This window comes from Enterobacter cloacae complex sp. P43RS, assembly GCF_014930585.1.
Classification (GTDB): domain Bacteria; phylum Pseudomonadota; class Gammaproteobacteria; order Enterobacterales; family Enterobacteriaceae; genus Enterobacter; species Enterobacter bugandensis.
Map to the genome: position 1 here is coordinate 113,692 of NZ_JADBRJ010000005.1, position 56,311 is coordinate 170,002.

The 56,311-nt window shown below is 56.9% G+C and carries 56 protein-coding genes and 1 pseudogene (2 of these 57 running past the window's edge); 31 read left to right on the forward strand and 26 right to left on the reverse strand.

Features of this window, described 5'->3' with window-relative positions:
- Both ybjG and IM294_RS12000 read right to left on the reverse strand, forming a co-directional pair.
- Window positions 1-151 carry the 5' portion of an undecaprenyl-diphosphate phosphatase gene (ybjG, locus tag IM294_RS11995; protein WP_028012487.1) on the reverse strand. It extends 458 nt beyond the left edge of the window, so only the first 151 of its 609 coding nucleotides appear in the window; it begins with the start codon at window positions 149-151; the stop codon falls past the left edge of the window.
- Window positions 152-158: 7 nt separating this feature from the next.
- Entirely contained in the window at window positions 159-887 is a 729-nt protein-coding gene (locus IM294_RS12000) for a phosphatase PAP2 family protein (protein WP_048960863.1), read from the reverse strand.
- Between the two features lie 168 nt (window positions 888-1,055).
- Between IM294_RS12000 and IM294_RS12005 the strand changes: the two genes are divergently transcribed.
- Window positions 1,056-2,288: an MFS transporter gene (locus tag IM294_RS12005; RefSeq protein ID WP_126817726.1), complete on the forward strand. Its 1,233-nt coding sequence runs from the start codon at window positions 1,056-1,058 to the stop codon at window positions 2,286-2,288.
- A 67-nt stretch (window positions 2,289-2,355) separates the two neighbouring features.
- Here IM294_RS12005 and IM294_RS12010 read toward each other — a convergent pair whose 3' ends face one another.
- The gene (locus IM294_RS12010; protein ID WP_126817724.1) at window positions 2,356-3,168 is read right to left on the reverse strand and encodes a Cof-type HAD-IIB family hydrolase; all 813 of its coding nucleotides are present in this window, start codon (window positions 3,166-3,168) and stop codon (window positions 2,356-2,358) included.
- The gene (locus tag IM294_RS12015; RefSeq protein WP_041910681.1) at window positions 3,158-4,372 is read right to left on the reverse strand and encodes an MFS transporter; all 1,215 of its coding nucleotides are present in this window, start codon (window positions 4,370-4,372) and stop codon (window positions 3,158-3,160) included. The genes IM294_RS12010 and IM294_RS12015 overlap by 11 nt, the downstream gene beginning before the upstream one ends.
- Before the next feature lie 81 nt (window positions 4,373-4,453).
- Between IM294_RS12015 and IM294_RS12020 the strand changes: the two genes are divergently transcribed.
- A complete protein-coding gene (locus IM294_RS12020; protein WP_028012492.1) occupies window positions 4,454-5,005 on the forward strand; it encodes a TetR/AcrR family transcriptional regulator in 552 nt (183 codons plus the stop codon).
- A 21-nt stretch (window positions 5,006-5,026) separates the two neighbouring features.
- Here IM294_RS12020 and arsC read toward each other — a convergent pair whose 3' ends face one another.
- From arsC to IM294_RS12040, 4 genes are all read right to left on the reverse strand, one after another.
- Window positions 5,027-5,458, reverse strand: coding sequence for a glutaredoxin-dependent arsenate reductase (gene arsC, locus IM294_RS12025; RefSeq protein WP_126817722.1), 432 nt, complete (start codon window positions 5,456-5,458; stop codon window positions 5,027-5,029).
- 12 nt (window positions 5,459-5,470) lie between these two features.
- Window positions 5,471-6,760, reverse strand: coding sequence for an arsenic transporter (locus IM294_RS12030; protein ID WP_126326626.1), 1,290 nt, complete (start codon window positions 6,758-6,760; stop codon window positions 5,471-5,473).
- A gap of 40 nt (window positions 6,761-6,800) precedes the next feature.
- Complete coding sequence (locus tag IM294_RS12035) at window positions 6,801-7,121, reverse strand: metalloregulator ArsR/SmtB family transcription factor (RefSeq protein ID WP_126817720.1); 321 nt, start codon at window positions 7,119-7,121, stop codon at window positions 6,801-6,803.
- Between the two features lie 253 nt (window positions 7,122-7,374).
- Window positions 7,375-9,060 (reverse strand): aspartate:alanine antiporter, encoded by a 1,686-nt coding sequence (locus IM294_RS12040; protein ID WP_014169303.1) that lies wholly within the window; start codon window positions 9,058-9,060, stop codon window positions 7,375-7,377.
- A gap of 279 nt (window positions 9,061-9,339) precedes the next feature.
- Here IM294_RS12040 and IM294_RS12045 point away from each other — a divergent pair, with 279 nt between their 5' ends.
- Window positions 9,340-9,708, forward strand: a complete 369-nt coding sequence (locus IM294_RS12045) for an inner membrane protein YbjM (protein ID WP_080339193.1) — start codon at window positions 9,340-9,342, stop codon at window positions 9,706-9,708.
- Window positions 9,709-9,738: 30 nt separating this feature from the next.
- On the opposite strand, the gene IM294_RS12050 is transcribed toward IM294_RS12045, so the two are convergent.
- A complete protein-coding gene (locus tag IM294_RS12050) occupies window positions 9,739-10,008 on the reverse strand; it encodes a GrxA family glutaredoxin (protein ID WP_028012502.1) in 270 nt (89 codons plus the stop codon).
- Between the two features lie 185 nt (window positions 10,009-10,193).
- On the opposite strand from IM294_RS12050, the gene nfsA reads away from it, so the two are divergent.
- The 11 genes from nfsA (at window position 10,194) to IM294_RS12105 (ending at window position 20,913) form a co-directional block, all read left to right on the forward strand.
- Window positions 10,194-10,916: a nitroreductase NfsA gene (gene nfsA, locus IM294_RS12055; RefSeq protein WP_028012503.1), complete on the forward strand. Its 723-nt coding sequence runs from the start codon at window positions 10,194-10,196 to the stop codon at window positions 10,914-10,916.
- A gap of 69 nt (window positions 10,917-10,985) precedes the next feature.
- Window positions 10,986-11,888 carry a 30S ribosomal protein S6--L-glutamate ligase gene (rimK, locus tag IM294_RS12060; RefSeq protein WP_028012504.1) on the forward strand — a complete coding sequence of 301 codons (903 nt, stop codon included), beginning with the start codon at window positions 10,986-10,988 and terminating at the stop codon, window positions 11,886-11,888.
- A 63-nt stretch (window positions 11,889-11,951) separates the two neighbouring features.
- Window positions 11,952-12,428, forward strand: a complete 477-nt coding sequence (locus tag IM294_RS12065; RefSeq protein WP_003858385.1) for a YbjN domain-containing protein — start codon at window positions 11,952-11,954, stop codon at window positions 12,426-12,428.
- A 350-nt stretch (window positions 12,429-12,778) separates the two neighbouring features.
- Window positions 12,779-13,891, forward strand: coding sequence for a spermidine/putrescine ABC transporter substrate-binding protein PotF (gene potF / locus IM294_RS12070; RefSeq protein WP_028012505.1), 1,113 nt, complete (start codon window positions 12,779-12,781; stop codon window positions 13,889-13,891).
- A gap of 143 nt (window positions 13,892-14,034) precedes the next feature.
- A complete protein-coding gene (potG, locus tag IM294_RS12075) occupies window positions 14,035-15,168 on the forward strand; it encodes a putrescine ABC transporter ATP-binding subunit PotG (protein ID WP_045630953.1) in 1,134 nt (377 codons plus the stop codon).
- Between the two features lie 9 nt (window positions 15,169-15,177).
- Window positions 15,178-16,131 carry a putrescine ABC transporter permease PotH gene (gene potH, locus IM294_RS12080; protein WP_041910674.1) on the forward strand — a complete coding sequence of 318 codons (954 nt, stop codon included), beginning with the start codon at window positions 15,178-15,180 and terminating at the stop codon, window positions 16,129-16,131.
- The gene (gene potI, locus IM294_RS12085) at window positions 16,128-16,973 is read left to right on the forward strand and encodes a putrescine ABC transporter permease PotI (protein ID WP_028012508.1); all 846 of its coding nucleotides are present in this window, start codon (window positions 16,128-16,130) and stop codon (window positions 16,971-16,973) included. The genes potH and potI overlap by 4 nt, the downstream gene beginning before the upstream one ends.
- Window positions 16,974-17,038: 65 nt before the next feature.
- The gene (locus IM294_RS12090) at window positions 17,039-17,512 is read left to right on the forward strand and encodes a YbjO family protein (RefSeq protein WP_028012509.1); all 474 of its coding nucleotides are present in this window, start codon (window positions 17,039-17,041) and stop codon (window positions 17,510-17,512) included.
- Window positions 17,513-17,552: 40 nt separating this feature from the next.
- A complete protein-coding gene (gene rlmC / locus IM294_RS12095; protein WP_126817718.1) occupies window positions 17,553-18,680 on the forward strand; it encodes a 23S rRNA (uracil(747)-C(5))-methyltransferase RlmC in 1,128 nt (375 codons plus the stop codon).
- Window positions 18,681-18,752: 72 nt separating this feature from the next.
- Complete coding sequence (locus IM294_RS12100) at window positions 18,753-19,460, forward strand: response regulator transcription factor (RefSeq protein ID WP_041912037.1); 708 nt, start codon at window positions 18,753-18,755, stop codon at window positions 19,458-19,460.
- Window positions 19,444-20,913: an ATP-binding protein gene (locus tag IM294_RS12105; protein WP_126817716.1), complete on the forward strand. Its 1,470-nt coding sequence runs from the start codon at window positions 19,444-19,446 to the stop codon at window positions 20,911-20,913. Before IM294_RS12100 ends, IM294_RS12105 begins: the two co-directional genes overlap by 17 nt.
- A gap of 75 nt (window positions 20,914-20,988) precedes the next feature.
- Here the strand turns inward: IM294_RS12105 and artJ are convergent, their stop codons facing one another.
- The 6 genes from artJ to IM294_RS12135 form a co-directional block, all read right to left on the reverse strand.
- On the reverse strand, window positions 20,989-21,720 hold the full coding sequence (gene artJ / locus IM294_RS12110; protein ID WP_015571008.1) for an arginine ABC transporter substrate-binding protein ArtJ: 732 nt from the start codon (window positions 21,718-21,720) through the stop codon (window positions 20,989-20,991).
- Window positions 21,721-21,899: 179 nt separating this feature from the next.
- Window positions 21,900-22,568, reverse strand: coding sequence for an arginine ABC transporter permease ArtM (artM, locus tag IM294_RS12115; RefSeq protein WP_028012513.1), 669 nt, complete (start codon window positions 22,566-22,568; stop codon window positions 21,900-21,902).
- Window positions 22,568-23,284, reverse strand: coding sequence for an arginine ABC transporter permease ArtQ (gene artQ / locus IM294_RS12120; RefSeq protein ID WP_028012514.1), 717 nt, complete (start codon window positions 23,282-23,284; stop codon window positions 22,568-22,570). Before artQ ends, artM begins: the two co-directional genes overlap by 1 nt.
- Window positions 23,285-23,290: 6 nt before the next feature.
- The gene (gene artI, locus IM294_RS12125; protein WP_008500032.1) at window positions 23,291-24,022 is read right to left on the reverse strand and encodes an arginine ABC transporter substrate-binding protein ArtI; all 732 of its coding nucleotides are present in this window, start codon (window positions 24,020-24,022) and stop codon (window positions 23,291-23,293) included.
- Window positions 24,023-24,041: 19 nt separating this feature from the next.
- Window positions 24,042-24,770, reverse strand: a complete 729-nt coding sequence (artP, locus tag IM294_RS12130) for an arginine ABC transporter ATP-binding protein ArtP (protein ID WP_008500030.1) — start codon at window positions 24,768-24,770, stop codon at window positions 24,042-24,044.
- 226 nt (window positions 24,771-24,996) lie between these two features.
- Window positions 24,997-25,515: a lipoprotein gene (locus IM294_RS12135; protein ID WP_126817714.1), complete on the reverse strand. Its 519-nt coding sequence runs from the start codon at window positions 25,513-25,515 to the stop codon at window positions 24,997-24,999.
- Between the two features lie 97 nt (window positions 25,516-25,612).
- Between IM294_RS12135 and IM294_RS12140 the strand changes: the two genes are divergently transcribed.
- The 3 genes from IM294_RS12140 to IM294_RS12150 all read left to right on the forward strand — a co-directional run bounded on the left by IM294_RS12140 (window position 25,613) and on the right by IM294_RS12150 (window position 27,659).
- On the forward strand, window positions 25,613-25,936 hold the full coding sequence (locus tag IM294_RS12140; protein ID WP_028012516.1) for a heavy metal-binding domain-containing protein: 324 nt from the start codon (window positions 25,613-25,615) through the stop codon (window positions 25,934-25,936).
- Window positions 25,933-26,763, forward strand: coding sequence for an N-acetylmuramoyl-L-alanine amidase (locus IM294_RS12145; RefSeq protein ID WP_126817712.1), 831 nt, complete (start codon window positions 25,933-25,935; stop codon window positions 26,761-26,763). The genes IM294_RS12140 and IM294_RS12145 overlap by 4 nt, the downstream gene beginning before the upstream one ends.
- 272 nt (window positions 26,764-27,035) lie before the next feature.
- Complete coding sequence (locus tag IM294_RS12150) at window positions 27,036-27,659, forward strand: helix-turn-helix domain-containing protein (RefSeq protein ID WP_028012518.1); 624 nt, start codon at window positions 27,036-27,038, stop codon at window positions 27,657-27,659.
- Here IM294_RS12150 and IM294_RS12155 read toward each other — a convergent pair whose 3' ends face one another.
- Together IM294_RS12155 and IM294_RS12160 are read right to left on the reverse strand one after the other, a co-directional pair.
- Complete coding sequence (locus IM294_RS12155) at window positions 27,660-28,298, reverse strand: hypothetical protein (protein WP_126817710.1); 639 nt, start codon at window positions 28,296-28,298, stop codon at window positions 27,660-27,662. It lies immediately after the preceding gene.
- Window positions 28,298-29,863, reverse strand: coding sequence for an ExeA family protein (locus IM294_RS12160; protein ID WP_063154608.1), 1,566 nt, complete (start codon window positions 29,861-29,863; stop codon window positions 28,298-28,300). Before IM294_RS12160 ends, IM294_RS12155 begins: the two co-directional genes overlap by 1 nt.
- A gap of 301 nt (window positions 29,864-30,164) precedes the next feature.
- Between IM294_RS12160 and gspC the strand changes: the two genes are divergently transcribed.
- The 12 genes and pseudogenes from gspC to IM294_RS12220 all read left to right on the forward strand — a co-directional run bounded on the left by gspC (window position 30,165) and on the right by IM294_RS12220 (window position 43,278).
- Window positions 30,165-30,896: a type II secretion system protein GspC gene (gene gspC / locus IM294_RS12165; RefSeq protein ID WP_126817708.1), complete on the forward strand. Its 732-nt coding sequence runs from the start codon at window positions 30,165-30,167 to the stop codon at window positions 30,894-30,896.
- Window positions 30,897-30,909: 13 nt separating this feature from the next.
- Complete coding sequence (gene gspD / locus IM294_RS12170; protein WP_048959671.1) at window positions 30,910-32,844, forward strand: type II secretion system secretin GspD; 1,935 nt, start codon at window positions 30,910-30,912, stop codon at window positions 32,842-32,844.
- A gap of 14 nt (window positions 32,845-32,858) precedes the next feature.
- Complete coding sequence (gspE, locus tag IM294_RS12175) at window positions 32,859-34,337, forward strand: type II secretion system ATPase GspE (RefSeq protein ID WP_006809432.1); 1,479 nt, start codon at window positions 32,859-32,861, stop codon at window positions 34,335-34,337.
- Window positions 34,337-35,545, forward strand: a complete 1,209-nt coding sequence (gspF, locus tag IM294_RS12180) for a type II secretion system inner membrane protein GspF (protein ID WP_045261802.1) — start codon at window positions 34,337-34,339, stop codon at window positions 35,543-35,545. The genes gspE and gspF overlap by 1 nt, the downstream gene beginning before the upstream one ends.
- Window positions 35,546-35,548: 3 nt before the next feature.
- The gene (gene gspG / locus IM294_RS12185; RefSeq protein WP_028012525.1) at window positions 35,549-35,998 is read left to right on the forward strand and encodes a type II secretion system major pseudopilin GspG; all 450 of its coding nucleotides are present in this window, start codon (window positions 35,549-35,551) and stop codon (window positions 35,996-35,998) included.
- Window positions 35,998-36,483, forward strand: a complete 486-nt coding sequence (gspH, locus tag IM294_RS12190; RefSeq protein WP_028012526.1) for a type II secretion system minor pseudopilin GspH — start codon at window positions 35,998-36,000, stop codon at window positions 36,481-36,483. Before gspG ends, gspH begins: the two co-directional genes overlap by 1 nt.
- A complete protein-coding gene (gspI, locus tag IM294_RS12195) occupies window positions 36,476-36,853 on the forward strand; it encodes a type II secretion system minor pseudopilin GspI (RefSeq protein ID WP_028012527.1) in 378 nt (125 codons plus the stop codon). Before gspH ends, gspI begins: the two co-directional genes overlap by 8 nt.
- Entirely contained in the window at window positions 36,850-37,485 is a 636-nt protein-coding gene (gspJ, locus tag IM294_RS12200; RefSeq protein ID WP_063154599.1) for a type II secretion system minor pseudopilin GspJ, read from the forward strand. The genes gspI and gspJ overlap by 4 nt, the downstream gene beginning before the upstream one ends.
- Window positions 37,482-37,850, forward strand: a pseudogene (locus IM294_RS12205) (type II secretion system minor pseudopilin GspK); the annotation flags it as partial. The gene gspJ and the pseudogene IM294_RS12205, both read left to right, overlap by 4 nt.
- A 198-nt stretch (window positions 37,851-38,048) precedes the next feature.
- Window positions 38,049-40,775: a glycosyl hydrolase family 18 protein gene (locus tag IM294_RS12210; RefSeq protein ID WP_047368191.1), complete on the forward strand. Its 2,727-nt coding sequence runs from the start codon at window positions 38,049-38,051 to the stop codon at window positions 40,773-40,775.
- A gap of 102 nt (window positions 40,776-40,877) precedes the next feature.
- Window positions 40,878-41,318 (forward strand): type III secretion system invasion protein IagB, encoded by a 441-nt coding sequence (iagB, locus tag IM294_RS12215; protein WP_048959679.1) that lies wholly within the window; start codon window positions 40,878-40,880, stop codon window positions 41,316-41,318.
- Between the two features lie 133 nt (window positions 41,319-41,451).
- Window positions 41,452-43,278, forward strand: a complete 1,827-nt coding sequence (locus IM294_RS12220) for a chitinase (RefSeq protein ID WP_126817706.1) — start codon at window positions 41,452-41,454, stop codon at window positions 43,276-43,278.
- 111 nt (window positions 43,279-43,389) lie between these two features.
- Here the strand turns inward: IM294_RS12220 and IM294_RS12225 are convergent, their stop codons facing one another.
- From IM294_RS12225 to poxB, 4 genes are all read right to left on the reverse strand, one after another.
- Complete coding sequence (locus tag IM294_RS12225) at window positions 43,390-44,403, reverse strand: NAD(P)-dependent oxidoreductase (protein ID WP_126817704.1); 1,014 nt, start codon at window positions 44,401-44,403, stop codon at window positions 43,390-43,392.
- A gap of 91 nt (window positions 44,404-44,494) precedes the next feature.
- Entirely contained in the window at window positions 44,495-45,931 is a 1,437-nt protein-coding gene (locus tag IM294_RS12230; RefSeq protein ID WP_045261794.1) for an SDR family oxidoreductase, read from the reverse strand.
- Between the two features lie 10 nt (window positions 45,932-45,941).
- Entirely contained in the window at window positions 45,942-46,943 is a 1,002-nt protein-coding gene (gene ltaE, locus IM294_RS12235; protein ID WP_126817702.1) for a low-specificity L-threonine aldolase, read from the reverse strand.
- Window positions 46,944-46,981: 38 nt separating this feature from the next.
- Entirely contained in the window at window positions 46,982-48,700 is a 1,719-nt protein-coding gene (gene poxB, locus IM294_RS12240) for a ubiquinone-dependent pyruvate dehydrogenase (RefSeq protein WP_126817700.1), read from the reverse strand.
- 151 nt (window positions 48,701-48,851) lie between these two features.
- Here poxB and IM294_RS12245 point away from each other — a divergent pair, with 151 nt between their 5' ends.
- Entirely contained in the window at window positions 48,852-49,286 is a 435-nt protein-coding gene (locus IM294_RS12245) for a DoxX family protein (RefSeq protein ID WP_126817698.1), read from the forward strand.
- A gap of 397 nt (window positions 49,287-49,683) precedes the next feature.
- On the opposite strand, the gene hcr is transcribed toward IM294_RS12245, so the two are convergent.
- The 4 genes from hcr to aqpZ all read right to left on the reverse strand — a co-directional run bounded on the left by hcr (window position 49,684) and on the right by aqpZ (window position 54,235).
- On the reverse strand, window positions 49,684-50,652 hold the full coding sequence (gene hcr, locus IM294_RS12250; RefSeq protein WP_126817696.1) for an NADH oxidoreductase: 969 nt from the start codon (window positions 50,650-50,652) through the stop codon (window positions 49,684-49,686).
- 10 nt (window positions 50,653-50,662) lie between these two features.
- A complete protein-coding gene (gene hcp, locus IM294_RS12255) occupies window positions 50,663-52,315 on the reverse strand; it encodes a hydroxylamine reductase (RefSeq protein WP_126817694.1) in 1,653 nt (550 codons plus the stop codon).
- Window positions 52,316-52,459: 144 nt separating this feature from the next.
- Window positions 52,460-53,359: a lysine exporter LysO family protein gene (locus IM294_RS12260; RefSeq protein WP_126817692.1), complete on the reverse strand. Its 900-nt coding sequence runs from the start codon at window positions 53,357-53,359 to the stop codon at window positions 52,460-52,462.
- Between the two features lie 180 nt (window positions 53,360-53,539).
- Complete coding sequence (gene aqpZ, locus IM294_RS12265; RefSeq protein ID WP_041912036.1) at window positions 53,540-54,235, reverse strand: aquaporin Z; 696 nt, start codon at window positions 54,233-54,235, stop codon at window positions 53,540-53,542.
- A 291-nt stretch (window positions 54,236-54,526) separates the two neighbouring features.
- Between aqpZ and IM294_RS12270 the strand changes: the two genes are divergently transcribed.
- Window positions 54,527-56,185, forward strand: a complete 1,659-nt coding sequence (locus tag IM294_RS12270) for an ATP-dependent endonuclease (protein ID WP_041910643.1) — start codon at window positions 54,527-54,529, stop codon at window positions 56,183-56,185.
- Here IM294_RS12270 and IM294_RS12275 read toward each other — a convergent pair.
- Window positions 56,182-56,311, reverse strand: partial view of a VirK/YbjX family protein gene (locus tag IM294_RS12275; RefSeq protein ID WP_045630014.1) — the 3' end only. 827 nt of this gene lie beyond the right edge of the window; 130 of the gene's 957 nt are visible here — the last part of the coding sequence; the start codon falls outside the window, past its right edge; its stop codon occupies window positions 56,182-56,184. The genes IM294_RS12270 and IM294_RS12275 overlap by 4 nt on opposite strands.

Sequence of the window (56,311 nt, forward strand, 5' to 3'; positions counted from 1 at the left end):
GCGGCCCCCACAGCCAGAGAATGGCAGCCAGCGCAGGCACGATGCTGATAAGGTCTTTCGCCAGAAAGGTGGCAAAATCAATCATCCACTCTGGCGAGGCCGGGGTGGCGTTGATTAGATAAAACAGCTGATAATTCAGATTCTCTAGCATAGCGTAATCACTCTTTTGCAAACCGGGTGGAAACCAGCCCGTAGACCGCCACCTGGGAAAACCAGACCCACCACCCGGCCCACAGGTTGTGAGAGAAAAAATGTGCCCCGCGCATCACCTGACCGAAGCCCATCGCCAGACCCATAACCGCGCCAAGGACCACAAAGCTCCAGGCGAGACGCGGACGCTCGCGCCAGAAGGCAAAAAACAGCCCCATCACCATAAAGCCGCTGGAAGAATGGCCACCCGGGAAGCAGCGGCCCGGACCGCTGTCTGCCGGAACAGCACTGAACAGGGGGTAAGACACGGCCTTACCGCCATATTCCACCAGATCCCACGGGCAGCTGTGGTGGCTGATGCTTTTCAGCACGCCAACCACCAGCGCGCCAAGCCCCATCAGCAGCGCGGCTGTGACAAGCCTTGCGTTATGTTTGTAAGCGCCGTAAAGCAGCGCCACGGCGCCTAAGGCAATCGCAATGTACTTCGCCAGACGATGGTTCAGCAGATCCAGCAGGTGGTCTTTCTGCAGCGGGAAAGTCTGTGTCGCCGCGTCATACCAAAAACCGGTGATCCATCTGTCGAGCGCTTCATCGCGCGATAGCCACGTAAACACCACGGCAAGCGCTACTAGCACCAAAAGCTGATAACCATAAAAGCGGGACGGTAAGCGGTAAAGCTGTTTTGTCTTATTAGTCTGTAAGTTAGACAATTCTGAACGGCTGGAAGTGAGTGCCATAATTAGGGATCATTGACGAGTAATCGCGCTATCATAAATCTGTCAACTTAAGGAAACCTTAAACGAAGACGATATGTGCTTTATTTCTGTTTCTCTTCGATAAATCACTATCTCGGATTACGGCATTTCATTAAACTCGTCGCGATTTTGTCATTATAAAGAGATTGCATGTTAAACCGTTCTTCTTCTGGTTCACGTCTGGGTCGTCAGGCGTTGCTTTTCCCTCTGTGCCTGGTGCTCTACGAATTCTCTACCTATATCGGCAACGATATGATCCAGCCCGGTATGCTGGCCGTTGTGGAGCAATACAACGCGGGAATCGAGTGGGTGCCGACCTCCATGACCGCCTATCTGGCTGGCGGCATGTTTTTGCAGTGGCTGTTAGGCCCGCTGTCGGATCGTATTGGCCGCCGTCCGGTGATGCTGACGGGCGTGGTGTGGTTTATCGTTACCTGCCTCGCCACGCTGCTGGCGCAAAACATTGAACAATTTACCCTGCTGCGTTTCCTGCAGGGGGTGAGCCTGTGCTTTATCGGCGCCGTGGGGTATGCCGCCATCCAGGAGTCGTTTGAGGAGGCGGTGTGTATCAAAATTACCGCGCTGATGGCGAACGTGGCGCTGATCGCCCCCTTACTCGGGCCGCTGGTGGGGGCCGCGTGGGTGCACGTTGCGCCGTGGGAAGGGATGTTTGTGCTCTTTGCTGTTCTCGCCGCCATCGCGTTCTTCGGCCTGCACCGCGCGATGCCAGAAACGGCTACCCGTCTGGGCGAAAAACTCTCGTTGAAAGAGCTGGGCCGGGATTACAAAGCAGTGTTGCAAAATGGCCGCTTTGTGGCGGGGGCGCTGGCGACCGGATTCGTTAGCCTGCCTCTGCTGGCGTGGATCGCGCAGTCACCGGTTATTATCATCAGCGGTGAAAAGCTCAGCAGCTACGAGTACGGCCTGCTGCAGGTGCCGATCTTTGGCGCGTTGATTATCGGTAACCTGGTGCTGGCCCGTCTGACGTCTCGCCGCACCGTGCGTTCACTGATTATCATGGGCGGCTGGCCGATTGCGGCAGGGCTGATTCTGGCTGCGGTAGCGACCGTCGCGTCATCCCACGCCTACCTGTGGATGACGGCGGGGCTGAGCATTTATGCCTTCGGAATTGGCGTGGCGAACGCTGGTCTGGTGCGCCTGACCCTGTTTGCGAGCGAGATGAGTAAAGGTACGGTCTCTGCGGCGATGGGCATGCTGCAGATGCTGATTTTTACCGTCGGTATCGAGGTGAGCAAGCACGCTTACGCGCTGGGCGGCAACGGGTTGTTCAGCCTGTTTAACCTCGCCAACGGCGCGCTGTGGGTAGCCCTGATAGTGGTGTTCCTGAAGGACAAACGCGTCGGAAACGCCCTGCAACCATAATCTTTTTTCCCTCTCCCCATTGGGGAGAGGGCCTGGGTGAGGGGCGAGGCCGCCAGACCGCACGCGGTCAATTAAACGGTGCCTCCCCGTTCAACACCTTCTCAATCACGTTTAAAACGCCTTCCTCGTTATTATGCGGTGCTTCAAAGCGCGCCTCCGCTTTAATATGCGGTTTGGCATTTGCCATCGCAAAGCTGAACCCGGACTGACGCAACATCTCCACGTCGTTGCCGCTGTCACCAAAGGCCACCACTTCGCTGTCCTCGATGCCCCAGCGCGTTTGCAGGATCCGCAGGCCGTTGGCTTTATGCACGCCGGGGATAATCAGGTCAATGCTGCCGTGACCGGTAGTGACGGGCACCATAATGTCACTTAACTTTTCATGCAGCAGCGCCTGAATGCGCGGAATTTCGTCATCGGAAACGTTGAGCCCGAACTTGAAGAAGATGTCGTTCAGGCTGTTGAAATCCTGCACCCTTTCGAGGCGGTGATAATATTTTGACGCGATATCAAGGAAGGCATCGTCATAGGTCTTAAGCGTGTAGGCGCTGCCTTTCCCGCAGGCGATAATCTCAATGCCGGGGACGTCATTTAAGACGGTGGCCACGGTGCTGAAATGCGCTTTTGTCAGCTCGCCGTTGAAGACATCTTCCCCGGCATCGACCACCCAGCCGCCGTTTTCGGCAACAAAGGCAATTTCATGCGCGATCTCCGGGAAGAAGGAGATCAGCTGGTAATACTGGTTGCCGCTGGCGACCACAAAGCGAATGCCTTGCTCCTTCATGCGCGCATACTGCGCCAGAAAGCGCGGGCGGTTATAGGTCTTGGCATCACTCAGGAATGTGCCATCCATGTCGACGGCGATCAGTTTAACGCTCATATCCCTTCTCCATTGACGTTTGTTCCGTTTCCGGCTTTGCCACCGCGCGCGCCACCAGCGCCGCGATAATCACCAACCCTAACACCACCAGCATGGCGCTGCGCAGCCCGTAGTGCTCACCGAGGAAACCGAGCAGCGGCGGCCCGACCAGAAAGGCGAGGTAGCCCGTGGTCGCCACCACGCTGACGCGGGTCGGGGCATCCGGGCCGGTGTCGCTGGCGGCCGAAATAGTCAGCGGGAAGCCGAGCGACGCGCCCAGACCCCAGAGGATCACCGAGACCCCGGCAATCCAGTCCACGTCCACAAAGACGATCATCGCGATACCCAGGCCGCCGAGCAGGGCGCTGGCGCGCACTACCGCCACGCGGCTGTAGCGGTCAATAAACCAGCCGCCGGTGAAGCGCCCGACGGTCATCCCCAGCGTAAACCCGGCGTAAATCAGCGAGCCGGAGGTCGGACTAAAGCCGTGGCCGTCCACCATCAGCAGCGGCAGCCAGTCGTTGGCAGAACCTTCCGCGAACGCCATCGCCAGCACCACCACGCCGATGAGCATCAGCTGGAAATCGCGGTAGAAGGGCAGCCCTTTTTCCGTCGAATGCTGTTCTTCAGCGGAATTCTTGCCGGTACCGTTCGGGATCGCCCGAATGCCGGTCAGGATCGGAATGATGCATACCAGCGCCGCCAGCAGGATATGCAGATTCGCGCTCATGCCAAAGGCCGTCAGCGCCATCCCGACGCCCGCACCGGCGAGCGTGCCGAGGCTGTAAAATCCGTGCATCATGGGCAGCACGGTTTTGTTCATCTCGCGCTCGACCGCCGCCCCTTCAACGTTAATCGCAACCTCTGCCGAGCCGAAGCTGCCGCCAAATACCGTCAGCCCCAGGGCAAACAGCACCGGCGAAGCAAACCACAGCGCGACGCTTAGCACGATCATCCCAATTACCGCGAAGCACATGGTGGTGCGGATCACCGCCCGCGTGCCAAAGCGCTTCACCAGCCACGCGGAGCAGAGGATGCCGCTCATGGAGCCTATCGACAGGCCGAACAGCACGATGCCCATCTCCGCGGTGGAGACGGACAATATATCGCGAATGGCGGGCGTACGTGTGGCCCAGGAGGCCATCAGCAGACCGGGAATAAAGAAGAACATAAACAATGCCCACATGCGTAGTCGCAGGGCGTTGCGGGAAGAGGTCAGCGTCATTGGGGTAGCACCAGAAGTACAACAGTAGCGACAACACTAGCAAGTTTGTGTACATTTGTACACAAACCAGGTGAGGGATTTATGAGCAGACCACCGAACGATCCGCATCGACGTGAAAAAATTCTCCAGGCGACGCTGGACACCATTGCCGAACACGGGATTCACGCCGTCACGCACCGCAAAATCGCCACCTGCGCGGGCGTGCCGCTGGGGTCAATGACCTACTATTTCGACGGCATGGAGCCGCTGCTGGAGGAGGCCTTCACGTGGTTTACCCGGCAGATGTCGCAGCAGTACCGGGATTTCTTCGCGGGCGTCACCGGGCCGGAGATGGCGTGTGAATCCATCACCACCCTGATCCACAGCTCGCAGGTGACCACGCCGCACAACATGGCGCTGATGTATCAGCTTTACGCCTTTATGCACCGCAGCGCGGCGCTCAAAACGGTGATGCAGGACTGGATGAAGATGAGCCAGACCACGCTGGAGCAGTGGTTCGACCCGGTCACCACCCGCGCGCTGGATGCCTTCATCGAAGGGATGACGCTGCACTATGTGACTGACCGAGAGCCATTAAGCCGGGAGGAAATTCGGGCGATGGTGGGGAGAATTGCGGGCGAGGGGAACCCTTAGGCATCACTCGCCCTGCCTGTTTTACCTGTGTTCGATTTTTTTCCCGCTGGCGTCCACGACGGCTTCGCCATCCTCTTTACTAAACGCGCCTTTCTGCGCGTCCGGCAGGATGTCGAGGACGACTTCAGACGGGCGGCACAGGCGGGTGCCCAGCGGCGTGACCACAATCGGACGGTTAATCAGAATCGGGTATTGCAGCATAAAGTCGATAAGCTGGTCGTCGGTGAAGATACCTTCGGCCAGGCCGAGCTGTTCATAGGGCTCCACGTTTTTGCGCAGCAGATCCCGCACCGAAATCCCCATATCGGCAATCAGGGTGGTCAGCTTATCGCGCGACGGCGGGGTTTCCAGATAGAGAATAATCTCTGGCTCCGTACCGCTGTTGCGGATCATCTCCAGCGTATTGCGCGAGGTGCCGCAGGCGGGGTTGTGGTAAATGGTGATGTGGCTCATATCAGTGGCTCATTACAGTGTGAAGGAGAGACGTAGCGCCAGCGCGGCGAGCGTCACAAACAGGACCGGCAGCGTCATGATGATGCCCGTCCGGAAATAGTAGCCCCAGGTTATCGTCATGTTTTTCTGCGCCAGCACGTGAAGCCAGAGCAGGGTGGCGAGGCTGCCGATAGGCGTGATTTTCGGCCCCAGATCGCAGCCAATCACGTTGGCGTAAATCATCGCGTCCTTGAGCAATCCCGTCGCCGTACTGCCCTCAATGGAGAGCGCGCCAATCAGCACTGTGGGCATATTGTTCATTATGGATGACAGGAACGCGGTGATGAACCCGGTTCCCAGCGTGGTGGCCCACAGTCCGTGTCCGGCCAGGCTATTCAGCACGCCTGTGAGATAATCCGTCAGCCCGGCATTGCGCAGGCCATACACCACCAGATACATCCCGAGCGAGAAAATAACAATTTGCCAGGGTGCGCCGCGCAGCACTTTTCCGGTGTTTATTGTATGTCCCCGTTTTGCGACAGCGAATAAAATCAGCGCGCCGACGGTGGCGACGGCGCTGACCGGAATGCCGAGAGGTTCAAGCACAAAGAAGCCGACGAGCAGAAGCAGCAGCACGATCCAGCCCGTTCTGAACGTCGGGAGATCGTGAATGGCCCGCGCGGGCTCCTGAAGTTTCGCCAGGTCATACTCCGGGGGAATTTCCTTGCGGAAGAAGAGATGCAGCATCACCAGCGTTGCGACAATCGCGGCGATATCAACGGGGATCATCACCGAGGCGTATTCGCTGAACCCCAGCTTAAAGAAGTCTGCCGACACGATGTTGACCAGGTTGGAGACAATCAGCGGCAGGCTGGCGGTATCGGCGATAAAACCTGCCGCCATCACAAACGCCAGCGTGGCCTGCTTGCTGAACCCCAGCGCCAGCAGCATGGCGATGACGATAGGCGTCAGGATCAGCGCCGCGCCGTCATTGGCAAACAGCGCCGCCACGGCCGCACCCAGCAGCACGATATAAGTAAACAGCAATCGCCCGCGACCGTTTCCCCAGCGGGCAACGTGCAGCGCCGCCCACTCGAAAAAGCCGGACTCATCCAGCAGCAGGCTGATGATGATGACGGCGATAAACGTCGCCGTGGCGTTCCAGACGATATTCCAGACCACAGGTATATCGTTAATGTGAATTACCCCGCTGGCCAGCGCCAGCACGGCGCCAATGGTCGCGCTCCAGCCGATACTGAGCCCTTTGGGCTGCCAGATGACCAGTACCAGCGTAAACAGAAAAATTGCCCCTGCCAGAAACATCTTTTACTCCGTTATATCTGTTTTTGTGAATGTATTGTTATCAGCACGAGCCTGGAAGTCGGTTTTTAAGCTTCATGCGCGTCTCTTCCCGCAGGCAGTTCCAGCTGGTGTCGATAACGGCTGCCGCCCATGCCGGCATGTTGGGAGAGAGACGGTAATGGACCCATTTGCCCTCGCGACGATCGATAACCAGCCCGGACTCGCGCAGCAAGGCCATATGGCGGGAGACTTTCGGCTGCGGTTCGCTGGTGGCGGAGCAGAGATCGCAGACACACAGCTCGCCCGCTTCACGGAGCAGCATGACGATGGCGAGCCGCGTTTCGTCGGAGAGGATTTTGAAGAGCTGGAGCGGGTGGAGCATGGGTGTTCCTGAGGGTAGATTAAATCATATTCGTTTAATCATATATGTTTTGGTGGGAAGAGAGAAGGTCAGATTACAGGACGGGGAATTTCAGGCAACAAAAAACCCATCAACCTTGAACCAAAACGGCGGGGTTGATGGGCTCCACAAATTGGGGACATCAAAGAAAAGCAGTGGCACTAGTTATGACTGCCCCCTGCTAAAAAAGTTCTGCGCGTTACAAAAATTTTTTCATTACGCGCAAACTTAGGAGTTATCCGAGTCCCGGCCAGATGATGATAATCAGCGTACCCGCCAGCGTCAGCAGTACGTTCGCGATAGCATAGGTGCCTGCATACCCCAGCGCCGGGATGTTGCTGCGCGCGGTATCGCTGATGATTTCCATCGCCGGGGCACAGGTACGGGCCCCCATCATTGCCCCGAACAGCAGGGCGCGGTTCATACGCAGCACGTAGGCGCCGAACAGGAAGCAGATCACCACCGGCACCAGGCTGACGATAAGGCCGGAAACCAACATCTGCCAGCCGACGGCGCCGAGGCTGTGGCCGATGCCGCTGCCCGCGCTCAGGCCGACGCCCGCCATAAACACCATCAGACCGAACTCTTTCACCATGTTCAGCGCGCCCTGCGGAATGTAGCCGAAGGTCGGGTGGTTCGCTCGCAGGAAGCCCAGCATGATCCCGGCGAACAGCAGACCGGCGGCGTTACCGATGCCGAAGCTAAAGTTACTGAACTGGAAGGTGATCATCCCGATCATCAGGCCAACAATGAAGAAGGCGCAGAAGGCCAGCAGGTCGGTGACCTGGCTGTGAATGGAGATAAAGCCGATGCGGTCGGCAACGGTTTTTACGCGTCGCGCATCGCCGCTGACCTGCAGCACGTCGCCTTTGTTGAGCACAACGTTGTCGTCGATAGGCATCTCAATCTGGCTGCGGATCACGCGGTTGAGGAAGCAGCCGTGGTCGGTCAGCTTCAGCTGCGCCAGGCGGCGGCCCACGGCGTTATGGTTTTTCACCACGATCTCTTCGGTGACGATACGCATGTCGAGCAGGTCGCGGTCGAACACCTCTTTGCCGTTACGGAAGCTCGGGTCGAGACGGGCGTGCGCGTCCGGGTAACCCACCAGCGCGATGTCGTCGCCCATCTGCAGCACCGCGTCGCCGTCCGGGTTCGCCAGAATACCGTTGCGGCGGATACGTTCGATGTAGCAGCCCGTCTGGCGGTAAATCCCCAGTTCGCGAAGATTTTTGCCGTCTGCCCATGCCACCAGCTCCGGCCCGACGCGGTAGGCGCGGATAACCGGGAGATAGACTTTACGTTTGGAATCGGTATCCAGGCCGCGCTCGCGGGCGATTTGCTGGGCGCTGGTCTGCAGATCCTGGTGCTGCAGTTTTGGCAGGTAGCGTGCGCCAACGATCAGGCTCACCAGACCAATCAGATAGGTCAGGGCATAGCCCAGGCTCAGATGGTCGAGGGCGGTAGAGAGCTGCGCGCCCGCCATGCCGGAATGCCGCAGCGTATCACCGGCGCCCACGAGCACGGGGGTGGAGGTCATGGAGCCAGCCAGCATACCGGCCGTAAGCCCGATATCCCAGCCAAACAGTTTGCCCAGTCCTAACGCGATCAGCAGCGCGCTGCCGACCATCACCAGCGCCAGCATCAGATAATTTTTGCCGTCGCGGAAGAAAATTGAAAAAAAGTTAGGTCCCGCTTCTACGCCAACGCAAAAAATAAACAGCATAAAACCTAAGTTCAGCGCGTCCGTGTTAATGCTGAAGTGCTGCTGGCCTAATAATAAGGAGACGACTAAAACGCCAATGGAATTACCGAGTTGAACCGAACCCAGGCGCAATTTACCCAGGCAAAGACCCAGCGCCAGTACCACAAATAATAACAGGATGTAATTCCCATTTAACAAGTCTGCGACGTTTATATTCACGGAGGCTAACTTCTTGTTTACCAGTAAGTTGTTGAATGAAAGGACTTTTTGGGCTACTGTTTTCTGGATCAGGGAAAAGCGCTAACGCTCCCTGTTTCCTGCTTTATTCCCTAAAACATTAGCTGGCGTGTAGTTTAATCGCATTAGCTACTGACAGCTACTGATTATCGCATCACCCTGTGCGTACTTTGGCATGGATTGCCGCACTGCTTTATCTGACTGGGCGTCTACCCGACGAATGTGTATTTGATAGAGATAAGTCAGGAGGATAGTTTGAATATGAAACGAAACTGGGCGGGGGTGATCAGCTGTTTTTTGCTGTTCACGGTCGTGTGCATGTCGCTCGCATTTAATGTAAAGGGCGCGTTCAGGGCGTCCGGGCATCCTGAGCTGGGGTTGCTCTTCTTCACGTTGCCGGGGGCTGCCGCCAGTTTTCTCTCCCGTCAAGGGGAGGTGGTGAAGCCGCTGCTGGGCGCCATGCTCGCTGCACCGCTGTGTCTGCTGATGATGCGCCTGATGTATATTTCAACGCGGAGTTTCTGGCAGGAGCTGGCGTGGTTGCTGAGCGGCGTATTCTGGTGCGCGCTTGGCGCGCTGTGCTATCTGTTTGTGCGCAGCCTGGTTCAGCACCGACGGCACCGCAAATAAAAACGCCCTCAGGGTGAGGGCGTCTCTTCATTACTGCTCGGCAAACAGGCCCAGATGCTCTTTGGCGTAGGCCTCAAAGTCGGTGCAACCGCCGATGTGTTTCTGATCGAGGAAGATCTGCGGCACGGTTTCAACCGGCTTACCGACGGTTTTTTCCAGGTCGGCTTTGGTGATGCCTTCCGCGTGGATGTCCACATAGCGGAAGTTGAAGTCATCGCGCTCTTCGGTCAGTTTCTCAGCCAGCTCTTTCGCGCGCACACAGTAAGGGCACCCTGGACGACCAAAAATTACTGCAAACATTTCTCTCTCCTCAAAAAACAAGCCTGACGGCGAATGACTCGTATAGTGCCCCATAACCCGCCGTCATTAAAGAAGGTTTCGCCTGTCGTTATAATACCTATGAGCTATGTTTCGCCAATTACACCGCGCACATCATTGCCTATACTGGCTGCCATACGTATTAAGCAAGACTAAAGAGAGACAAGATGACGCCAACCATAGACCTGCTCCAGTCCCACCGCTCCATTCGCCACTTTACCGATGAGCCGATTACCGAGGCGCAGCGTAATGCGATTATCGACAGCGCAAGAGCCACCTCCAGCTCCAGCTTTTTGCAGTGCAGCTCGATTATCCGTATTACTGATAAGGCCATGCGTGAACAGCTGGTGACGCTCACCGGCGGGCAGAAGCATGTGGCTCAGGCAGCCGAGTTCTGGGTGTTCTGCGCCGACTTTAACCGCCACCTGCAGATCTGCCCTGAGGCGGAACTTGGGCTGGCCGAACAGCTGCTGCTGGGCGTGGTGGATACCGCGCTGATGGCGCAAAACGCCTTTACGGCCGCGGAATCGCTGGGGTTAGGCGGTGTCTATATCGGCGGGCTGCGTAACAACATTCAAAGCGTGACCGACCTGCTGAAGCTGCCAAAACACGTGCTGCCGCTGTTTGGCCTGTGCCTCGGCTGGCCGGCGGACAACCCGGATCTCAAGCCGCGCATTCCTGCCGCGATGCTGGTGCATGAAAACCATTACCAGCCGGTCGATCAGGATGTCCTGAATCAATACGACGAAGAGCTGGCGAACTACTACATGACGCGCGGCAGCAATAACCGTCGCGACACCTGGACGGACCATATTCGCCGCACCATCATCAAAGAAAACCGCCCGTTTATTCTTGAGTATCTGCACAAGCAGGGCTGGGCAACGCGATAGTCCATTCCTCCTGCGCCTGCCTGCGTATATGATATGCAGGCTTTTTCCATGTCTTCAGAGAGGTGCAGGGTGAAAATTGCCATATTGTCCCGGGATGGAACGCTCTATTCATGTAAGCGCCTGCGAGAAGCGGCGGCGAAACGCGGGCATCAGGTTGAGATCCTCGACCCGATGTCCTGCTATATGAACATCGACCCCGCCGCCTCGTCGATTCACTACAAAGGCCGCAAGCTGCCGCACTTTGACGCGGTGATCCCCCGCATCGGCTCCCAGATTACCTACTACGGCACCGCCGCGCTGCGCCAGTTCGAGATGCTGGGCAGCTATCCGCTCAACGAATCCGTCGCCATTTCCCGCGCCCGCGACAAGCTGCGCTCTCTACAGCTGCTCGCCCGACAGGGGATCGATCTCCCCGTCACGGGCATTGCTCATTCACCGGACGACACCAGCGATCTGATCGATATGGTGGGCGGCGCGCCGCTGGTGATCAAGCTGGTGGAAGGCACGCAGGGTATTGGCGTGGTGTTAGCGGAAACGCGTCAGGCGGCGGAGAGCGTGATCGACGCCTTTCGCGGGCTGAATGCGCACATTCTGGTGCAGGAGTACATTGAAGAGGCGAAAGGGCGCGACATTCGCTGTTTCGTGGTGGGGAACGAGGTCGTGGCGGCCATCGAGCGCCAGGCCAAAGAGGGCGACTTCCGCTCTAACCTTCACCGCGGCGGCGTTGCGCGGGTAGCCGATATTAGCGAACGCGAACGGGAAATAGCCGTGAAAGCGGCGCAAACCCTGGGTCTGGACGTAGCGGGCGTGGACCTTCTGCGGGCGACGCGCGGGCCGCTGGTGATGGAGGTGAACGCCTCCCCGGGGCTGGAAGGTGTGGAAAAAACCACAGGGGTCGATATTGCAGGTAAAATGATCTCATGGATCGAGCGTCATGCCACGCCGGGTTACTGTCTGAAAACGGGCGGTTAAATGGATTACCGGGCGCTTTTTGAGTACCCTATGCGAAGTTTTTACTAAAGAGGCTGCACAGCGATGGATTTACAGGTCGTACCTACACTGGATACGTTACGTCAATGGCTTGATGATGCCGGGATCACCTTCTTCGAATGTGATTCCTGCCAGGCGCTGCATCTGCCTCATATGCAGAATTTCGACGGCATTTTCGATGCCAAAATCGATCTGATTAACGACGTGATCCTTTTTTCCGCGCTGGCCGAAGTGAAGCCTTCTGCGCTGCTGGCGCTGGCCTCCGATCTCTCGGCTATCAACGCCAGTTCTTTGACGGTGAAAGCATTTCTCGATATACAGGACGATAATCTGCCAAAACTGGTCGTTTGCCAGTCTTTATTCTCCGGGGCAGGGCTGTCGTTCAAGCAGTTCGCCTGGTTTATGCGCCTGAGCGAAGAGCAAATTTCCATGGTTATGATGGAAGCCAATGCACATCATCTGCTGTATAGCGCGGAAGACGATGCTGAGAATAATGATGCATCTCCCAATTTTCTTCACTAAGCCTGTCTGACTTTTGCGCAGTCGCTGCCATAGCGGCTGCAGAAGGCCATTTTTTCTGCTGCCTTTAACCTTTCTTTAAAGAATTTTTCACCTCCCTCAAGGCCATTTCGGCTTATCACGTAGACTTAACCTGCATAAAAAATTGATAAAAGGCGTTTTTTCGTCTGGGCTATAGCCGGAGACACGGGCTACAGTTATTCTTGCGATGCTTAAAAAAGCGAGCGGATCCTGCCGGGTAAAGAGGTTTCTTTTTATTTTGAGCAGAGCGACAAACTATGCATGATTTTTGCATATATCCAGATTGCACAGTTTAGTTCGTTTGTTAACGAGCTTTCAGAAGGAATAACACTATGATCGCCTTGAATAAAAAATGGTTATCGGGTCTGGTTGCGGGTGCTCTGATGGCCGTCTCTGCCGGCACGCTCGCTGCGGAACAAAAAACGCTGCACGTATACAACTGGTCTGACTATATTGCGCCGGACACGGTCGCTAATTTTGAAAAAGAGACCGGCATTAAAGTGGTCTATGACGTTTTCGATTCCAACGAAGTGCTGGAAGGAAAGCTGATGGCAGGCAGCACCGGTTTTGACCTGGTCGTACCTTCCGCAAGCTTCCTGGAGCGTCAGCTGACGGCGGGCGTCTTCCAGCCGCTGGACAAGAGCAAGTTATCGAACTGGAAAAACCTCGATCCGGAAGTGCTGAAGCTGGTGGCGAAGCACGACCCGGACAACAAATACGCCATGCCTTACCTGTGGGCGACCACCGGTATCGGCTACAACGTGGATAAAGTCAAAGCCGCGCTGGGCCCGGACGTTAAGCTGGACAGCTGGGACGTGGTGCTGAAGCCGGAAAACCTTGAGAAGCTGAAAAGCTGCGGCGTCTCCTTCCTCGATGCGCCGGAAGAGATTTTCGCCACCGTGCTGAACTACCTGGGCAAAGACCCGAACAGCAATAAAGCCGATGATTACACCGGCCCGGCGACCGATCTGCTGCTGAAGCTGCGTCCAAACATTCGCTACTTCCATTCGTCACAGTACATCAACGACCTGGCGAACGGCGACATCTGCGTGGCGATCGGCTGGGCAGGGGACGTGTGGCAGGCGGCGAACCGTGCGAAAGAGGCGAAAAACGGCGTGAATGTGTCCTACTTCATTCCGAAAGAGGGGGCGCTGGCCTTCTTTGACGTCTTCGCCATGCCGGCTGACGCGAAAAACAAAGAGGAAGCCTACCAGTTCCTGAATTACCTGATGCGTCCTGAGGTGATTGCCCACATCAGCGACCACGTTTACTACGCCAATGGTAACAAGGCCTCCGTGCCGCTGGTGAGCGAAGCGATCCGCAGTAACCCGGCAATCTATCCGCCAGCGGACGTGTTCGCCAAGCTGTTCACCCTGAAGGTTCAGGATCCAAAAATTGACCGCGTGCGTACCCGCGCGTGGACCAAGGTGAAAAGCGGTAAATAACGGCGTTAGGTAACGTTGCCCGGTGGCGCTATCGCTTACCGGGCCTACACAACCCGTAGGCCGGGCAAGCGTTCGCGCCGCCCGGCGATGCGCACCCAGACGGTGCGTTTGCACCAGTATTGATCTATGCCGGAGAGCACCCCGTGAATGACGCGATCCCCCGCCCGCAGGCGAAAGTCCGTAAAGCGCTGACCCCGCTTCTTGAAATTCGTAACCTCACCAAATCTTTCGATGGCCAGCATGCCGTGGACGACGTCAGCCTGACTATCTATAAAGGCGAAATATTCGCGCTACTGGGCGCATCGGGCTGCGGTAAATCGACCCTGCTGCGTATGCTGGCCGGTTTTGAACAGCCTACCGCCGGGCAAATTATGCTCGATGGCGTGGATCTCTCCAGCGTGCCGCCGTATCAGCGCCCGATTAACATGATGTTCCAGTCCTACGCGCTGTTTCCGCACATGACGGTGGAGCAAAACATCGCCTTTGGCCTGAAGCAGGACAAGCTGCCGAAAGCCGAAATCACCGCGCGCGTGGCCGAAATGCTGAGCCTGGTGCATATGCAGGAGTTCGCGAAGCGTAAGCCGCACCAGCTTTCCGGCGGTCAGCGTCAGCGCGTGGCGCTGGCGAGAAGCCTGGCGAAACGCCCGAAACTGCTGCTGCTCGACGAGCCGATGGGCGCCCTGGATAAAAAGCTGCGCGACCGTATGCAGCTCGAAGTGGTCGATATCCTCGAGCGCGTGGGGGTGACCTGCGTGATGGTCACCCATGACCAGGAAGAGGCCATGACCATGGCCGGGCGTATCGCGATCATGAACCGCGGGAAGTTCGTGCAGATTGGCGAGCCGGAAGAGATTTACGAGCATCCGACCACCCGCTACAGCGCGGAGTTCATCGGCTCGGTCAACGTTTTTGAAGGGCTGCTGAAGGATCGTCAGGAGGATGGTCTGGTCATCGAATCACCGGGGCTGCAGCATCCGCTTAAGGTCGATCCTGACAGCTCGGTGGTGGACAACGTGCCGGTCTACGTGGCGCTGCGCCCGGAGAAGATCATGCTCTGTGACGATCCGCCTGCCGATGGCTATAACTTTGCCGTCGGGGAAGTGGTGCACATTGCCTATCTGGGCGATCTCTCTATTTACCACGTGCGCCTGAAAAGCGGACAGATGCTCAGCGCGCAGCTACAGAACGAACATCGCTACCGCAAGGGGCAGCCGACCTGGGGCGACGAAGTGCGCCTGTGCTGGGACGCGGACAGCTGCGTCGTGCTGACGGTATAAGGAGCGATCATGAGCACACTTGAACCTCCAGCCCGCGTCAAAAAACCGGGCGGCTTTGCCCACTGGCTGACGCGCCTTAAGATGAACCACGGCCGCAAGCTGGTAATCGCCATGCCTTACGTGTGGCTGATCCTGCTGTTCCTGCTGCCGTTCCTGATCGTCTTTAAGATCAGCCTGGCGGAGATGGCGCGGGCGATCCCGCCATATACCGATCTGTGGGAGTGGGCCGACGGGCAGCTGACGCTGACGCTGAATCTGGGCAACTTCCTCCAGCTCACCGAGGATCCGCTCTATTTCGAAGCCTATCTGCAGTCTCTGCAGGTGGCGGCGATCTCGACGCTCTGCTGTCTGGTGATGGGCTACCCGCTGGCGTGGGCCGTGGCGCACAGCAAGCCGTCGACGCGTAACATCCTGCTGCTGCTGGTGATCCTGCCGTCGTGGACCTCGTTTCTGATACGCGTTTACGCGTGGATGGGGATCCTGAAAAACAACGGGGTGCTGAATAATTTTCTGATGTGGCTTGGGGTTATCGATCAGCCGCTGACCATCCTGCACACCAACCTTGCGGTCTATATAGGCATTGTCTATGCCTATCTGCCGTTTATGGTGCTGCCGATTTACACCGCCCTGACGCGCATTGACTACTCGCTGGTGGAAGCCTCGCTCGATCTCGGCGCGCGTCCGCTGAAGACCTTCTTCAGCGTGATTGTCCCGCTGACCAAAGGCGGAATCATTGCCGGGTCGATGCTGGTGTTTATTCCGGCGGTCGGGGAGTTTGTGATCCCGGAACTGCTCGGCGGGCCGGACAGCATCATGATTGGCCGCGTGCTGTGGCAGGAGTTCTTCAATAACCGCGACTGGCCGGTGGCGTCGGCGGTGGCGATTATCATGCTCCTGCTGCTGATCGTCCCGATCATGTGGTTCCATAAGCATCAGCAGAAACAAATGGGAGATCGCGGATGAACAACTTACCGGTAGTACGCTCCCCGTGGCGCATTCTGATCCTCGTTATCGGCTTCACCTTCCTGTATGCGCCGATGCTGATGCTGGTGATCTACTCGTTCAACAGCTCTAAGCTGGTGACGGTCTGGGCGGGCTGGTCGACGCGCTGGTACAGCGAGCTGTTCCACGACGACGCGATGATGAGCGCGGTGGGGCTGAGCCTGACCATTGCCGCGCTGGCGGCCACGATGGCCTGCGTTCTGGGCACCATCGCCGCGCTGGTGATGGTGCGCTTCGGGCGTTTTCGCGGCTCAAACGGTTTCGCCTTTATGATCACTGCCCCGCTGGTGATGCCGGACGTCATTACCGGCCTGTCGCTGCTGCTGCTGTTCGTGGCCCTGGCGCACGCCATCGGCTGGCCGGCGGATCGCGGCATGCTCACCATCTGGCTGGCGCATGTCACCTTCTGTACCGCGTATGTGGCGGTGGTGATCTCCTCGCGCCTGCGCGAGCTGGACCGCTCCATTGAAGAGGCGGCGATGGATCTCGGCGCCACGCCGCTAAAGGTCTTTTTCATCATTACCCTGCCGATGATTATGCCGGCGGTGATCTCCGGCTGGCTGCTGGCGTTCACGCTCTCCCTCGACGATCTGGTTATCGCCAGCTTTGTCTCAGGGCCGGGCGCGACGACGCTGCCGATGCTGGTCTTCTCCAGCGTGCGCATGGGGGTGAACCCGGAGATCAACGCCCTGGCCTCTATCATCCTCGGCGTGGTCGGAATTGTCGGATTTATCGCCTGGTATTTGATGGCGCGCGCGGAAAAACAGCGCGTGCGCGATATCCAGCGTGCAAGACGCGGCTGAAGGATTTAAAATTTCCGGTGATGTGCCGCGCATGACGCGGCACTGTTTTTCAGGGAAGTAAAACATTGGGATTAGTAAAAAAATCACGTATTACGCACGCCCGTCCTAACGTTCCTGCGCTGGTTCAGGTGGCGGCGCTCGCCATTATTATGATCCGCTGCCTGGACGTGCTGATGATTTTGAATACGCTGGGCGTGCGCGGCATCGGGGAATTCATTCACCGCAGCGTGCAGACGTGGAATCTGACGCTGGTCTTTTTAAGCAGCCTGGTGCTGGTGTTTATCGAGATCTACTGCGCGTTTTCGCTGGTCAAAGGGCGAAACTGGGCGCGCTGGGTCTATCTGCTCACGCAGGTGACCGCCGCCAGCTATCTGTGGGCCGCCTCGCTGGGCTATGGCTATCCTGAGCTGTTCAGCATTCCGGGCGAGTCGCGACGTGAGATTTTCCATGCGCTGGTCATGCAAAAACTGCCGGATATGCTGGTGCTCTGCCTGCTTTTCGTTCCGGCGTCCAGTCGGCGGTTCTTCCGCCTGCAATAATGTGTATAATCGCAGCCCTCGTTTTCCTTAAGGTTTTCATATGCAGTGCGCACTCTATGACGCCGGACGCTGCCGCTCCTGTCAGTGGATAGAACAGCCGGTTTCTCAACAACTCACCGCCAAAATGGCCGACCTGCAACAGCTGCTGGCAGCGCACGCGGTGGGCGAGTGGTGCGCACCCGTCAGCGGCCCGGAGCAGGGCTTTCGCAACAAAGCCAAAATGGTGGTCAGCGGCAGCGTTGAAAAACCGCTGCTGGGGATGCTGCACCGCGACGGCACGCCGGAAGACTTAACCGACTGCCCGCTCTATCCCGCCTCGTTTGAGCCGGTCTTTGCCGCACTGAAACCGTTTATCGCTCGCGCGGGGTTAACGCCTTACAACGTTGCCCGCAGGCGCGGCGAGCTGAAGTACCTTCTCCTGACGGAAAGCCAGATCGACGGCGGCATGATGCTGCGCTTCGTGCTGCGTTCGGAAGCCAAGCTGGCGCAACTGCGCGCGGCGCTGCCGTGGCTGCAGGAACAGCTTCCTCAGTTAAAGGTGATTACCGCAAACATTCAGCCGGTGCATATGGCGATCATGGAAGGGGAGAAAGAGGTTTTCTTCACCGACCAGCACGCGCTGGCGGAGAGCTTCAACGGCGTGCCGCTGTGGATCCGCCCGCAAAGCTTCTTCCAGACCAACCCGACCGTGGCAAGCAGCCTGTACGCCACCGCCCGCGACTGGGTGCGCGCGTTAAACATCCATCATATGTGGGACCTGTTCTGCGGCGTGGGCGGTTTTGGCCTGCACTGCGCCACGCCTGAGATGCAGCTCACCGGTATTGAGATCTCCGCCGAAGCGATTGCCTGCGCAAAGCAGTCCGCTGCTGAGCTGGGGTTAACCAATCTGCACTTTCAGGCGCTGGACTCCACGCAGTTCGCGACCGGGCAGGGCAACGTGCCGGAGCTGGTGCTGGTTAATCCGCCGCGTCGTGGGATTGGCAAATCCCTCTGCGACTATCTGAGCCAGATGGCACCCGATTTTATCGTCTACTCCAGCTGCAATGCGCAGACCATGGCGAAAGATATCGCTAATCTGCCGGGCTACCGCATTGAACGCGTGCAGCTTTTCGATATGTTCCCGCATACCGCGCATTATGAAGTCCTGACGTTGCTCGTGAAATCTTAAACAAAATGTGAACTCTGCCCGCCCATAAAATCAGGTAAGCTTACGTCATAAGAGATGAATAAAGGTTTACCCATGAAGCAGATCCTGCTGGTGGAAGACGACCACGATATCGCGGCGCTTCTGCGGCTCAACTTAGAAGACGAAGGCTACGCCATCACCCACGAGCCCGACGGGGGCAACGCCCTGCAGCGCCTTGAAAAACAGCCGTGGGATGCGGTGATCCTCGACCTGATGCTGCCCAACGTTGACGGCCTGGAGATCTGCCGCCGCATCCGCCAGATGACCCGCTACCTGCCGGTGATCATCATCAGCGCCCGCAGCAGCGAAACCGATCGCATCACCGGGCTGGAAACCGGCGCCGATGATTATCTGGCAAAACCCTTTTCAGTGCAGGAACTGATTGCCCGCATCAAAGCGCTGTTCCGCCGCCAGCAGGCGATGGGGCAGGCGCAGGCTGACGGGCAAATTCAGGCCCACGGCCTGACGATCGATCCTCTGGCGCGCAGCGTGCTGCTTCACGGCCAGGTGGTGGATCTCACCCCGCGCGAATTCGAACTGCTGTACTTCTTCGCCCGCCATCCCGGCGAGGTGTTTTCCCGTCTGGCGCTGCTGGAGCAGGTGTGGGGCTATCAGCACGAAGGCTACGAGCACACCGTCAACACCCATATCAACCGCCTGCGCATCAAGATTGAGAAGGACGCCGCCGAGCCGGAGATAATTCGCACCGTCTGGGGCAAGGGCTATAAATTTGCGGAGCCAAACCATGATGCGCCGCTTTAGCCTGAGCCAGCGCCTGACGCTGCTGTTTGTCCTGCTGATGATGCTCTGCGCTACCGTCGCCTGCGCGGTACAGCTCTACAGCAGTATGCAGTACGGCAACGCGATGGTGCAGCGGTTGTCGGGCGGCCTGGCGCAGCAGATCGTCCAGCGGGAACCGATTCTGGACGCGCAGGGCAGGGTTGACCGCACCGCGCTGAAGCCGCTGTTCGACCGTCTGATGACCTTCAACCCGAGCGTTGAACTGTACGTTATCTCGCCGGACGGCGAAATACTGGCCGATGCCGCACCGCCGGGCCATATTCAGCGGCAAAAAATCGACCTGGCACCGGTTCAGACCTTCCTGAGCGGTACCGCCATACCGGTACTGGGCGACGATCCGCGCAGTCAAAATAAAAAAGTATTCAGCGCCACGCCGCTGCGGGAGGACGGCGAGCTTAAGGGCTACCTGTACATCATTTTGCAGGGCGAGGAGTCGAACGCGCTGGCGGAAATGGCCTGGCATAAGGCGCTCTGGAGCACGGTGCTCTGGTCATTGCTGTGGGTCGCGCTGTTTGGCCTGCTGGCGGGACTGCTGGTCTGGTACTGGGTGACGCGTCCGGTTAAGCGCCTGACGGAAGAGGTCACCGGCCTGGAGCAGGACAGCATTAGCGCAATCAGGCTGCTCGCGGCACAGCCGCCGGATGCCGCGGCCAATGACGAAGTGGCGCTCCTGCGCAACAGTTTCATCGAGCTGGCGCGGAAAATTACCCGCCAGTGGGACCAGCTGGCCGACAGCGATCGCCAGCGCCGGGAGTTTATCGCCAACATTTCGCACGATCTTCGCACGCCGCTGACCTCGCTGCTGGGCTATCTTGAAACCCTGTCGCTCAAATCCGCCACCCTGACGCCGCAGGAGCACCAGCAGTATCTCGCCACCGCGCTGCGTCAGGGACAAAAGGTACGACATCTTTCCCAGCAGCTTTTCGAGCTGGCGCGCCTCGAGCACGGCGGCATCAAACCCCAGCGCGAACGGTTCGCGATGGGAGAGCTGATTTCAGACGTGGCGCAGAAGTTTGAGCTTACCGCCCGCACGCGCGAGGTGAATCTGCATATTGACGTGCCGGGCCCCTTGCCGCTGGTCAATGCCGATGTGTCGATGATCGAGCGCGTGGTGACCAACCTGCTCGATAACGCGATGCGTCATACGCCCACTGGCGGGGAAATTCGTCTGGCGGTCTGGCAGGAGAATGAACGGCTTCAGGTCGAAGTGGCAGACTCCGGAACGGGTGTGGATGCCTCGCTGCGCGACGATCTGTTCCAGCGGCCTTCGGCGCTGAATACCCAGGCATCGCGGGAGAACCGCGGCGGGTTAGGGCTGTTAATCGTTAAGCGAATGCTGGAGCTGCACGGCGGCGGGATCAGGCTGATGGAGTCCGTGAGCGGGGCGCGGTTCAGGTTCTTTGTGCCGCTGTGAGAAATTGCCGGGTGGCGCTGCGCTTACCCGGCCTACAGACCACCCCCGTAGGCCAGACCACCCGGCAAAAAGAGATTACTGCGGGAACCACTGCTCGCTGATTTTCTGGTACGTGCCGTCTGCTTTAATCGCCTTAAGCGCGCCGTTCAGTTTTTCCAGCAGGGCTTTGTTATCCGGGCGTACCGCGATGCCGAGGCCTGTACCAAAGTACTGTGGGTCGGTCACTTTCTCGGTCGCCGTACCCAGCTGCGGGTTGGTTTTCAGCCATTCGTTCACTACCGCGGTGTCGCCGAATACGCCATCGATACGGCCATTTTTCAGGTCGATAATCGCGTTCTGGTAGCTGTCATAGGCCACGGTTTTCACTTCAGGATGTTTGTCCTGCAGGTATTTCTGGTGCGTGGTGCCATTTTCCATCCCGATGCGTTTGCCTTTCAGCTCGTCAAAGGACTTATAAGCCCCTTTCTTCGCAATCACCACCGCCGAGTTGGCGTAGTACGGGTCGGTGAACGCCACCTGCTTGCTGCGCTCCGGCGTGATGTCCATCCCGGAGATCACCGCATCGTATTTCTTGAATTTCAGCGACGGGATCAGGCTGTCGAAGGCATGGTTGGTAAAGGTGCAGTCGGCCTGCATCTGCTTGCACAGGGCTTTCGCCAGGTCGATATCGAAACCGACGATCTGATTGCTGGCATCCAGCGATTCAAACGGCGGATAGGTGGCCGAAACGCCAAAATTGATCTTATCAGCAGCGGATGCGCCAGCGGCGAAGGTGGCGAGTAGTGCGGCCAGAACTAACTTTTTCATTGTAATGCTCCCGTCTGTCTATCTTGTCATTATGCGCCGTGTCTGCGGCATGGATGTACAATGCCAGTTAATGAATTTATATGCAATAAATATGATTAAATATTATATGTGGTATAAAAAAAAGCGGATAAGCCATCGGGTTATCCGCTCTGGTAATTACGTTTTATGCACTCGCGTGATTAATTTCTGCGCTCAAACGCTAACGCTTTACGCTCAATCAGTCGCATCATCAGCGTCAGCAGACCGTTCACCACCAGATACACCACGCCGGCCGCGCCGAACACCATCACGTCATAGGTGCGCCCATACAGCAGCTGCCCGTGACCCATCACTTCCATCAGGGTGATGGTGTAGGCCAGCGAGGTACTTTTGAACACCAGCACCACTTCGTTGGAGTAAGAGGAGAGCGCGCGCTTAAAGGCGTACGGCAGCAGGATCGCCAGCGTGTCTTTTTTGCTCATGCCCAGCGCCCCGCAGGACTGCCATTGTCCTTCCGGGATGGCACGGATCGCCCCGTAAAACAGCTGGGTGGTATAGGCCGCGCTGTTCAGCGAAAGGGCAATCAGAGCGCAGAGCCACGGCTCGGAGAGCAGGTGCCAGATAACCGGATACGCCTGCAGTGACGGGAACTGGCCCGGACCGTAGTAAATCAGGAAGATCTGCACCAGCAGCGGCGTACCGGTAAAAAGGGTGATGTAGCCGCGCACGATCCACACCAGCACCGGCGTTTTCAGCGTCAGGATGATGGTGAAGATGAGCGCCAGGATCAGCGCCACAATGATGGACGCCACGGTCAGCGTCAGGCTGGTGTGCAGCCCTTTCATCAGCTCCGGGAAATATTCAAGCATCAGCCTGGTCTCCGTTCAAAGCGCGTCGCACGCAGGTCAATACGCTTGAGGATGTACTGACTGAGCAGCGTGATTACCAGGTAGATAGCCGCCGCCACGATGTACCAGGTAAATGGCTCCTGAGTACGGGTGGCGATGCTTTTGGTTTGCAGCATCAAATCGTTCACGCTGATCAGACTCACCAGCGCGGTATCTTTCAGCAATACCAGCCACTGGTTGCCCAGGCCCGGCAGGGCGTGGCGCCACATCTGCGGCATCACCAGACGGAAGAAGATCGCTGCTTTCGACATGCCCAGCGCCTGACCGGATTCCCATTGCCCCTGCGGTACCGCTTTCAGCGCACCGCGCAGGGTTTGCGACGCGTACGCGGAGTAGAGCAGGGAGAGGGCAATCACGCCGCAGAGGAACGGGCTGACGTCAAAGTTGTCAATCTGCATCTGCACCGGTATCTGCGCAAAGCCGAGATTGATCGTGAAGCCGTCCGACAGCGTGAGCAGCAGCTGTGAGGAGCCGAAATAGATGAACAGGACCACCAGAATTTCCGGTAGCCCACGCAGTACGGTGACCAGCGCGGAGCCCGCCCAGGCGACGGGGAACCATTTTGCTGATTCCCACACCGCAAAGAACATCGCCAGCACCAGGCCGATAATCAGTGCGCAAACGGCAAGGCCGACGGTCATCCCGGCGGCGCTTGCTAAAGGAAAAATTTCATTCATCAGGAATTACTTCTGGAACCATTTTTTGTAGATGGTTTCGTAGGTGCCGTCTTTCTTCACTTTTTCCAGCGCAGCGTTGAATTTCTGCTGCAGCTCGGTGTTGCCCTGACGAACGGCAATCCCCAGACCGGTACCGAAGTAATCTTTATCGGTCACTTTGTCGCCCACTGGCGCCAGCTTGTCGTTGGCTTTCAGCCACTCGGTCACGACAGCGGTATCACCAAATACGCCGTCGATACGGCCATTCTGCAGATCCAGCTTCGCGTTCTGGTAGCTGTCGTACGGAACGGTGGTGATTTCTGGATGTTTATCCATGATGAACTTCTGGTGCGTGGTGCCGTTCTGCACGCCGACTTTCTTGCCTTTCAGCTGATCGACAGAGGTGAATTTACCTTTCTGACCAATAAACAGGGCGGAGTTGTCGTAGTAAGGGGTGGTGAACAGCACCTGCTTTTCGCGCTCAGGAGTGATGTCCATACCGGCCATGACGGCGTCAATACGGCGGAACTTCAGGCTTGGGATCAGGCTGTCGAACGCCTGGTTGCTGAAGGTACAGGTTGCGTCGATCTCTTTACACAGGGCGTTTGCCAGGTCTACGTCGAAGCCAACAATTTTGTTGTTCGCATCAATGGACTCAAACGGAGGGTAGGAGGCTTCCGTGGCGAAACGAATGGTCTGGGCTGCGGTAGCGGAAAGGGTAACGCCAGCAAGCAGCACGGCAAGTAATACTTTTTTCATTATATTTCCCCTGACACAATCAATGAGATAAATAGTTTTTGAAGGCATCGGTTTGCGGGTTCGCGAAGCAGCTCGCGTCACCTTGCTCAACGATATACCCGTTTTCCATGTAGACCACACGGCTGGCGGTTTTACGCGCCACTTCCACTTCGTGGGTAACAATGACCTGCGTAATATTGGTTTCCGCCAGCTCGCGAATGATGCTGACGATCTGGGCGGTGATTTCCGGGTCCAGCGCCGCGGTCGGCTCATCAAACAGCAGTACCGCGGGCTCCATCATCAGCGCGCGGGCAATCGCCACGCGCTGCTGCTGACCCCCAGAGAGGTGCAGCGGATAGCGGTCGCTGTAGGGCTTAAGGCGCAGACGCTCCAGCAGCTTTTCAGCACGCGCGATGGCCTGATCTTTGCTTAACCCCAGCACGCGGCACGGGGCTTCAATCAGGTTTTGCAGCACCGTCAGGTGCGGCCAGAGATTGTATTGCTGGAAGACCATGCCGACGTTTTGACGCAGTTCGCGTATAGCTTTATCTGACGGGGTTTTCGCGAAATCAAAATGGTTACCGGCGATAGCCAGCGTACCGGAACGGGGCATTTCAAGCAGATTAAGGACGCGCAGAAGGGAGCTTTTGCCTGCACCGCTTGGGCCAAGTAAAACCAGCGTTTCGCCTTCCGGGCAGTTCAGCGTGATGTCAAACAGCGCCTGGTGTGCGCCGTAGAAGCAGTTAATGCCGTTTAGTTTAATACTCATCGGGGCAGTCTTTACTCATCCAGGCAATCTATAGCAATTGAGGCCGCAGATAGTACCGTTGACAGAATAGTTATGCAATATTTCTGCGTTAAAAGTTAAATATAACCCGCATTTCCTCTTAAACATAGCACAAAATAGCGAACGGCAAGGTCGGCGAGTATAAATGTCGGCATTCCGCGTGAAATGCCGGACATTTTACGGGGGTAACATTTTTATCACTAATGATCTAGCGGTTCTCAATCGACTGGCGCAGCGTGCCGGCCGGGGCATGAACGCTGCCGCCGATATAGCGCACATCGTCCACCGCCCAGCACTGGCCTTCACGGATCATCAGCACTTCGTCCTGCCAGGTTTGGGTTCCCTGGGTCAGCTTCACGCGCAGCGGAATGTTCCGCGCATCGGTGTTCGGGATGGTTGACGCGCTGGCCACCTCGGCGCTGTCCGGCAGCGTGCTGCGGCTGGAGAACGGATCGGATTTCAGCAGGGCGTTATGCTGCGGATCGCGAGTCGCATCGTTGAGCAGTTTTGCAAGATTATCGCTCAGGTACGGGCGCAGGGCGGTGAGATCATTTCCGCGATGCTGAATGCGGTAATCATAGAACTGTTGCGCCACGGTATCCGGGCCGCCGTCTATGCAGGGGCCGCTGCGGGTACCGATATCCTTAAAGGCTGGCGTGACCGTGGTAGTACAGGCGCTGAGCACCAGCGCGCAGGGCACTAAAAGTGTTAAAGCAGAGTAGCGCATGTTGATTTCCTTATTTATTAACTATCCTTTCAATCATAGCGTAACGAACCGATAATGCTGTTGCTAACGCATTGAACGCTAAAGAAGGAGAGAAAGTATGCAGTTTTCAACAACGCCAACCCTGGAAGGACAGACCATTACCGAGTATTGCGGCGTGGTCACCGGCGAAGCGATTCTGGGCGCGAACATTTTCCGGGATTTCTTTGCCGGGATTCGTGACATCGTCGGTGGACGCTCCGGCGCGTACGAAAAAGAGCTGCGTAAAGCGCGCGAAATTGCGTTTAAGGAGCTGGGTGAGCAGGCCAAAGCGCTGGGCGCAGATGCCGTTGTAGGAATCGATATTGATTATGAAACCGTCGGCAAAGATTCGAGCATGCTGATGGTGAGCGTAAGCGGCACGGCGGTGAAAACCCGTCGATGAAGCGCTCGCTTTCAACGCTCCTGCTGGCGATGTTGCTGGCAGGATGCGCCCAGGAAAAAGGCATTGTTGATAAAGGTGCCTACGAGCTGGATACCCACCATCAGGCGCAGGCGGCCTACCCGCGCATAAAGGTGCTGGTGATCCACTACACCGCCGACGACTTCGACACCTCGCTGGCCACGCTGACGGACAAAAACGTCAGCTCCCACTATCTCATCCCTGCGAAGCCGCCCGCACCCGACGGCAAACCGCGCATCTGGCAGCTGGTGCCGGAGAGCGAGCTGGCCTGGCATGCGGGCATCAGCTTCTGGCGCGGCACCAACCGGATCAACGACACGTCTGTCGGCATTGAACTGGAGAACCGCGGCTGGCAGAAGCGCGACGGTGTGAAAGTTTTCGCCCCGTTTGAGCCCGAGCAAATCGCGGCGCTTATCCCGCTCGCGAAAGACATTATCGCCCGGTACGACATCAAACCGCAGAACGTGGTGGCGCATGCTGATATCGCGCCCCAGCGTAAGGACGATCCCGGCCCGCTGTTTCCCTGGCAGGCGCTGGCGAAGCAGGGGATTGGGGCCTGGCCCGATGCCGGGCGCGTGAACTTCTATATCAATGGTCGTCCGCGCTATCAGGAGGTAGATCGTGCAGCCCTGCTCGATCTGCTGATGCGCTATGGCTATGAGGTGCCGGACAACGCCACGGATCAGCAGCAGCAACGCGTTATCACCGCCTTCCAGATGCACTATCGCCCGCAGGTATGGAACGGCGTCGCGGATGTGGAAACGATGGCCATTGCAGAAGCCCTTTTAGAGAAATACGGGCAGGGGTAAACCTTCGGTTTGCGCCCGAATGCGCGTTTTCCCCTTATTTGTGCTTGAGATTAATCTTAAGTACAAACTCAATTCATTTTTAGTAAATTGACTTAAAATTATCCGGATTTAAGATAGACACATAGCTTGCTAAGTAAATCAAAAAAATATTGCTGGCGGCAGGCGTTCTTATTTTCTCCTTGAGCCTTTCATCAGGAAAAGATTGTTGGTTTTCGGTTTTAATACCGCGGCCATGCTATGTCTAATAAATCTAATCTTAAATGGGTATAACAATGTTAAGCATTTACGGTAAAAAATTACGTCCACAACCTGAAATGGAAGCCATTATTTCTGCCACGGAAGGTTTTGAAGAGAAAACCTTAAAGAAATGGCAGAAAATTTCCACGGCTGACTCTCAGTATATTCATATTATCGTCAGCGGCGAAGTCGAATTCCGTCGTGAATCAGACGAACTCTGCATGTTTACCGTCACCGGACAGTGCGTGTTTGGCCTGTCCGCTATTTTCTATCAGTCAGCCCATATGTACGGCCTGGTCCGCGCAAACACCGTGGTACGCAGCATCAAAAAAGAGGCCTTCGCGCAGCTTATGACCGAGAAAAACCTTTGGCCTGAATTGACCAAAGTGCTCTCCTGGTACATCTGCCTGCTGAGCAAACGCGATGATGTTCTGGTCGCCCGTAGCGCCTATTCTGTGGTCCGCGAATTCCTCTACGAAATTAATGAGCTGATTGTTCACCAACAGCGCGATATTAATATTTATGACTATATTCAGGAATATACCAACCTGGCCCGCAGTACCATTATTAAAATCCTCTCCGACCTGAAAAAAGGTCAATATATTGTGGTGGAGAAAGGTCGTCTGCTTAACCTCACCACGCTGCCTGAAAAATATTAACTACTCCAGCCGGTCTCCTTTTTTACTCAAAGGAGACTGGACGTTATCGTTATGCAACAAACTGCTTTGCGATTGATCCTGCGTTTCGTCAACCGGCGGCGCGGGAATTTTGCCTTGAGAATAATCCTGCTCTTGTTCTTTTAACGCCTGCTTAAACAATTCGGCTAACGAAGCATCTTCACTTCCCGACGACGCGGTGGCGTTTTCGTGCGCCTCGGTTCCCGGCAGGGTATCACGCGAGGTATCGTGCCCGGCATCCTGCGGCACGGTGCTGTCAGGGGCCTGTTGCCAGTCAGCATCATCGGTGCTTATCGGCAGATCCTGCATGGGCGGCATCTCTTCCCGTACCGGCGCCGGTTTAGGATGCGGATGCGGGAACGGTTTACTCACGTACACATAATGCATATCGGAAAGCTGCGTTTCCGGTTTAGCGACGCTCGCTTTTACCGGTTCAGGGGCCGGGTGGCGCAAATTCCAGTAAATATGCGCATACAGCCCTGCCATGACCAGGGCGCACAAACCCATTACCCATAAAAAGGTATGACCGCAAATTTTTCTCAGGCTGGGGAGGCGGTACGAAAACCAGACCGCCTCTCCGGTGGTGTAGCTGCGCTGAGCCGCAAGACAGATGGTAGACATTAGGAATGCTTCTCCTGCGTGTTGGCGTCCGGTGTGGCATGCGTGGCCTGAATCAACACGCTCGGCGTGGTATGGGTTTCACGCATTAACTGCATCAGCGTATCTTCCCCTGGAATACCATCCACATGCAGATGCATTTTTTGCTGGAACTCACGGGTGCGTTTCATCATCTCAGCCGTCCAGGTCTGAGCATGGGTTTCAGGCTGGCCAAGAGCCAGACTCAGCGCCTGATCCAGCCAGCCCATGTCTTTCGCATCGCTGGCGGCGCTGATGGCATCTTTGCCTTCCGGCGTCAGGCGATGCAGCTGGGTAAAGTTACCGGTGGCATGCTGGTTAAACCAGCTGCGGCTCACCTGCCAGGTGCGGTTATTCATCAGCAGATCCATCGAGTCATCGCCTACGCGGGCGACAACAGCGTAGTTAAGATGGTTACCGGTTTTGAGTTCACTGACCCACGGATAACCCTCCTGTGCCAGCGCATCCGGTGACGCGTTGCCCTGTTTACACATCAGATTGACCTTCCCGGCGTTCTGACACAGCGCATCATCCGCGGAGGCGTCATACCCCCACATCAGGTACAGCTGGTGCATCGCATCCGGCTGATTAACCACTTCATTGTCGATAACCGGCACGACAGGCGCGTCGGCTTTTGGCTTCTGCTGTTTCCAGCTCGCCGGTACGGGAAGCTGAATCGGCAGTTTTGCATTGATTGAGGCGGTTAAATACCATCCGCAGGCGGCGAACAGAACCGAGGCGAACAATCCCACGGTCGCCAGGCGCTTACCGTGTTTTTTCGCCGGGAGGATCTCGCCTGCCGCCAGGCGTAAATGACGCGGGCTGACCTGCGCTGCACGTTCGGTCCAGGCCGCGAGCATTGACAGGTGCGCCAGTTCATTCAGTTTGCTGATGTTGCCTTTGGTCAGCGCGTGCATCTTGCGCACGCGCGCCGGGGTTAGCGGCGAATTCTCGCACCCGTGTTCTTCACACTGCGCCTGCACATAGCTGAGAAATTCCCGGCAGGTCAGGGGACGCAATGTATGACGGGTATGGGCATATTCGCGAAGTTCAGATGGGTGTAAGAGGGCGGCTTCCTGATCCGCGCTGCCCATCAGCACGATGGACAGACGGAACTCCAGCTCCTGAGCACGCGTAAGCAACATCCCCAGCACCTCACGGCAGGTCTCCTTCATCGCTTCCGCGTGACGGATGACCAGGGTTTTGCTGCGGTTTTTTCCGCCCTGCCACTGATGCAGCACGGCATCCACCGCCTGAATGCGGCTCTTGCTCTCTTTCGTTCCCGGGTTGAGCTTGTACAGCAGGCTACTGGCACTCAGCTTAGGAAACGCGTTGATGGCAATGGCGCCAGGAAGGCTGGCCTTCAGCGCATCGCTGAAGTGGCCCAGCAGCGGTGCGTCGTTGCAAAAGAGCCCGATAATTCCCGCCACCTGGCTTTTCTCTTTCAGCAGGTTGAATACGTCCTGATGATAAGGCACCAGAAAATCGCCGGAGAAACCCGTGATTGTTCTGAATGGCGGTTGTTTAAATTTAAAGTGGCTCTGATACATAACGACTTACCGTCTCTGATTAGGAATAGCAACAGGACGAGAAAGTAAAGCAACGCCACAGGGTGGTCAATTTGCGCACAGGGTAAAAATATCCAGTTGCAATGACCTAACATCCCGATTTTATTTGGTCAATAGTTTTTTTTATTAAAGTTAATGGCGAAGTCGATGGTCGTATTTACGGCAGTTAATTACTATTTTTCACACATATTGGCGCAGCCCGACGCTGCTTATTTCCGCTTTGCTAAAGGCCAGATGAAAAATGAGGTTCTCATTTCTGTCACGGTGGATAACGCCTTGTATTATGTTTGTGCTGTTAATTTTTTGCGGCCAGCAAGGCTATCTGACGTTTAAAGATTATAAAAAAGTTACGAATAAGTTGGCTAAATCTGATGAACAGCCGCTGAAAAATCGTCGTGAAGAAAAGACATTTACTCTGTTCACGGCTGCGGTGCGTCAGGATAACTTACCGGTTGCCGCGAAAGCCCCGCTGGCAGCGGAAATTGAAGGAATTGTCAGCAGTGACGATGCCTGGCTCTCCTTTGCGGTGATTAAAACCCCGGCAGGCCAGCGCAGCTATCGCGAAGGCGAGCCGCTGACCGGTTTTAACGATGCCTTTATTCAGGAAATTAACAAAGACAATGTGGTGGTTAATTATGAAGGTGCTACGCAGGTACTGGCGTTAAATAAGCCTGACTATTTTAAGGGCGGCGTTGATAGCGGCCCGGTAACCAAATCGACGAAAGATGCAGGCGCGGAAAGCGTGCATCTGGATGATTATCTGGTGTTAAAACCGGTAATCGAAAAAGGCCAACTGGAAGGCTACAACATCAATCCAAGGAATGCCTCAGCGTTCTTCAGCCATTCCGGGCTGGAAAAGGGCGACGTGGCTGTGAAAGTCAACTCTGTCGATATGACCGATGAAGCAAAGGCAAAAAGTATTATTGCCAACTGGTCGAAAATGAAAGAAGCGGAGGTCGTCGTCAGACGTCACGCTCACCTTGAAAATATTCGGGTTAATGTTCTAAACAATTAACAAGTGTACAGACATGAAGAAATTTCCTTGGGCGTGCGTGGCGCTGACCGCATTGTCGTTATATTCCAGTTCGCTGCTTGCAGCTAACTTTAGCGCGAGCTTTAAAAATACCGATATCCGCGAGTTTATCGATACGGTAGGCCGCAATCTTAACAAAACCATTCTCGTCGACCCGTCCGTTCAGGGCACGGTGTCGGTCAGAACCTATAACGTGCTGACGGAAGATGAGTATTACCAGTTCTTCCTGAGCGTGCTGGACCTGTACGGTCTGTCTGTCATCCCGATGGACAACGGCATGGTGAAAGTGGTGCGCTCAAGCGTAGCCCGCACCGCCGGGGCCCCGCTGGCCGACAGCAAAAATCCGGGCAAAGGCGATGAGATCATCACCCGCGTCGTGCGCATGGAAAACGTGCCGGTGCGCGAGCTGGCGCCGCTGCTGCGCCAGCTGAACGATGCCACCGGTATCGGTAACGTGGTGCATTTTGAGCCGTCGAACGTCCTGCTGTTAACCGGGAAAGCCTCGGTGGTGAACCGCCTGGTGGATCTGGTGCAGCGCGTCGACAGAGACGGCATTCAGCGTCGCGAAATCGTGCCGCTGCGCTTTGCGTCCGCCAAAGAGCTCTCCGACATGTTGAACAACCTCAACAACGAAGAGCAGAAGGGGCAGAACGCGCCGCAGCTCGCCACCAAGGTGGTAGCGGATGACGAGACCAACAGCCTGGTGATCAGCGGTTCGGAAGATGCGCGCATGCGCACCCGTTCCCTGATCCATCAGCTGGATCGCGAGCAGAACAACGAGGGGAATACCCGCGTCTTCTACCTCAAATACGCCAGCGCCACCAAAGTGGTTCCGGTGCTGACCGGTATTGGCGAGCAGCTGAAAGACAAGGCGGGTGCGCCGAAGTCGAAAACCGCCACGGCGGCCAGCGATCTGAATATTAGCGCCGATGAGTCAACGAACTCGCTGGTGATCACCGCGCAGCCTAACGTGATGAACTCCCTGGAGAAGGTGATCGACAAGCTCGACATTCGCCGTCCGCAGGTGCTGGTGGAAGCGATCATTGCTGAAGTGCAGGACGGTAACGGCCTGGATCTTGGCGTGCAGTGGACCAGCAAACACGGCGGCGTGCAGTTCGGCTCAACCGGCCTGCCTATCAGCCAGATTAAAAACGGCACCATGAAGGGGGCAAGCTTCACCGGCCTGGCGACCGGTTTCTTCAACGGCGACTTCGGTGCCCTGATGACCGCGCTCTCCACCGACGGTAAAAACGACATTCTCTCCACGCCGAGCGTGGTCACGCTGGATAACAAAGAAGCGTCGTTTAACGTGGGCCAGGACGTGCCGGTCCTTGCCGGTTCGCAGACCACCAGCGGCGACAACGTCTTTAACTCCGTTGAGCGTAAGACCGTCGGTACCAAGCTGAAAATTGTGCCGCAGATTAACGACGGCGACATGATCCACCTGAAGATTGAGCAGGAAGTCTCCAGCGTTGACAACAGCGCGACGGAAGACGCCAGCCTCGGCCCAACCTTCAACACTCGCACCATTAATAACGAAGTGATGGTCCACAGTGGCCAGACGGTGGTGCTCGGCGGCCTGATGGAAAACGTCACCAAGCAGTCGGTTTCCAAAGTGCCGCTGCTCGGCGATATCCCGCTGGTGGGCCAGCTGTTCCGCTACACCTCGCAGGACACGTCGAAACGCAACCTGATGGTGTTTATCCATACCACCGTCCTGCGTGACGACGACAACTACAGCGCCGCGTCGAAAGAGAAATATGACCAGATCCGCGTTCGCCAGATGCAGCGCGTGGAGGAGAAAAAGCTCGGCATTATTGAGCCAGCGGATAACGCCATTCTGCCCGCGTTTCCGTCTGCCGACACTAAGACGGCCACCCATGCCGCACCGGTGAAAACCAGCGCGACACGCAATCCGTTTAAAGAGTAAGGCGGAGGGGCAACGTGGACGAACTGAGTAAAACACTGTGTAGCAGCAGCTACGCAAAAGATAACGGCGTTTTATTTTATAACAATGACGTCTATATCCGTGATGACACCCCGGCATTTGCACTGCTGGAAGTGCGCCGGGTGCTGGGACGCGCGTTCGTCCCGGTCACCCTCACGCCGGAAGCGTTTGACGAGATGCTGGCCAAAATCTGGCAGCAGAGCAGCGGCGTCTCACAGCAGCTGGTGGACGATATGGACGCCGATATCGACCTGATGGCGTTAACCGAGGAGATCCCGGATAACGAAGATCTGCTCGATAACGACGAAAACTCGCCGGTGATCCGCCTGATCAACGCCATTCTCGGCGAGGCGGTGAAGGACGGCGCGTCGGATATTCATATCGAAACCTTTGAGCGCACGCTGAGCATTCGCTTCCGCGTTGACGGCGTGCTGCGCCCGGTGCTGCAGCCGGCGCGCAAGCTCGCGCCGCTGCTGGTATCGCGCATCAAGGTCATGTCAAAACTCGACATCGCCGAGAAGCGCCTGCCGCAGGATGGCCGTATCTCCCTGCGCATTGGCCGCAAGGCGATCGACGTGCGCGTCTCGACCATTCCGTCCCAGTACGGCGAGCGCGTGGTGATGCGTCTGCTCGATAAAAGCAATCTCAAGCCCGACATCAACAAGCTGGGCCTGATTGATGAAGAGCTGGAGAAGCTGAAAGGGCTGATTGACCGCCCGCACGGCATTATCCTGGTCACCGGGCCGACAGGCTCCGGTAAAAGTACCACCCTGTACGCCATTCTTTCGGCGCTGAACGGTCACGAACGCAACATTCTGACCGTAGAAGACCCGATTGAATACGAGCTGGAAGGGGTGGGGCAGACGCAGGTTAACCCGCGCGTGGACATGACCTTTGCCCGCGGGCTGCGCGCCATTCTGCGTCAGGACCCGGACGTGGTGATGATCGGGGAAATTCGTGACGGTGAGACCGCGCAAATTGCGGTGCAGGCGTCGCTTACCGGTCACCTGGTCATGTCTACGCTGCACACCAACAGCGCCGCAGGGGCGATAACCCGCCTGCGGGATATGGGGCTGGAATCCTTTTTAATCGGTTCATCGTTGCTCGGTGTCATTGCCCAGCGTCTGGTGCGTCGGCTGTGTACGCACTGCCGGACCACCAGTCCGCTGGATGCCAATGAAAAAGCGCTGTTCAGCTTCATGGACGCGCCGCCAAAAGCAATCTACCGCGCGGTGGGCTGTGAACACTGCCGCCAGAGCGGCTATCAGGGCCGGGCCGGTATTCATGAGTTCCTGGTGGTGGACAGCACCATGCGCCGCGCCATTCATGAAGATAAGGACGAAATGTCCATCGAGACGCAGCTCTTTAAGCAGGCTTACAGCCTGCGTGAAAACGGGCTGCTGAAGGTGATTAGCGGCGTGACCTCGCTGGAAGAGGTGATGCGCGTCACCGCCGAGCGTGGGGGGGATGCGTAATGGCCTTCTACGCCTGGACCGCAACGGACGGCGCGGGGAAAACCCAGCGCGGCACGCTGCAGGCCGAGGGGCAAAAGCAGGTTCGCCAGTGGCTTCGCGAGCAAAAGCTGATGCCCGTCAGCATCAACGAAACCCGCGAGGCGGCGGCGTCCGGTAAAGCGAAAACCGGCGCAAAGCTCTCCACGCCTGTGCTGTCGATGTTTACCCGCCAGCTTTCGACGCTGGTCAACGCCGCGCTGCCGCTGGAAAGCGCCCTAAAGGCTATCTCGAAGCAGACGGAGGACAAAAAGCTGGCGGCGATGGTGGTGGAGATCCGCGAGAAAGTAGTGGAAGGCCACACGCTGTTCGACGCGTTTAGCCAGTTCCCGCGCACCTTCGACAAGCTCTACTGCACCCTGGTGATGGCCGGCGAAAAAACCGGCCACCTGGGCGACGTGCTGGAGAAGCTGGCGGAGTACAACGAGCAGCGCCAGAAGATGAAAAGCAAGCTGACGCAGGCGATGGTCTACCCGATTACCCTGACCGTGGTCGCCATCGCGGTCATCAGCATTCTGCTGGTGGCGGTGGTGCCGCAGGTGATCGAGCAGTTCACCCACATGAAGCAGCAGCTGCCGATCACTACCCGCACGCTGATTGCGGTGAGTGATTTTCTGCAGGCGTACGGGATCTACATCGTGGGGATCCTCGGCGGCGGGTTTGTCGGCTTTAAGACCTGGCTGAGAAACGCCAAAAACCGTTTTCGCTGGCACAGCTGGCTGGTGAACGGATCGCCGATCAAAAAGCTGGTGTGCGCCATCAACAGCGCCCGCTACATCCGTACCCTGAGCATTCTTCAGGCCAGCAGCGTGCCGCTGCTGGAGGGGATGTATATCGCGATGGACGGTATCGAAAACCTCTATGCCCGGCAGGTACTGGAGCAGGCCGCTGATACCGTGCGCCAGGGGGCATCGCTCTATGCCGCGCTGGAGCAGGCGAAATTATTCCCGCCAACCATGCTGTATATGATTGCCTCCGGCGAAGAGAGCGGGGAATTAGGCAATTTAATGGACCGCGCGGCGGAAAACCAGGAATCGGCATTGCAGCATCGAATTACATTAACGCTGTCGGTATTTGAACCGGCGCTGGTGGTATCCATGGCGACGATTGTTTTATTCATCGTGTTGTCAATATTACAACCGCTTCTGCAACTTAATAATATGGTAGGTTAAATCATGGCTTTAAAACGTAAAAACCTGGCGCGCCAGGCGGGTTTCACCTTGCTCGAATTAATGGTGGTCATTGTTATTCTCGGCGTACTGGCGAGCATGGTGGTGCCAAACTTAATGGGCAATAAAGAAAAAGCAGATACGCAAAAAGCAACCAGCGATATTGTCGCGCTCGAAGGTTCGCTGGATATGTATAAGCTGGATAACCACCGCTACCCGACAACCGAGCAAGGTTTACAGGCGCTGGTCACCAAGCCTGAAATCGCGCCAATCCCGAACGGCTACCGTGCTGATGGCTATATCCGTCGCCTGCCGCAGGACCCGTGGGGCGGAGATTATATTCTGGTTAGCCCGGGCGAACACGGCGCGGTCGACGTCTTCTCCGCCGGTCCGGACGGTGAAGCCAATACCGCCGATGATATTACGAACTGGTCTCTGGATAAGAAAGAGAAATAATGAATAAACAACGCGGCTTTACGTTGCTGGAAATTATTCTGGCGCTGGTGATATTTGCCAGCTGCGCCATGATGGTGGTGTCAACAATACCTTCACGCAGCGGTGCGGATATATTTGGCCAGCAATTAAAAGCCCTCGTTGATTATGGTTCAGACCGTGCGGTGATGGACGGAAATATCGTCGGGCTGGTCATCACGACGGATAATTATCAGCTGGTGACGCTCGAGGATAAAAACGGCGAACGTCACTGGGTGCCGTTATCCGCCGGGCGTATTACCACCAAAGGCGATTTCCCGGAAGAGATGCACGTTTCGCTCTCGCCCCAGCGCCTTGCCGCCACGGTAAGCGCCGATCCGCAGGTGCTCTTTTTACCGGACGGCGAAATCAGCCGCTTCACGCTGACGCTGCAAAGCTATGACAAACAGCACCATTTCCGCGTTGTGTCGCAAGGCGCTGCGCCTGTATCGGTAGAGAACGATGGCTAACGGCAAAAAGCAAAAGGGGATGACGCTGCTGGAGGTGATGGTCGCGCTGGTGATCTTCTCCACCGCCGCGCTGGCACTGATGAATTCGGTCTCCCTGAACGTGCGTTTCACTCACGGCCTGGCCGACACGTTGCAGGCCAGCTGGGTGGCGGAAAATCAGCTGGCGGAAGCGCAGCTCACGAAAACCGACTTCCCGGACGCCGAGGCGCAGGGGACGGAAATCATGGGCGGGCGCAGCTGGAACTGGCGCAAGCAGCGGGTGAAAACCGCCGACAACGGCTGGGCGAACGCCATTCGCGTCTACGCGGAAGGGGACGACAGCCAGCCGGTTATCGCTTTGCAGATCGTTCCGCCGGGAGAGAGCAAGTGAAAAAAACGCGACGCCAGCGCGGGTTTACCCTGCTGGAGATCATGATTGCCCTGACCATTTTCGCGGTGATCAGCACCCTGGCCTGGCAAATTCTGGACGGCGCAATGCGCACCAGTTCGGCAACCGACGCCAGTGCCGCGAAGCTCAATCAGCTGCAGCGGGCCTGGAATCTGATGGAGCGCGATTTCTACCAGCTGCAGGCGCGCGCCCCGCGTAACGAGCCGGATCTGTTTCGTCAGGTGGATGATGCGCTTGAGCTGACCACGCTGAATGGCGTGAGCGGAACGATCCAGCTGGAGCGTGTGCGCTGGCGCCTGGAAGAGGGGCGTCTGTATCGCGACGTCTGGCCGGTGATTGATGGCCCGGTGGACGCGAAGCCCGATGAAGTGCCGATTGTCAGCGAGGTGAAATCCCTGCAGTGGCGTTTTTATCGTCAGGGCTGGCAGAAAAGCTGGAGCGACCCGGCGCATCTGCCGGACGGCGTGGAGCTGACGCTGACCATGGAAAACGGCGATACCTGGCGCTGGGTCTTCACGACCCCGGGCGATATGCCTGAAGCGGCGGCGCCAGCGCCCGCCGCTGCGCCAGAGACCGCGCCTGCGCCGTTGCCGGCACCGGAAGCAAAATCATGAGTGCATTACGTAAACAGAAAGGGGTAGCGCTGCTGGTGGTGCTGATCCTGCTGGTCATGATGTCGGCGCTGGCCGCCAAAATTAGCCAGCAGTTCTGTCGCAATCTGCAGAAAACCCATTATCAGGTCAGCCAGCAGCAGTTGCGCTGGGCGATGCAGGCGCAGGAGAAGGTGGTGAAAGATCGCCTGCAGACCGACGCCACCGGTGAAAACAAGGCTCTGAACCTGGACGGCGACTGGCACCAGCCGCTGGAGACGCGGGGCGAAGATTACACTGTGGTCAGCCAGGTGGAAGACGCGCAGGACTGCTTTAACGTCAATAACCTGCTGGCCGCAGAGAAAATACCACAGGGGCAAAACGCGCCCTTTGCGCTCAGTGTATCGTAAAAGATATAAGCTACACGGGATTTGGGCTTGTATCTTTTTATGGAGGAATACAACGCAGCAAGACGTTTTTTGTCACGGTTTTCAGGTTGGTTAAATACGCATTACGCAAATAGACTCCATGCTCTCAAGGAAGACATGGATTATTACGTTACGAATAAATTTATCAGGAAATAAAAAATGAAATTTATGAAGCCTAAATATCTGGCGCTTTTTGTTGCAGCCGCAACAAGCTCAGTATTTGCAGCGGCGCCGGGTACACCGTCAATTACATCAGGCAATGATAAGTTTGCGCTGGTAGAGGTGGATCAGGCGGCACAGGACTACAACAACCTCATCAAAGTGCATAAAGATGGCGTTGACGTGAAGGTGGAGTGGAACGTCTGGAGCGGCGATGCCCCAACGTCTGCAAAAGTTTTGCTGGACGGCAAGACCGTCTGGACCGGTGCGGGTAGTGCCGCAGGCTCTGCGACCTTTAAAGTGAAGAAAGGCGGACGCTATCAGGAGCAGGTTGAGCTGTGTAATGACAGCGGCTGCACCAAAAGCGCCAGCAAGCTGATCATCGTGGCGGACACCGACGGTAGCCACCTGCTTCCTCTGAACACCCCGCTGCTGGAAAACAACAAAGCGTTCGCGCAGCACACCGATAAAGTGGTTGGCGCTTACTTCCCTGAGTGGGGCGTGTACGACCGTAACTTCTCGGCAGACAAAATTCCTGTCGCGAACATTAACCACCTGCTGTACGGCTTCATTCCAATCTGTGGCGGCGACGGCATTAACGACAGCGCCAAATCCTCCGGCGCGCTGGAGTCTCTGAAACGCGCCTGTCAGGGCCGCCAGGACTACACCGTGGCGATCCACGACCCGTGGGCTGCGCTGCAAAAACCTCAGCAGGGCGTAAGCAACTGGGACGACCCGTACAAAGGCAACTACGGCCAGCTGATGGCGATGAAAAAAGCCCATCCTGATCTGAAAATCCTGCCATCCGTAGGCGGCTGGACTCTGTCTGACCCGTTCTATCAGATGGATAACAAAGTGCTCCGTGACCGCTTCGTTGCGTCCGTTAAAGACTTCCTGACCACCTGGAAAGTATTCGACGGTGTGGATATCGACTGGGAATTCCCGGGCGGCGGCGGTGAGAACGCCAAGCTGGGTAACCCGCAGACCGACAAAGCGACTTACACCGCGCTGATGCATGACCTGCGTCAGATGCTGAACGAGCTGTCTGCGGAAACTGGTCGTACCTACGAGCTGACCACGGCAATCGGTGCAGGTAAAGATAAGATCGAAGACGTGGACTACAACACCGCGCAGCAGTACATCGATCATATCTTCCTGATGAGCTACGACTTCTACGGTGCGTGGAGTAATACCGATTTGGGTCACCAGACCGCGCTGTACGGTGCGTCCTGGAAACCAGATACCAACTACACCACCGATAACGCAGTGAAAGAGATGCTGGCGCAGGGCGTTCAGCCTGGCAAGATCGTCGTCGGTGCGGGCATGTATGGCCGCGGCTGGACCGGCGTTCACGGTTACACGGGTGACAATCCATTCACCGGTACCGCGACGGGTCCAATCAAAGGGACATGGGAAAACGGTATTGTTGACTACCGTCAGATTGTAAACCAGATGCTGGGCAAACCAGGCTGGGAATACAAATACGACGAAGCAGCAGAAGCGCCGTACGTGTTCAACAAATCCACCGGTGAGCTGGTGACATACGATAATGCCCGTTCCGTCAATGCGAAAGGCAAATACGTGCTGAGCAAAAACCTGGGTGGTTTGTTCGCATGGTCTATCGAATCCGATAACGGCGATATCCTGAATGCCATGAACGAAAGCCTGCTGGGCGGCAGCTCTACGCCTGTTGAGCCGGTTGTAACCAACCATGCGCCGGTCGCTTCTGCAACCGACATGACGGTAACGGGCCCGGCGACTGTCACGCTCGACGGCTCAGCCTCCAGCGACCAGGACGGCGATGCGCTGACCTATAAATGGACGCAGGTTTCCGGCGCCACCGTGACCCTCGCGAACAGCACCAAAGCGAAAGCCAGCTTCAGCGTACCGGCCGTGACCAGCGATCAGAACCTGGTGTTCCGCCTGACCGTGACCGACGCGAAAGGGTTGAGCAACGCTATCGACGTACAGGTAGTGAACAAAGCGCCTAAGGCCAACCAGGCTCCGGTGATCAATGCCATGGAATCCGTTACCGTTGAATCCGGTGAAGCGATTTCTCTGCATGCACAAGCCTCCGATCCTGATGGCGATGCGCTGACCTACAGCTGGAGCGTACCGGCTGATATGAACGCAACGGGTACCGATACTGCTAACGTTCGCATCACTGCGCCAGAGGTGAACAATACCTCTTCTTACACGCTGAGCGTTGTTGTGACGGATGGTAAAACCAGCGTGCAGTCTAACGTGCAGGTGACTGTGAATCCAAAACCGGCTGACGTAACGCCACCGGCTGATGAGGTGACCCCTCCGGCTGACGATGTGACCCCACCAGCTGACGATGTGACCCCTCCGGCTGATGATGTGACTCCGCCATCTGACGAAGGTTCTGCAACCGGTAGCTGCGACGCGCCTGTCGATGCTAACGCCAGCAAATATGCCGCGTGGGATGCCAGCAAAATCTACAACAATGGCGATACCGTAAGCTTCGATCATCTGGTGTGGAAAGCGAAGTACTGGACGCAGGGCAACCAGCCTGGCTTCGGTGTGGATGCATGGGAACTGGTGAGCAACGTGAAAATGAACTGGCGTTCTGACCTGGTCTATAACGGCGGTGATACCACCACTTACCAGGGCAGCGTTTACCGTGCCAAATGGTGGACCCGTGGTGATAACCCGGCTAACAGCGATGTATGGGTAAAAGAAGGCGCAGCAACAGACTGCAAATAATCTAGCCCAATAAATGCTCCCCCCTTATTGGGGGGAGCAATTCAAACTTCATTTTACAGGATGTTGGCCAGGAGAAATAACCGAAAATGTCAGCAGGTAAAAATGAAAAAGTTCATCTTGTTATTATTGATAATAAGCCACGGCGCACTGGCAAACTGTTGGAATAACGCCGCGCACTATTATCATGTCGATCCTTATTTGCTGTACGCCATCGCTAACGTTGAATCGGGGATGAACCCGTATGCGGTAGGGCAAAATCATGATGGCACACGCGATGTCGGATTAATGCAAATAAACAGCTCGCACTTTACGGAGCTTGAGAGAAAAGGCATTGATGAGTATCGGTTGATGGCCGAACCCTGTACCTCAATTATGGTGGGAGCGTCGATTCTCTCAAACATGATTAAGGTCTACGGTTATAACTGGGAAGCAGTAGGGGCTTATAACGCCGGATTAAAAAGAGAGAACTATCCGCAGCGTATGATGTATGCCCACAAAGTCTGGAAAAAATATCAGGAATTGAAATTAGCAGCGCGTTATTAACGTTTTTTATTTTTGAAGAATTCCTTTTGGTGTTCTTCGAAAAGTGAAAACAGCTGTCTGTGGTTTATTTATTAATGGATTAATACATAAACCGGGATTCTTTTTTTAATCTTAACGAAACAGGAATATTGAAATGAACAAAAGGACGTTACTGAGTGTACTTGTTGCTGGTGCTTGCGTTGCACCTTTTATGGCGCAGGCTGCCTCTTTGCAGGCGACCACCGGCGAGCCGTACACCATGAAAGCCAGCGATCTGGCGAAGAAAGAGCAGGAGCTCACTAACTTCCCGCTGATGACCTCCGTTAAAGAGACGATTCAGACCCTTGATAACGCGCAGGTCGAAATGATTGAGCCAGGCCGTGCGGCGAACCCGGACAACGTTAAGCGCGTGGAAGGGATCGTGAAGGCCAGCGACTGGGATTATCTCTTCCCGCTGCGCGCTCAGGCCTATACCTACAGCAACTTCCTGAAAGCCGTAGGTAAATTCCCGGCGCTGTGTAAGACCTATAACGACGGTCGCGACAGCGATGCGATCTGCCGCAAAGAGCTGGCCACCATGTTTGCCCACTTTGCCCAGGAAACTGGCGGCCACGAAAGCTGGCGTCCGGAAGCCGAGTGGCGTCAGGCGCTGGTCCACGTGCGTGAAATGGGCTGGAGCGAAGGGCAGAAGGGCGGCTATAACGGCGAATGTGACACGAAAGTATGGCAGGGCCAGACCTGGCCGTGCGGTAAGGATAAAGACGGCGACTTCCTGAGCTACTTCGGTCGCGGCGCGAAGCAGCTGTCCTACAACTACAACTACGGTCCGTTCTCCGAAGCAATGTACGGCGACGTGCGTACCCTGCTGGATAAACCTGAGCTGGTGGCGGATACCTGGCTGAACCTGGCGAGCGCGATCTTCTTCTTCGCCTACCCGCAGCCGCCAAAACCAAGCATGCTGCAGGTTATCGACGGCACGTGGCAGCCGAACGATCATGATAAAGCCAACGGTCTGGTCCCTGGCTTCGGTGTGACCACCCAGATCATCAACGGCGGCGTAGAGTGCGGCGGCCCGACTGAAATTGCTCAGTCTCAGAACCGTATCAAGTACTACAAAGAGTTCGCGAACTACCTGAAAGTGCCTGTTCCGGCCAATGAAGTGCTGGGCTGCGCCAACATGAAGCAGTTCGACGAATACGGTGCCGGCGCCCTGAAGATCTACTGGGAGCAGGACTGGGGATGGAGCGCGGATACGCCAGACGGTAAGACCTACTCGTGCCAGTTGGTGGGCTACCAGACGCCGTTCAGCGCGTTCAAAGACGGCGACTATACCAAGTGCGTGCAGAAGTTCTATAACGTCAATATCGTGAACGATGACGGCTCTGCCGTAACGCCGGACGAAACCCCGGTAACGCCAGCGCCAACGCCTTCAGAAGATGAAACGCCGGCACCAGCTCCAGCGCCAACGCCGGATGAAACCCCGGCTGAACCTGTTGCGGTGAACCACGCGCCGGTTGCGCAGATTGCGGGTCCAATCGGTGCCGTTGAAGCGGGCGCACAGGTTTCTCTGAGCGCGGAAGGCTCTACCGACGCGGACGGCAACAAGCTGACCTACACCTGGCATTCTCAGGATGGCCAGACTGTGACCGGCGAAGATAAAGCGGTGGTGACCTTCAAGGCGCCTGAGTCCGCAACGGCGCAGCAGATTGAAATCAGCCTGACCGTCAGCGATGGCGAGCTGAGCAATACCACCACTTACCTGCTGAACGTGAAAGCGAAAGCGGCAACGCCATCAGGTGACGAAGGTGCTTACCAGGCGTGGAGCGCGAACAGCAAGTACAACGCAGGTGATATCGTGAACAACCACGGTAAACTGTTCCAGTGCAAACCGTTCCCGTACAGCGGCTGGTGTAACAACTCCCCGGCATACTATGAACCAGGCGCAGGTCTGGCATGGGCTGATGCCTGGACGGCTCTGTAAAAGCAAACGGCAACCGAAAGGTTGCCGTTTTAGTATTTGCACTTTCCCCTCACCCCGGAGGGGCGAGGGGATGTAGGCCCGGTAAGGCGAAGCCGCCACCGGGCAAAAAGGCTAGCGGTGCAACTTCCCGTGATCCCGTAACCACGCCGCCGTGCGCATAATGCCTTCATCCAGCGTCACAATCGGCTTATACCCCAGCTCAGTCTCCGCGCGCGTGATATCCAGCGTAAAATCAAAGTTAAGCTTCGATACGCCGTAGTGCGTCAGCGCGGGCTCTTTGGCGGATTTACTGCCAAAACGCTCCATGCTGCGGGCGATCATGTCCAGCATCGGGTAGGGCACGGAACGGATACGGCAGTCGATCTGCAGTTCATCAATCAGCCGCTGCACGATGCTGCGCAACGTGCACGGTTCACCGTTGGTGATGTTATAGGCGCGACCGGAGATAAGCTTATCGCAGTCCGGCTGGCTTGCCAGCCACATGGCGTGGACGGCATTTTCGTAATAGGTCATGTCCACCAGCGCATCGCCGCCGCGCGGCAGCAGCACGCTGCCGTAGTGGTGCATCATCTGCGCCAGACGCGGAATAAACACTTTGTCGTGCGGTCCGAAGAGGCTTTGCGGGCGCAGGACGGTAAAACGGGTATGCGGGTTTGACTGCGCCAGCAGGTCGATCACCTCTTCGCTGGCCGCCTTGCTGCGGGCAAACTCGCAGGCAAAGCGAGCAGGGCGGAAATCTTCCTGCACGTCGCGATGGTGGTGATAATCAAAATAGAGCGACGGGGAGGAGATATGGATAAAGTTACGCACGCCCCAGGCGACGGCCCATTCGCCCAGACGACGCGTGGCGCGCACGTTGGCGAGATCGAAGGCTTCCTGGGTTCCCCACGGGGAGGTAAAACTGGAGCAGTGCCACAGCGTGTCGATACCGGCGAGCATCACCTTCGCCTGCGAGGAGACCAGCTCCGTCAGGTCGGCATGGACGAACTCCGCGCCCATTTTTTGCAGCAGTTTCCCCATCGCTTCGTTGCGACCGGTGGCCCTGACGCTGATGCCCTTGTTGCGCAGAAATTCGACCGCATTTCGGCCTAAGCCGCTGGTCGCCCCGGTAACCAGTACCTTCATATCAATCCACTGTGTTGAAAAGAATTTCGTGCGCATTCTTTCGTGAATTACGATGTGTTGCAATGGGAAAGGTGAAAGAAAGAGGGTTTTATTAACTTATTTTCGTCTTTTGTTCTGCCAGTTGCGCAATGCGTTTTGCCATACCCCGGAAGATAAACAGATGGGCGGGGATCATAAACAGCCAGTAGAACAGACCCGGCATCCCGTGTGGGTGCCACCAGGCGCGAACGTCCAGTTCCCGATGGTCGCCTTTGTCCTTGAGCGTAAAGCAGAGCCGCCCCAGCCCCGGGGCCTTCATGCCGAACAGTAGCGCCAGCTGTTTTTCCGGCTCGACGACGATCACTTTCCAGCTGTCGACCGCATCGCCTGGCTTAAGATACGGATGCGCCGGGCGGCCTTTCGCCAGCCGGTGACCGACCAGCAGATCCATCGCACCGCGCGTCTGCCAGAGGATATTGCCGAAGAAATAGCGCTCTTTGCCGCCGATCTGGTTCACCACCTCCCACAGCGCGTGAAGGCTGGCAGAGGTTTTTACCGTGCAGCCCGCCTGCTTCGGGTAATAGCCGTACTCGGGGCGCCAGCGGGCAAAGGCCTGCGCGTCGTAGCCCCAGTCGCTGGAGTTCACCAGCTTCTCTTCTTCTTTCAGCGTATGGCGCACCGCGTCGTCAAAGCGGATCAACGCCTGGGGGATTAATGCGCGCAGCGCACGATCGTCCGCCAGCAGATCGTGCTTTAGCCCCTGGATCAGTGCTTTGGCAGTCGTCGGGGGAACCGAGGTGATCACATTCAAAAACCACACCGATATCCAGCGGGTCGGGAAGGGAATGGGGATCAGCCAGCGGCGGCGTCCGCTGACGCGCATGAAATGTTCGAACTGCTCCTGATAGCTCAGCACTTCCGGGCCTGCCGCCTCCAGCACGCGGTGTTGCTCTGCCGGGTGATCCAGCAGGGCCACCAGATAGTGGAGCAAATTCTCCAGCGCAATCGGCGTGGTGCGCGAGCGCACCCAGCGCGGCGGGGTCAGCACCGGCAGGTTGTAGACCATATCGCGCATTACTTCGAAGGCGGCGGAACCCGCGCCGACGATGATCCCGGCGCGCAGTTCGGTGACGGGAATATTCGCCCCGCGCAGCGTGTCTGCCGTCAGCTGGCGGGCGCGCAGATGGTCGGACTGCTCGTGTTCGGGTGCCTGGAGCGAGCTTAAAAAAATCACCTGCTTCACCGGCGTTTGCAGCAGGGCATCGCGGACGTTCATCGCCACCTGACGCTCGTGGGCGATAAAATCCCCGCCTTCGCCCATGCTGTGGACCAGGTAGTAAAGCGTGTCGACCCCTTCCAGCAGCGCGGGGAGTTCCTTCGGCCAGTTGAGATCGACGTTGTGACAGGTCACGCCAGGCAAACCAAGCTTTTGCAGGCGCTCGGTATTGCGTGCCGCTGCCCGCACCTGATGCCCCTGCTGGCTTAATGCAGTAGTGAGGTGCTGACCGATATATCCGCTGGCGCCAAGCACCAGAATACGTTGCGGCACGTGATGCTCCTTAACGCTGTAAAAACGCCTGCCAGTGTTTTACCACGTCCGCCAGCTGTTCGCGGCTCACGTCGAGATGCATCACCAGGCGCACGACCGGGGAGGCGTTGATCAGCACGCCACGCGCTTTCATAAACTCACCCAGCGCAGCGGCGTGCTCGTCGCCCACGCGCACAAACAGCATGTTGGTGTCGTGACGCATCACCTCCGCGCCGATCTCGCGCAACTGCGTTGCCATCCACGCGGCGTTGTCATGATCGTCCTTGAGGCGCGCCACGTTATTTTTTAATGCGTACAGTCCGGCAGCCGCCAGAATGCCCGCCTGACGCATGCCGCCGCCGGTCATTTTACGCCAGCGGTTGGCGCGCTTGATGTAGTCTGCGCTGCCGACCAGCAGCGAACCCACCGGCGTACCCAGCCCTTTTGAGAGGCAAATGGTGAACGAGTCGCAATGTTGCGTTATCTCTTTCAGCTCGCAGCCGTACTCCACGACGGCGTTGAAAATGCGTGCGCCGTCGACGTGCAGGCCGAGGTTGCGCTCGCGGGTAAACGCCCACGCCGCTTTCAGGTATTCGCGCGGCAGCACTTTACCGTTGTGGGTGTTTTCGAGGCTGAGCAGCCGGGTGCGGGCGAAGTGAATATCGTCAGCTTTGATTTTTGCCGCGACTTTATCCAGCGGCAGGGAGCCGTCCGGAGCGGCGTCAATCGGCTGCGGCTGGATGCTGCCAAGCACCGCCGCGCCGCCAGCTTCGTACAGGTAGTTATGCGCACCCTGGCCGACGATATACTCTTCGCCGCGCTCGCAGTGGCTGAGCAGTGCCACCAGGTTAGCCTGCGTGCCGGTCGGCAGGAACAGCGCGGCCTCCTTGCCGCTCAGCTCTGCCGCATAGCGCTGCAGTTCGTTGACCGTCGGGTCATCGCCGTAGACGTCGTCCCCGACCGGGGCGGCCATCATCTCTTCGAGCATGGCGCGGCTCGGGCGGGTAACGGTATCACTACGCAAATCAATCATTTCACATCCCTTTATTTTAAGAGGTCATGCGAAACGTTTTACCTGAGCCAGTTGGTTTTTGCCAGTTCGATCACTTCGTCACCGCGCCCGCTGATGATGGCGCGCAGCATGTAGAGGCTAAAACCTTTGGCCTGTTCCAGCTTGATCTGCGGCGGGATCGCCAGCTCTTCTTTGGCGACGACGACGTCAACCAGTACCGGACCGTCGATGGAGAAGGCGCGCTGCAGGGCTTCATCCACCTCTGAGGCTTTCTCGACGCGGATGCCGGTGATGCCGCACGCTTCGGCGATGCGGGCAAAGTTGGTGTCGTGCAGCTCGGTGCCATCTGTCAGATAGCCGCCGGCCTTCATCTCCATCGCCACGAAGCCCAGCACACTGTTGTTAAAGACTACGATTTTCAGCGGAAGCTTCATCTGCACCACCGACAGGAAATCCCCCATCAGCATGCTGAACCCGCCGTCGCCGCACATCGCCACGACCTGACGCTCCGGTGCCGTCGCTTTTGCCCCCAGCGCCTGCGGCATGGCGTTGGCCATCGAGCCGTGGTTGAACGAGCCGAGCAGGCGACGTTTGCCGTTCATCTTCAGGTAGCGCGCCGCCCAGACGGTGGGCGTGCCGACGTCGCAGGTAAAAATAGCGTCGTCGTCCGCAAAATGGCTGATCTGCTGCGCCAGATACTGCGGATGAATGGCTTTGTCGCTCGGTTTGGCGAGGTCGTCCAGCCCCTTGCGCGCGTCGCGGTAGTCGCTCAACGCCTTATCAAGGAATTTGCGGTCGGTTTTCTCTTCCAGCAGCGGCAGCAGGGCGGCAAGGGTGGATTTAATATCGCCGATAAGCGCCATATCGACCTTGCTGTGCGCGCCGATGCTGGCCGGGTTGATATCAATCTGAATGATTTTGGCATCCGTCGGATAGAACGCGCGGTACGGGAACTGGGTGCCGAGCAGGATCAGCGTGTCGGCGTTCATCATGGTGTGGAAGCCGGAAGAAAAACCGATCAGCCCGGTCATGCCCACATCGTACGGGTTATCGTATTCGACGTGCTCTTTGCCGCGCAGGGCGTGGACGATGGGCGCTTTGAGCTTACCGGCAAATTCCAGCAGCTCTTTATGCGCGCCCGCACAGCCGCTGCCGCACATCAGGGCGATATTGCTGGAGTAGCGCAGCAGCTGCGCCAGCTTTTTCAGCTCCTCTTCGGCTGTCGTTACCACCGGCTGCGGGGCGTGATACCAGTGGGTGCTGGCCCCTTCAGGCGCAGCCTTGAGCGCCATGTCTCCCGGGATAACGACCACGGAAACGCCACGGTTTAGTACGGCTTTGCGCATGGCGATCGCCAGCACCTGCGGGATCTGCTCCGGGGATGAAACCAGCTCACAGTAGTGGCTGCATTCACGGAACAGCTCCTGCGGATGCGTCTCCTGAAAATAGCCGCTGCCGATTTCGGAAGAGGGGATATGGGCGGCAATCGCCAGCACCGGCACGTGGTTACGGTGACAGTCGAACAGGCCGTTGATCAGATGCAGGTTGCCAGGCCCGCACGAGCCTGCACACACGGCCAGTTCTCCTGTGAGCTGCGCTTCGGCACCGGCAGCGAAGGCAGCGACCTCCTCATGACGGGTCGGCATCCATTCGATGGTTTTCATCTTGTTCAGGCTGTCGCTGAGCCCGTTCAGGGAATCGCCGGTCACGCCCCAGATACGTTTTACGCCAGCCTGTTCGAGCGTTTTCGCTATATATGCAGCCACGGTTTGTTTCATGGTTGTCCGTCTCCTTTTTGTGATATCGCTTACAAGCTTAGAAGAAAGTCACTGTATTGCCCGTCAAATCCCCCCATTTAAAAGGTGCTTTTCATGCGCCACGCTTCGGCATAATCTGGTGATGCCTCAGTGAAAACAGGAATCATTTCAAATGGTTAAATCATTGTTAATTGCTGTTAATGAAAAGCTATCGTGCGACGATCTCGGCAAACTCTTGTTACGACTTGCCGTCGGTGGGCTGATGCTTTTTCACGGTTTGCATAAGCTGTTTGGTGGCGTGGGCTTTATCAGCGGCATGCTGGTAGAGAAAGGGCTGCCGGGATTTATTGCCTACGGCGTGTTGATTGGCGAAGTGGTGGCACCGATCCTGATTATTGTCGGGCTCTTTACGCGCCCGGCCGCGCTGGTGCTGGCGTTTACGATGATCGTGGCATGGCTGATGGTGGGAGTGGGTGAAACGTTCGCGCTCGATAAGGTTGGGGCATGGGCGATTGAAAGCCTGGTGTACTTCTTTGTTGGCTCGCTGGCGGTAGCGTGTTTAGGGGCAGGGCGGTTTGCGTTAGGGAAAGCGCCTGCGTGGCAATAAAGCTGGGTGCTAAAAATATAAGGGTCTCTGGACCCTTTTTTATTGGTGGTTTTTAAGTCTTTGATTTTATTAAGCGGAATTATTTGTGATGAAAAAAGGGTTTAAAGGGTATTTTTTAGGGGAATTCTTTATCTGACAAGGTGATAGGTGTAGATTGTTCCAGTTCACTGCCGTACAGGCAGCTTAGAAATCTAGAATATACTTCAAAGATAAATCTAAACCGTTCACTGCCGTACAGGCAGCTTAGAAAACGACGGCCAGGAGAGAAAGTGCAATTCCTGCAGTTCACTGCCGTACAGGCAGCATGCACAACGTAGGCCGGGTAAACGCAGTGCCACCCGGCAAAAAAGCCCGGTGGCGCTGACGCTTACCGGGCCTACGATCGAACGTTTATCGCTTATGCGAGGACCAAATCCCCCTGCGGGTGGCACGAGCACGCCAGCACGTAACCTTCAGCAATTTCCGCGTCGGACAGCGTCATGGTGCTGGTGACGGTATATTCCCCTGAAACCACTTTCGTTTTACAGCAGCCGCACACGCCCGCACGGCAGGCCGCGACTACCGGCACCTTGTTGCTTTCCAGCGCTTCCAGCAGCGTGGTGCCCACGCGGCCAAAGAAGGTCTGTGCGGGCTGCAGTTTGGTGAACTGAATCCCGCTGGTTGCCGCTTCCGCCACCGGCGTGAAGAACTGCTCTTTGAAGAAGCGGGTCACGCCAAGCGCTCTAACTTCTTTCTCCACGATATCCATGTACGGCGCCGGGCCGCAGGTCATCACGGTACGGTTCGCAATGTCCGGCACGCTTTGCAGCAGCTCGCGGCTCAGGCGACCGGGCACAAAACCGTGGGTCGCGTTGTGTTCCGCCACCAGCGTCACCGGATAGTCACGCCACTCACCGGCAAAAATCACATCTTCCGGAGAGCGCACGCTGAAGATTGTCTGCACGTCGGCCTGCGGGCGGTTCTTCGCCAGCCAGCGGCGCATCGACATGATCGGCGTTACGCCGCAGCCCGCCGCCAGCAGCAGGAATTTATCGTCTGCCTTGTCGTCACAGGTGAAATCCCCCTGCGCGTCAGACAGCCAGATGTAATCCCCGCGCTTCACGTCACGGGTCAGCCACTGGGAGCCTGCGCCGTCATCAATGCGGCGGATAGTGAGCGTAATGTACTCGCTCACGCCCGGCGTGGAGGAGATCGTATAGGCGCGAAGCGTGTCCGCCGAGTTGCGAACGCTGACCAGCGCATACTGGCCCGCACGGTACGGATAGTAGTCGTGGCAGAGCAGCGACAGCGTCCACACATCCGGCGTCTCCTGATGGATGTGATGAACCTGCATCCGCCACGGACATTGTGAGGTTGGCATGGTCATGAATCGCTCCTTATGCGCTCAGCAGTTGTTTCATATCATCTTCAACGTTGGTCACGGAACGCAGACCGAATTTCTCGTTCAGCACCGCCAGCAGGTCCGGCGTCAGGAAGCCTGGCGCCGTCGGGCCGGTTACGATGTTGGTCACGCCGAGAGAGAGCAGGGTGAGCAGGATGACAATCGCTTTCTGCTCAAACCAGGAGAGCACCAGGGACAGGGGCAGGTCGTTGACGCCGCAGCCGAGTTTTTCCGCCAGCGTGACCGCCAGAATGATGGCCGAGTAAGCATCGTTGCACTGGCCTGCATCAATCAGGCGCGGCAGGCCTTCGATGTTACCGAAGTCCAGCTTGTTGAAACGGTATTTACCGCACGCCAGGGTCAGGATCAGGCAATCTTCCGGCACGCTGGTGGCGAAATCGGTGAAGTAGTTACGCTCGCCGCGCGCGCCGTCGCATCCCCCAACGAGGAAGATGTGGCGCAGCTTTTCACGGCTGACGAGGTCAATCAGAGAATCTGCCGCACCCAGCAGCGTTTCGCGACCGAAGCCGACGGTGATCAGATGTTCGATTTCGCTGTACGGGAAGCCCGCCATCTGCTGCGCCTGCTCGATAACCGGACCGAAATCGTCGCCTTCAAGGTGGCTCACGCCCGGCCAGCCGACGATGCTGCGGGTCCAGATGCGGTCGTCATACGCGCCCACGGTAGGGTCGATGATGCAGTTTGAGGTCATCACGATAGGGCCAGGGAAGCGGGCGAACTCTACCTGCTGATTCTGCCAGCCGCTGCCGTAGTTACCCACCAGATGCTTGAACTTGCGCAGTTCCGGGTAGCCGTGGGCGGGCAGCATTTCGCCGTGGGTATAGACGTTAACGCCGGTGCCTTCGGTCTGCTTCAGCAGGTTGTAGAGATCTTTCAGGTCGTGGCCGGAAATCAGGATGCATTTGCCTTCGGTCGCTTTGACGTTAACCTGCGTCGGGGTCGGATGACCGTAGGTGCTGGTTTCACCGGCATCCAGAATGCTCATGACCTTGAAGTTCATCTGGCCGATTTCCATTGCGCACTCGAGCAGGGCGTTCATGTCGGAAGGCCAGGTGCCGAGCCACGCCATAATTTTGTGGTACTGGGCGTAAATGTCGTTATCTGACTTCCCGAGAACGTGCGCGTGTTCCATATAGGCCGCTGCACCTTTCAGGCCGTACAGGCACAGCAGACGCAGGCCGAGGATGTTCTCGCCAATCGCCGCTTTGTCCTTATTAGGGGTAAATTCTGCGGCCTGGCGCTGTAGCTCGCCCAGGTCGTCGCTCACCAGCTGAAGCTCCGCCATTGGGTTGTCCACGCGGGCACTGGTATCGGCATTCAGGCACTGCGCTTTCAAAGCTTCGCGCAGGGCAATCGCTTCGCGGGCATAGCCGACGATGCGAGGAGAATCGAAGTTGACGTTAGTCAGCGTGGAGAAAAACGCGCGCGGCGCGAAGCTGTCGACGTAATGGTCGACGATGCCGTATTCACGGGCTTTGAAGGCCCAGGCGGAAAGACCATGCAGGGCGGCTATCAGCAGATCCTGAAGGTCTGATGTTTCTGCGGTTTTACCGCACATACCCTGCGCGTAAGAGCAGCCGTTGCCTGCCGGGGTACGGATGGTTTGTTCACATTGCACACAAAACATAATCACACCTGTAAAAGTTATATTTAATATACATGTTTAAGGGTATGCCTGTGCCAGAACGGTGAAAAGAGCTTTCTGCGACAAAATAGAGGGAGATTGATTTAGCGCAATTTTGGCGGCAGGAGCCCTACCGCCACAGAGGTATCAGGCAGAGAAAAACGCCATCAGGACGGGAACCAGCAGGCTCAAAATAAAGCCGTGAACGATGGCTGCGGGCACCATCTCCAGCCCGCCCGAACGCTGGAGGACCGGCAGGGTAAAGTCCATCGACGTGGCGCCGCACAGGCCCAGTGCCGTCGAGCGGCTGCGGCGAACCAGACCCGGGGTCAGCATGATGGCAATTAGCTCTCGAGCCAGATCGTTAAAAAAGGCAGCGCTGCCGATCACCGGGCCGAAGGATTCGGTCAGCAGAATACCGGAGAGGGAGTACCAGCCAAACCCGGAGGCCATCGCCAGGCCGGTTTTTAGCGGCAGATCGAGAATAAAGGCATTAATCACGCCCGCGACCATGGAGCTGACGACAACCATAACGGCAACGATCATTCCCCGACGGTTCAGGACAATCTGTTTCAGCGTCATGCCGTTATTTCGCAGCTGAATACCAATAAGGAACAGCAGGAAGATCAGGGTATATTCGCTGGCGTCCGTCGCGTGCTGCAAAAAAGTCCATCCGGTAAGGCCCAGAAGAAATCCAAGCACCACGACGCCGCAGAGCTTTAATGATTCCAGCGCCATTGCAATTCGGGAGGGAAGCTTTTCCTGGTGGTGATTATTTTTCCACGGAATAGTGCGTTCCAGCCACAGCAGGGCGGCAATATTGCACAGCAAAATAACCATCACGGTGACCGCAGAATAATGCAGGATGGAAAGTAAATTTGTCGCCAGATTATCCAGGAAGGCCAGGCTGATCCCCATAAAGAACAGAATGACGTAAACAATCCAGCTGAGAAAACGGTTAATAAGCTTTAAGGCCGATTCATGACGCAGCGGAATAAGATAGCCCACAATCAGGGGCAGCAGAATAATGAGGAGTCCTGAAAACATGAACAGCCGGTCCTTTTGAGTTTCTGTTAAGCGCCAGAGACACTACCCAATAAAGGCTGCTCAGTAAAGCGGCAAAAGAAAGCCGGGTGGCGGCTACGCCTTACCCGGCTTGTGTCTATGTGGGGGTGCGGCCTGTTGCCCTCACCCCGGCCCTCTCCCACGGGGAGAGGGAGGGAAAGATTAATCGCGTTTTTCCAGCAGAGAGCGGTACAGCACGCCGCCCAGAATACCGCCGACGATCGGCATCACCCAGAACAGCCACAGCTGTTCAAGCGCCCAGCCGCCCTGGAAAATGGCGACGGCGGTGCTGCGCGCCGGGTTAACGGAGGTGTTGGTCACCGGAATGGAGATCAGGTGGATCAGCGTCAGCGCCAGACCAATAGCGATGGGCGCGAAGCCTGCAGGCGCGTGTTTGTCGGTTGCACCGTGGATCACCAGCAGGAAGCCTGCGGTCAGTACAATTTCAATTACAATGGCAGAAAGCATGGAATAACCGCCCGGAGAGTGTTCGCCAAAGCCGTTAGAGGCGAAGCCGCTGGCCGCCGCGTCAAAGCCTGCTTTACCGCTGGCAATGACGTACAGCACGCCCGCCGCAATAATACCGCCAACCACCTGCGCCACGATGTAGCCAATAACCTCTTTCGCCGGGAAACGCCCGCCCGCCCATAAGCCTAATGTCACCGCCGGGTTAAAATGACCGCCGGAAATATGCCCCACGGCGAAAGCCATGGTTAATACGGTTAAGCCAAATGCCAGCGCGACGCCGACAAAACCAATACCTAATTCCGGGAATGCTGCTGCCAGAACGGCGCTACCGCAGCCACCAAATACCAGCCAGAATGTACCAAAGCATTCTGCTGCCAATTTTCTAAACATAACCACCTCAAAATAATTTTCCACGCGTTTTCCCGCGCGCGGGATATATCGCCATAAAGGGATGACGACTCAAAGAGCCCGTATTTTAAAAACCAACAACATCCCTTCGCCACTTAAATAAATTCGGTTAATTTGATTTAAGGCAATGTGATGTTAATCCTTGTTCAAATCAGCGGTAAATAGAGCATAGTTCAAATCCCGCAAGGGTGAATGTTCTGCTGTCGTGCCAGGGTTCCTGCCGCTATACTGCTGATAACTTAAAGGAAAAAGTGATCATTTCGCGGGGGATTTATGCTTCTCGAACGTGTGGAAATTGTCGGGTTTCGCGGTATTAACCGCCTGTCGCTGCAGCTGGAGCAGAACAACGTCCTGATCGGCGAGAACGCGTGGGGTAAGTCCAGCCTGCTTGATGCGCTGACGCTGCTGCTTTCACCCGAAGACAAGCTGTATCACTTCGTTCACGATGATTTCTGGTTCCCGCCCGGCGATATCGCGGGCCGCGAGAAGCACCTGCATATCATCCTGACGTTCCGTGAATCCGAACCCGGCCGTCACCGCGTGCGTCGCTTCCGCCCGCTGTCGCCCTGCTGGGTGCCCTGCGACGACGGTTTCCACCGGATTTTCTATCGGCTGGAAGGTGAGATGGCGGAAAACGAGGGGGTACTGACCCTGCGTGAATTCCTCGATGAGAAAGCCAACCCGATTCCGCTGGAGAATATCGACGATCTGGCGCGTCACCTTATCCGCCTGACGCCGGTGTTACGCCTGCGCGATGCGCGCTTTATGCGCCGTATTCGTAACGGCACCGTACCGAATATGCCGGAGGTGGAAGTCACCGCCCGCGAGCTGGATTTCCTGGCGCGAGAGCTGGTGTCGCGTCCGCAAAACCTCACCGATGGTCAAATTCGTCAGGGGCTGTCGGCGATGGTGCAACTGCTGGAGCACTATTTTTCCGAGCAGGGCACCTCGGAGTCGCGCCATCGTTTGATGCGCCGCCGTTCTCATGATGAACAGCGCAGCTGGCGCTATCTCGACATCATCAACCGGATGATCGACCGGCCCGGCGGGCGTACCCATCGGGTGATTTTGCTGGGGCTGTTTTCAACGCTTCTGCAGGCGAAGGGCACCGTGCGTCTTGACCGGGATGCCCGCCCGCTGCTGCTGGTGGAAGATCCGGAAACGCGCCTGCACCCCATCATGCTCTCCGTGGCGTGGCACCTGCTGAATCTGCTGCCGCTCCAGCGGATTACCACCACCAACTCCGGTGAGCTGCTATCGCTGACGCCGGTGGAGCACATTTGCCGTCTGGTGCGCGAGTCCTCCCGCGTATCCGCGTACCGCCTCGGGCCCGGCGGGATGAACGCCGAAGACGGGCGGCGAATCGCGTTTCATATACGCTTTAATCGCGCCTCGTCGCTCTTCGCCCGCTGCTGGCTGCTGGTGGAGGGGGAAACGGAGACCTGGGTCATCAACGAACTGGCGCGCCAGTGCGGCCACCATTTTGATGCCGAAGGTATTAAGGTGATCGAATTTGCCCAGTCGGGATTAAAACCGCTGATAAAATTTGCCCGCCGAATGGGAATTGAATGGCATGTGCTGGTGGACGGCGACGAGGCGGGGAAAAAATATGCCTCAACCGTGCGCAGCCTGCTGAACAACGAGCGGGAAGAAGAACGGGATCATTTAACGATGCTGCCCGCGATGGACATGGAGCATTTTATGTACCGTCAGGGCTTTGACGACGTATTCCACCGCATTGCGATGGTGCCGGTCGACGTCCCGATGAACATGCGGCGCGTGATCGCCAAAGCTATTCACCGTTCGTCGAAACCGGACTTAGCCATTGAAGTGGCGACGGAAGCGGGAAGGCGGGGCGTAGAGGCGGTTCCGACCCTGCTGCGGAAAATGTTCTCCCGCGTGCTGTGGCTGGCACGCGGAAGGGCGGATTAACGTTCGGTCGCCTGTTTCACCTGCTGAATCAGGCTATCCAGCAGCGCGTAGCGGCGACGGTATTCGGCGCGTTTTTTGCTCGCGATCTCTTCTACGGGTTTACGCGGCATGGCAAGCGGCAGCATA

What these genes read in the sequence shown, in the direction of transcription:
- IM294_RS12000 (WP_048960863.1), bottom strand. Translation starts at nt 887, where the DNA reads ATGGCACTCACTTCCAGCCGTTCAGAATTGTCTAACTTACAGACTAAT.
- IM294_RS12005 (WP_126817726.1), top strand. Translation starts at nt 1,056, where the DNA reads ATGTTAAACCGTTCTTCTTCTGGTTCACGTCTGGGTCGTCAGGCGTTG.
- IM294_RS12010 (WP_126817724.1), bottom strand. Translation starts at nt 3,168, where the DNA reads ATGAGCGTTAAACTGATCGCCGTCGACATGGATGGCACATTCCTGAGT.
- IM294_RS12015 (WP_041910681.1), bottom strand. Translation starts at nt 4,372, where the DNA reads ATGACGCTGACCTCTTCCCGCAACGCCCTGCGACTACGCATGTGGGCA.
- IM294_RS12020 (WP_028012492.1), top strand. Translation starts at nt 4,454, where the DNA reads ATGAGCAGACCACCGAACGATCCGCATCGACGTGAAAAAATTCTCCAG.
- arsC (WP_126817722.1), bottom strand. Translation starts at nt 5,458, where the DNA reads ATGAGCCACATCACCATTTACCACAACCCCGCCTGCGGCACCTCGCGC.
- IM294_RS12030 (WP_126326626.1), bottom strand. Translation starts at nt 6,760, where the DNA reads ATGTTTCTGGCAGGGGCAATTTTTCTGTTTACGCTGGTACTGGTCATC.
- IM294_RS12035 (WP_126817720.1), bottom strand. Translation starts at nt 7,121, where the DNA reads ATGCTCCACCCGCTCCAGCTCTTCAAAATCCTCTCCGACGAAACGCGG.
- IM294_RS12045 (WP_080339193.1), top strand. Translation starts at nt 9,340, where the DNA reads ATGAAACGAAACTGGGCGGGGGTGATCAGCTGTTTTTTGCTGTTCACG.
- IM294_RS12050 (WP_028012502.1), bottom strand. Translation starts at nt 10,008, where the DNA reads ATGTTTGCAGTAATTTTTGGTCGTCCAGGGTGCCCTTACTGTGTGCGC.
- nfsA (WP_028012503.1), top strand. Translation starts at nt 10,194, where the DNA reads ATGACGCCAACCATAGACCTGCTCCAGTCCCACCGCTCCATTCGCCAC.
- IM294_RS12065 (WP_003858385.1), top strand. Translation starts at nt 11,952, where the DNA reads ATGGATTTACAGGTCGTACCTACACTGGATACGTTACGTCAATGGCTT.
- potF (WP_028012505.1), top strand. Translation starts at nt 12,779, where the DNA reads ATGATCGCCTTGAATAAAAAATGGTTATCGGGTCTGGTTGCGGGTGCT.
- potH (WP_041910674.1), top strand. Translation starts at nt 15,178, where the DNA reads ATGAGCACACTTGAACCTCCAGCCCGCGTCAAAAAACCGGGCGGCTTT.
- potI (WP_028012508.1), top strand. Translation starts at nt 16,128, where the DNA reads ATGAACAACTTACCGGTAGTACGCTCCCCGTGGCGCATTCTGATCCTC.
- rlmC (WP_126817718.1), top strand. Translation starts at nt 17,553, where the DNA reads ATGCAGTGCGCACTCTATGACGCCGGACGCTGCCGCTCCTGTCAGTGG.
- IM294_RS12100 (WP_041912037.1), top strand. Translation starts at nt 18,753, where the DNA reads ATGAAGCAGATCCTGCTGGTGGAAGACGACCACGATATCGCGGCGCTT.
- IM294_RS12105 (WP_126817716.1), top strand. Translation starts at nt 19,444, where the DNA reads ATGATGCGCCGCTTTAGCCTGAGCCAGCGCCTGACGCTGCTGTTTGTC.
- artJ (WP_015571008.1), bottom strand. Translation starts at nt 21,720, where the DNA reads ATGAAAAAGTTAGTTCTGGCCGCACTACTCGCCACCTTCGCCGCTGGC.
- artM (WP_028012513.1), bottom strand. Translation starts at nt 22,568, where the DNA reads ATGCTTGAATATTTCCCGGAGCTGATGAAAGGGCTGCACACCAGCCTG.
- artQ (WP_028012514.1), bottom strand. Translation starts at nt 23,284, where the DNA reads ATGAATGAAATTTTTCCTTTAGCAAGCGCCGCCGGGATGACCGTCGGC.
- artI (WP_008500032.1), bottom strand. Translation starts at nt 24,022, where the DNA reads ATGAAAAAAGTATTACTTGCCGTGCTGCTTGCTGGCGTTACCCTTTCC.
- artP (WP_008500030.1), bottom strand. Translation starts at nt 24,770, where the DNA reads ATGAGTATTAAACTAAACGGCATTAACTGCTTCTACGGCGCACACCAG.
- IM294_RS12135 (WP_126817714.1), bottom strand. Translation starts at nt 25,515, where the DNA reads ATGCGCTACTCTGCTTTAACACTTTTAGTGCCCTGCGCGCTGGTGCTC.
- IM294_RS12140 (WP_028012516.1), top strand. Translation starts at nt 25,613, where the DNA reads ATGCAGTTTTCAACAACGCCAACCCTGGAAGGACAGACCATTACCGAG.
- IM294_RS12145 (WP_126817712.1), top strand. Translation starts at nt 25,933, where the DNA reads ATGAAGCGCTCGCTTTCAACGCTCCTGCTGGCGATGTTGCTGGCAGGA.
- IM294_RS12150 (WP_028012518.1), top strand. Translation starts at nt 27,036, where the DNA reads ATGTTAAGCATTTACGGTAAAAAATTACGTCCACAACCTGAAATGGAA.
- IM294_RS12155 (WP_126817710.1), bottom strand. Translation starts at nt 28,298, where the DNA reads ATGTCTACCATCTGTCTTGCGGCTCAGCGCAGCTACACCACCGGAGAG.
- IM294_RS12160 (WP_063154608.1), bottom strand. Translation starts at nt 29,863, where the DNA reads ATGTATCAGAGCCACTTTAAATTTAAACAACCGCCATTCAGAACAATC.
- gspC (WP_126817708.1), top strand. Translation starts at nt 30,165, where the DNA reads ATGTTTGTGCTGTTAATTTTTTGCGGCCAGCAAGGCTATCTGACGTTT.
- gspD (WP_048959671.1), top strand. Translation starts at nt 30,910, where the DNA reads ATGAAGAAATTTCCTTGGGCGTGCGTGGCGCTGACCGCATTGTCGTTA.
- gspF (WP_045261802.1), top strand. Translation starts at nt 34,337, where the DNA reads ATGGCCTTCTACGCCTGGACCGCAACGGACGGCGCGGGGAAAACCCAG.
- gspG (WP_028012525.1), top strand. Translation starts at nt 35,549, where the DNA reads ATGGCTTTAAAACGTAAAAACCTGGCGCGCCAGGCGGGTTTCACCTTG.
- gspH (WP_028012526.1), top strand. Translation starts at nt 35,998, where the DNA reads ATGAATAAACAACGCGGCTTTACGTTGCTGGAAATTATTCTGGCGCTG.
- gspI (WP_028012527.1), top strand. Translation starts at nt 36,476, where the DNA reads ATGGCTAACGGCAAAAAGCAAAAGGGGATGACGCTGCTGGAGGTGATG.
- IM294_RS12210 (WP_047368191.1), top strand. Translation starts at nt 38,049, where the DNA reads ATGAAATTTATGAAGCCTAAATATCTGGCGCTTTTTGTTGCAGCCGCA.
- iagB (WP_048959679.1), top strand. Translation starts at nt 40,878, where the DNA reads ATGAAAAAGTTCATCTTGTTATTATTGATAATAAGCCACGGCGCACTG.
- IM294_RS12220 (WP_126817706.1), top strand. Translation starts at nt 41,452, where the DNA reads ATGAACAAAAGGACGTTACTGAGTGTACTTGTTGCTGGTGCTTGCGTT.
- IM294_RS12225 (WP_126817704.1), bottom strand. Translation starts at nt 44,403, where the DNA reads ATGAAGGTACTGGTTACCGGGGCGACCAGCGGCTTAGGCCGAAATGCG.
- ltaE (WP_126817702.1), bottom strand. Translation starts at nt 46,943, where the DNA reads ATGATTGATTTGCGTAGTGATACCGTTACCCGCCCGAGCCGCGCCATG.
- poxB (WP_126817700.1), bottom strand. Translation starts at nt 48,700, where the DNA reads ATGAAACAAACCGTGGCTGCATATATAGCGAAAACGCTCGAACAGGCT.
- IM294_RS12245 (WP_126817698.1), top strand. Translation starts at nt 48,852, where the DNA reads ATGGTTAAATCATTGTTAATTGCTGTTAATGAAAAGCTATCGTGCGAC.
- hcr (WP_126817696.1), bottom strand. Translation starts at nt 50,652, where the DNA reads ATGACCATGCCAACCTCACAATGTCCGTGGCGGATGCAGGTTCATCAC.
- hcp (WP_126817694.1), bottom strand. Translation starts at nt 52,315, where the DNA reads ATGTTTTGTGTGCAATGTGAACAAACCATCCGTACCCCGGCAGGCAAC.
- IM294_RS12260 (WP_126817692.1), bottom strand. Translation starts at nt 53,359, where the DNA reads ATGTTTTCAGGACTCCTCATTATTCTGCTGCCCCTGATTGTGGGCTAT.
- aqpZ (WP_041912036.1), bottom strand. Translation starts at nt 54,235, where the DNA reads ATGTTTAGAAAATTGGCAGCAGAATGCTTTGGTACATTCTGGCTGGTA.
- IM294_RS12270 (WP_041910643.1), top strand. Translation starts at nt 54,527, where the DNA reads ATGCTTCTCGAACGTGTGGAAATTGTCGGGTTTCGCGGTATTAACCGC.